Genomic DNA, 57,671 nt, shown 5'->3' with positions numbered 1-57,671 from the left:
ACAAACAGCAGCCTGAAGAAAGCGTTTGTGACGATATGCCTGCACCGCCTCATGATGATCCTGCTGAGCCTAAGGGAGCTTGTGGCTATTCTCCAACACCGTCAGCACCTCCGGCTGATCCTGAGGGAGATTATGGCTATTCCCCAACACCATCAGCTCCTCCGGCTGATCCTGAGGGAGATGGCTATTTTCCAATGCCGCCAGCTCCTCCTGAGTATGATTCTTTAGATTATCGGTTATACCCTCCGGGTACACAGAATTTTGATGATCCGCCTCCAAGTTATGAGGAGTCAATGAGAATGGAAAAGAACTCCGAATAAAAATTGTCTCGTTCCCAGGCTGGAGAGGTTGTCGCAAAAGACAGTCGCAAAAGACAGATTTAAACGACTTTCGCGACAGCCTCTGCGGTGTGGGAACGAGCCACTCTCTGTGCTCATTATTCTTAACGCTTGATGGCAATGGTAAGCCCATCGGAAACAGGCAGTATCATCATATCCACACGATCATCGTCGTGAATTTTCCGGTTTAATGCTTTCAGGGCAGCAGTGTCTTCATCGCTTACGTCTGCATCAGCTACTCTCCCGCTCCACAGCACGTTATCGATAAGAATCAGCCCACCAGGGCGAATAAGCTGCAGGCATTGTTCGTAATAAACGTCATACCCCGTTTTATCCGCATCAATAAAGGCCATATCAAACTGATTCAGTTCGCCATTTCTGAGCAGTTGATCCAGGGTTTCAGACGCCGGAGCCAGGTGAAGTTTGATCCGCTCAGAGACGCCGGCTTTTTCCCAGAAGGGTTTGGCTATGTCGGTATACTCAATGCTGATATCACAGGCAATCAGCTCCCCATCATCGGGCAGCGCCAGGGCAACAGAGAGCGCACTGTAACCGGTGAAAACACCAATTTCGATGGTTCTGCGGGCATTGGATAGTTTTGCCAGCATGGCCATAAGCTGCCCTTGCTCGGCAGAGATTTGCATCATTCGGTAGCGATGGTGGCTGGTCAATTCCCGCAACTCTTTTAATGCCGGGTGCTCACGCAGACCAACGTTATAAATATATTGATAGAGCGTATCATTGAGTTGCAGGGTTTCAGTGGACATTGGTGGGGGACTCCGTTTAATTCCTGAGAAAAAATACATCAAAGATATGGTTGTTATTGCTGACTATTAAGTCAGGAATGAAGCCTGAAAATGAGTGGTTTTTATTCATTGTTATCATTCTACTGTGGCAATCGCTTACTCTTGACAATCATATAACATTTTATTCGTTGATACCTTTAATGTGCTATGTAAAAATTTTAAGCACAGGCCAGCTTAAAAATGTCAATATAACTATTTTTAGAAGTGGTTTTATAGCCAGACAAAACAAGAGAGGCGGCCCCTGATTATGGCAACATTACTGTTTTACAATGAGCCGGCATTTCTCAACCGGGAAGTGCATAAGACCCTTAAGTTCAAGGCATCTGACGACTACTCTTTCACCGAAGAGGTAAACTCTGTACCACTGACCGGTATCGAGTTTTTTGAAGCCAGCCGTGATATGCCAGTGCTCTTCAGTAAGGATGAGCAGGGTAACTTTTTCCCCCTTGCCCTGCTTTCGCTGATGGATGCAGGGCATAAGCACCTGGGTAAGGCGGGCAGCTGGAGTGACAGCTATATTCCTGCTTTTATCCGCCGTTATCCTTTCGCCCTGACCGATGAAGGCACTGTTTGCTTTGATCAGAAAGCCAGTCAGTTTGCTGGTGAAGAAGGTGAAGCACTTTTCAGTGATGACGGTGAAAATACAGAAACATTGAATAACATTATTCAATTTCTCAATAACTATGATCAGCAGTATAAGAATACCCTTGATTATTGTAATGAATTAAAAGCGCTTGATCTGTTATCTCCGTTTAATCTCCAGATTCTCCTGGAGAAGGATAAGCCCCTAAGACTCGAAGGGTTATTAGTTATTGATGAGAAAAAACTGAATTCCATTCCGGAAGAAAAAGTGAAAAGCTGGTTTGATTCCGGTTGGCTGGCGTGGACCTATGCACACTTACACTCTCTGGGTGCATTAAACCGTCTTGTTAAACGACAGAAAACAAAACTGTAATATCCATGACCACTTGTGGTTTTAACATTGAAAGGGACTTCAATAGTGAAAAAACTCCTACAGATGGCCGTTTTGGCATTAAGTCAATTAGTTTTAGTATTTGCTGTAAGCGTCAGTGCGCATCCTGAAAAGACGAGTAACTATTCAGGAATAAAAATTGTTGGTGGTGATGAGCTTTCTCCGTTTTCCCGTCCTTATATGGCGTCATTAAGAGTATTGAGAGAGGTTCATTTTTGTGGCGGGGCCTACATTGGTGGCAAGTATGTCCTGACGGCTGCCCATTGCGTCGAAGACATTCAGGATTATGCCGAATTTATTTCCGTCTGGTTGGGGGGGCATAAACTGAGTGAACCGGACACTGGCCGTTTCTACCGGGTGGCAAGATTTTATATACATCCAGACTATAACGATGAAACCATCGATAGCGATATTGCCATTATTGAATTAGAGCAGGACGTTGAGGGTATTGAACCTGTTCGTCTGATTTCTGAAGAACACTTTGCAGGCATTAGTAAAGGTTCAGTATTTGAGGTGATGGGCTGGGGAACCCTTGGGTATGAGAAGGGACAACCAGACACGCTGCACATGGTTCAGGTGCCCTATGTGGAGAGGGAGCTTTGTAACTCCGAGCAACATTATGACGGCGCTATTACCAAAAATATGCTGTGTGCTGGTTTTGATGAAGGAGGCAAAGACTCCTGTCAGGGCGACAGTGGTGGTCCCATGGTTTATAACCACCAGGGTACCTGGTATCAGCTGGGTGTCGTGAGTTGGGGCTACGGCTGCGCTGAGCCGGGTTACCCGGGAGTCTATACCAACATCGTTGAACTGTTGGGTTGGGTAAGGAATACAGTGCCTGATATTTGAGTTCAGTACTCGTCACGTCGGAGCGCAGAAAGTCAGTGGTTTGGGAAAAGATTAACAAGAATAATTAACGGCAGCTTACGTTCAGTAAGCCGCCAAAACCACCCGATTATTTACTATTCCAAACCTTCTCAGCATAGTCAGCAATAGACCGGTCCGAAGAGAATCGACCCAGTCGTGCGGTATTCAGCACCGCCTTGCGCCACCAGAGCCTTGGCTTACGGAAAGTGTCGGACACTTTCTGCTGAGCTTCGCGATAACTTTCAAAGTCAGCCAGAGCCATAAACTGGTCACGATGCATCAGATCTTCTGCAACGGGTTTCAGCAGGTCGGGCTTGTGCTGGCAGAAGGAACCATTCATCAGGGCGTCAATGGCCCGTTTCAGTACCGGATTACTCTCATAATAATGGTATGGGTTGTAACCCTGCTGCTGCAGTTCGGCAATCTCATCGACGGTTTTTCCGAAGATAAAGATGTTCTCATCGCCCACCGCTTCGGCAATCTCCACGTTGGCTCCGTCCAGTGTCCCAATGGTCATTGCACCATTCAGGCCCAGCTTCATATTGCCGGTACCGGAGGCTTCAAAACCGGCAGTGGAGATCTGCTCGGAAAGATCGGCGGCAGGAATGATCTGTTCCGCCAGGGTGACGCGATAATCCGGCAGGAATACCACTTTCAGGCGGTCATCCAAACGACGATCGTTGTTAATTACCTGGGCGACCTTGTTGATGGCCAGAATAATCTGCTTGGCCATTACATAACCTGGTGCGGCTTTAGCGCCAAAAATAAAGACCCGTGGGGTATGTTCGGCATCCGGGTTATCGAGCATTTCGTGATACAGGCTGATGATGTGCAACAGGTTTAACTGCTGACGCTTGTACTCGTGCAGTCGCTTAATCTGAACATCGAACAGCGCATTGGGGTTAACAGTGACCTTGCACTCTTTCTCAATCAACCGTGCCAGTCGCTCCTTGTTTTTGAAACGGACATTGGCAAAGGCATCGAGAAAATCGGAAGATTCCGACAGTGGTGTCAGTTTTTCCAGCTGGTCCAGGTCAGTACGCCACTCTTTGCCGATATTTCGATCCAGCAGTCGTGCCAGGCCCGGGTTACAGTGAGCCAGCCAGCGTCTTGGGGTTACACCGTTGGTGACGTTGACCAGCTTGCCGGGATACAGGGCGTCAAACTCGGGGAACAGATTGGCTTTAACCAGCCCACTGTGCAGCGCGGCAACACCATTGACCCGACGACTGCCAATCACCGACAGGTTGGCCATGCGGATCATGCGATCACCGTTGTCCAGCTCTTCGAAGATGCTGACTTTCTTGATGATCTCTACATTGTCGCCCCATTGTTCTTTAGCCTCTCCGTTCAGGAAGACGTAGTTGATCATCTCAATGATCTGCAAGTGTCTTGGAAGAACACGGTCCAGCAGGGAGGCAGACCATTTCTCCAGGGCTTCTGGCAACAGGGTGTGATTGGTGTAGTGGCACATTTCCTGAGTGATGGCCCAGGCCTGATTCCAGACCATGCCTTCTTCGTCCATCAGCAGGCGCATCAATTCCGGAATGGCGATCGCCGGGTGGGTGTCGTTCAACTGCAGTGCGTAGTGTTTTGCCAGACTGCTTAATGGCAGGCCACGCTGCTTATGTTGGCGGATAATGTCTTTGAGCGAGCAGGCCGTGAAGAAGTACTGCTGGATCAGTCGCAGATCTTTACCCTGAGGCGTTGAGTCTTCAGGGTACAAGACACCGGAAATGGTATCGCCATCCACCAGGTTACGGCAGGCTTCCAGATATTCACCCTGGTTGTATTTATCCAGATCGATAGGATAGGCACCCACCAGGCTTTCCCAGAGACGGAGGCGGTTTACATAGTTTCCGCCAAAGGATGGAATGGTGATATCCCAGGGCACACCGAAGAGCTTCTTGCCAGGCACCCAGTGGTTATTGCCATCGTTGTCCATTTCCATATGACCGAACAGGCCAATTTCAACAGTCTCGGATGGACGACAGGTTTCCCACGGGCTGCCAAATTCACGCCAGACATCCGGCTTCTCTTTCTGGTAACCATCCACAAAGATCTGACGAAACAGACCATAGCGGTAGTTGATGCCGTACCCGGTGGCTGGAATATGCTGGTTGGCCAGAGAGTCCATAAAACAGGCGGCCAGACGACCCAGACCACCGTTGCCCAGGGACATGTCACGCTCCTGATCCAGAACATCAGAAATGCGTACGCCGCGGGATTGCAGCAGGTTGGCTGCGGTTTCGTAAAGTCCAAGGTTCATCAGGGCATCACCCAGCAGGCGTCCCATCAGAAATTCCATGGAGAGGTAGCAGACATGACGTTGCGGTTTTGTCTCGTTGGTGACGCTCAGGCTACTTTCCTGAAGCTGGTCCAGATTAATGTCACGGAGTACCAGAGAGAGGGCCTGCCACCAGTCGCGATGTGTGGCTTGCTTCGGGGTAGTGCCCAGTTCACGACGCAGGTGTTTTTCAAGCTCTGTGGTAAATGCTTTCTGATCCATGTGATGCGTATCACTCTTGTTGTGCTATCAGGTTGGCTTTTTCGCTGATGATCTGTTTCAGCGGGTTTGCAAAAGAACCCTAGTGTAATGGAAAAAGATGGCTTGTTGTTTTGTAAACGCTTTCAGTCTTTATGCTGATTGAATTGTTTTAAAAGATGGGGCCACACACCACCGACTATGTGTTGTTGTTTAATAAATAAACATCAATGTGACAAAGTGAAAAACAGGCGTCAAGTGGAATTAATTTCACCTTTTGTGGATTGTTGTAAACCTCTGAAAACGATTACAACGGTGTAGATCGGTGAATAAAAACTGCTGTAAATCAATATATTTGAACTATTCAAAGAGATAATAGCCCGCGACTTATGCGCTGTGCCGTTAAAAAAAGCAGGAAAAATAGTGACTTGGTTTTGACAAGCTTTTGCAGCGGTTAATGGCCTTTAATCAACCACTGAAAGAAGTCTTGGAATAATGGAACATAAATTTCAAAAACTGTGCCTGGCCGCAGTGATATCCAGCGCTGTGCTGCTGATGACGGGTTGTAAAGACGATGACCGAAGTTCAGTCACTCCGCCTGTCACACCACCCACTGGGGATGTACAGCTGAAAAGCAATCAGGTGGCCATTTATTACAAACGTGACGGTGATGCAGCCCGTAGTGCCGAAGATTATCAAGGCTGGGGGCTGCACCTGTGGGATAATGATGGTGCAAATGATTTGGCAGAAGGCGTTTCCACAGGGTGGCCTGAGCGGTTAAGGGCCTCTGGCGTGCATGAAACCAAAGGTGCCTATTACATTATTGATTTGAATGCTGATCGTAATGACAAACAGGCATTCAGTTTTATTATGCATAACGGCCAGGATGATAAGAACTGTCCTGAAGATTTGGTTTACAGTGTCAGTGACAATGGTCAAGACGTCTACACCGTGCAAAACAGCTGTGAAATCATGGACGATTTCGAAGAAGGTTTGGATTTAGCGCCAAATCAAGTGGCGATTTATTACTTCCGTAAAGATGGTGGTCATGCCAATTGGGGGCTGCATTTGTGGAGTAATGACGGCCATTTAGCGGAAGGTCAGGCAACAGATTGGTCAGAGGGCCCGAAAATGCCTGACGGTGAGCATGAAACCAAGGGCGCTTATTACATCATCGATTTGGCCACAGAGCGAAATGATGAACAGACTTTTAGTTTTATTATTCGTGATCAAAGTGGCAACAAAGACTGCGGTGACCGGGTATATAGCTTGAAAGACAATGGCAAAGATGCTTATACCATGCAGGGTACTTGTGAAGTCAGCGATAACCCGCTGCCATTGACGCTGCTGGAAAACGCTGCGGCCCACTTCCTGGATAAGCCTGCCCTGGTCTGGAATGCACCAGCAGGTGCAGAAACCGTTGAGTTAGTGAGTTCCGCCACCGGAGGCATCAAGGATAACGCAGACAATACCGATCTGGACGGTGAAGGTTTAGGGCGTATTACCCTGGTAGCGGATGGAATTTTGTCTACGGATGTGTTCTCACCTTACCCTGCCTTTGGCGGTATGCAGAAGTGGAAACTGCCGGAAAGCGTTACCGAAGCACAGTTCAAAGCCTTGTTAAAAGGCCAGCTGGTTGTCCTGGCTAAAGATCAGAATGGTATTGGCATGGCGGCTACCCGCCTCCAGTTCCCGTTTGCACTGGATGGTCTCTACTTCAACGAAACCAACCTGAAAAACGAGAAACTGGGTGCTTCTTTCGAGGAGGAAAACGTTTCCATTCGTCTGTGGGCACCCACAGCCCGGAAAGTGACCCTGCAAGTAGCGCAAACCGGTGGCTGGGATGCAAAAGTACAAGACCTCTCCATGCAATACGATGAGACAACCGGGGTTTGGCATCATACTGATACCAAGGCTGTGTTGGATCGTAAATTTTACCGCTACCAAATAGAAGTCTATCGTCGTGACACGGATAAAGTGGAAACGGTAACGGTTACTGACCCTTATTCATTAAACGTGTCTGCAGACGGTGCCTTTACTCACATCGTTAACCTTAATGATGCTGATACCCAGCCGAGTGGCTGGAGCGGAGTCGGTACTGACAGTGGCCTGAGTGATACGCAACGCCCGGAAAATATTGTCGTTTATGAGGCTCATATCCGTGATATCAGTAACTCCGATAAGGCAGCTATGGGTGTAGATCTGGCAAACAACGGTAAGTACAAAGCCTTCGCCGAAGACAATCGTGCCAGCATGACGCATCTGCGTGAACTGGCGCAGGATGGCATGACCTACTTCCAGGTATTGCCAGCATTTGATATCGCCACCGTCAATGAAGCGCCAGAAAAAGTAGCCAACCTTGGCGATGATTTCGACAAGCTCTGTGAACTGAATCCAGCCGTTAAGGATGATGCTGATTTTGGTGGATATTGCGGCGGTTCAGAGACCATTGGTCAGGTCTTTGAAGCAATTAAAGACGACGATGAAAAACCGCAGGCGCTGAACAACTATCTTCGCATGCACGACAGCTTCAACTGGGGCTACGACCCATTCCATTACACCGTACCGGAAGGCAGCTATGCTTCCAGCCCGGATGGTGTAGCTCGTATTAAAGAGTTCCGCGAAATGGTGGTGGCTCTCGACAGTATGGGGCTGCGTGTTGCCATGGACGTGGTATACAACCACACCAACGCCGCCGGTATTGCGCCAAAGTCGGTTCTGGATAAGATCGTACCGGACTACTACCAGCGCCTGGACATCACCACCGGTGCGGTTGAAACCAGCTCTTGCTGCGCAAACACCGCCAGTGAACAGAAGATGATGGCCAAGCTGATGGAAGACTCTCTGGCGGTCTGGACCGAAGACTACAAAGTGGATGCTTACCGCTTTGACCTGATGGGCCTGCACCTGAAACAGAACATGGTGGCTATCAGGGATCAGCTGACAGCCAAAAACCCGGCCATGTACCTCTATGGTGAAGGCTGGACCATGGGCTTTGGCGGTGGTGCCAGTGATGGTGACAAAACGGCAACCCAGGTGAATATGGCTGGAACAGGCATTGGTACCTTCAGCGACCGATTGCGCGATGCGGTTCGCGGTGGTGGTCCATTCGATGGCGGCAATGATATCCGTAAAAATCAGGGTTTTGGCAGTGGTGCCTGGGAAGTTCCTAATGAGCTGAATGCCACGCCTGATGAAAATGCGTTGAAAAACCAGATGGACCTGATCCGCGTGGGATTGGCTGGCAACCTGGCGGATTACACCTTAACCAACTACAAAGGGCAGTCAGTAAAAGGCTCCGAAGTTGACTACAACGGTGCGCCCGGTGGTTACACCGCCAATCCAATGGAAAACGTTGGTTATGTATCCAAACATGATAATCAGACGCTATGGGACAACCACCAGTACAAGCTGGCCGAGTCGCTGACCTCCAGGGAGCGGACCCAGATGCAGATTCTGTCTCAGGCACTACCGATTCTCAGTCAGGGGGTACCATTCATCCACATGGGTGCAGAGCTGATGCGTTCCAAGTCCATGCAGCGGGACAGTTACGACTCTGGCGATTGGTTCAACCGCGTGAACTTTGATCTGGACGATGAAAACTGGAATAACAACTGGAATGTTGGCCTGCCAAGAGCGGACAAAGACGGTTCCAACTGGCCGCTGATTCGCACCATCAATGCCAATGGGAAGGCCCTGCCAACAGCAGACGATGCTCAGCTATCTGTGGATATGATGCGTGAGTATCTATCCATCCGTAAGGACAGCGGCCTGTTCCAGCTGCAGACGGCAGAAGACGTGCAGAAGGTGGTCAAGTTCTACAACACCGGCGCCGGGCAGGTGGGTGGCGTGATCGTTATGGAGTTGGATAACACTGACGATACCGTGGCTGGTGATTATGAAAGTATCGTCGTTATGATCAACGCTACGGCCGAAGCGAAAAGCTATCCCGTTGCGCATGCTACCGGCTATGGTTTACACACAAAGCATCAAAACTTTGGTGAAGGCAAAGCCTACGGCGCTGCAACGTTTGCTGATGGTGTATTCAACGTGCCAGCACGTAGCGTCGCAGTTTTTGTCAAAGGCACCCAGACTCAATAAATAGCTGAAAGACCGGGGGCGAGGCAGAATGCGTCGACCCCTGTTTCATTTGCAATATTTCACACCACGTTCTCATTGTGGGAACGTATTGCAACGCTGGCCAGAAATGAACAGCCTTTTTCAGTATCTAACCTTACCAACCGGAGGAACCAATGACGAAGCCAAAAGCATTGGCCGTGGCCATCTCAGCGTTTTCTGCCTTGCTGATAACTGGCTGTGCCAGTCAGTCATCTGATACAGCGTCTAAGGCCAACACCCGCCTGACACCTGCCTATGAGTGCAGTGCCAGCACTCATGCAAAAGCCAACGACTTGAGAATCTACCAGATTATGGTCGAAAGCTTTGTGGATGGCGAAAAAGGAACCGGTCATGGCACCGGTTACGGTACCAGCCATCACCAGGGGGATTTGCAGGGTATTATTGATTCGCTGGACTACATCAAGTCTCTGGGTATGAATGCCATCTGGATGACACCGATCTTCAACTCGGAACCTGTCCCGGGGCAGGTACACTGGGATGACCGACTGGATGCTACTGGTTATTTTGCCACGGATTATTTTGCCATTGACCCACGCTTCGGGACCCTGGAGCAGGCAAAAGAGCTGGTGGAAAAAGCCCATGCCAAAGGACTGTACGTATTTTTTGATGGTGTATTTGGCCATCATAAGAAATCCGGTGTCGTACCATCACCATCCGGTTTACTGCCTTCGGGCAACCATAATCCCGTGGACTATCCTGAGAGCCTGCCATTTTACCAGGAGGTGGCCACCTGGTGGGTGAAGGAACTGAAAATAGACGGCTGGCGTCTGGATCAGGCCTATCAGGTGCCCACCGAAGCCTGGACAGAAATCCGCAAAGCCGTGGATGACGCTTCTCAGTCAGTGACTTACCAGAACCACAAGGGGGAAACTGTCAATCCATTGGGCTACATGGTGGCGGAGATCTGGAAAGAGGAAAATGCTATCCAGCAGGAGGGATACGGCAGTCAGGAAGCCCCGGCCCTCTGTTCAGCATTTGACTTCCCCATGCGTTATCGCCTTGTGGAAACGTTTGCAGTGAATGAAAACGGCATTGGTGGCAAAGGCGGTAACTGGTTGGATGAAGGCATGAACCTGCACTCACTCTATCCGGCGCATGCGCAACCAAACCTGATGCTGGGCAACCACGATGTGTTACGTTTTGGTGATCTTCTGCAGCGTGGCGGCATTGCCAATCCGGACGATGGGGAATACTGGTTGCGCCATAAAGCAGCTATGTCGTTTATGGCTGCTTATACCGGACCAATCACGCTGTATTACGGCGATGAAATTGGTGATGAAACGCCAGACTTTGCTGAAAAGCAGCTGGATAATAACTGCGCCATTCGTGGTATGTGTGATGACCACTCGGGACGTACCAGTGCCAAAATTGACGGGGTAACCGCTGCGTTGAATCAACAGCAGCGTGATCTTAAAGACTATGTGTCATCATTGATGGCGCTGCGAGATAAACACCCAGCGTTGTCTAAAGGTGAACGCATCAACCTCCGTGCAGAAAAAGAGATCTATATCGACCACAAACAAAGCGGTGATGATGCCCTGCTTTATATGGTCAGTACCGACAGCGCTTTCCAAATGGTAACTCTGACCACAGCGGAAGCCGGTTCTGAAGGTCGGCTGGTGGATCTGCTCACGGGTGAGGTGTTCCTCCCGAAGAACAACGAATATGCCATTCGCATGAAAGGGTTTGAATCACGATTCCTGCGTATTGCCAGGCCAGTTGCAGCCGGACCGAAGGTCTCCAAACGGGATGCTGACTCGATGACCGGCGAAGGCTTCCTGGCCCAGTGCGATAACCCAACAGTGAATGAAGCAGGCCCGGCACAAGACACGTTGTTTGTGGTGGGCAGTTTCCCGGACTCTAACTGGATGCACAAGCCAGCCCGGGCTTTTCAGTATAAAGGCAACGGCGTGTATCAAACGGTCACCAATGAGCGCAAAGGCAGCTATCGCTTCCAGTACGCCACAGCCAGCTGGAGCCCGCAATACACGGCTGCTGATCTGTCACAAAAGCCGGGGCAGCCAGCTGCCGGGAAAAACGGCGGGTATGGTACCGATACCTCAGTGATGATACCGGAAGCAGGACGCTATGTATGGAGCTTAACGTTCAAAGACAGTGGTGAGATTGATCAGGTGATGGTTTCCCGCTGTGCGGAGTAATTGTGTCGATTAACCGGTCGGCAACCCATCTTCGGGGTTGCCGATCTGCCTGTTAATTCATCTCTTTAAGTATGATCAGGCTGTGTGGTTGAACTTCATAGCTGCACTGATCAACAGACGGTTCCTGAATAAAAGAAGACTCTTTGTCAGTATTCACCACGATCATCCGTTGTTCGAATTGACCGGTTTCAGGGATCAACACTCTGCCTACATGTTTGCCAGCGTTCATGATGACCCAGATAGCACCTTTTTCAGCATCATTCGGGTCATGAATTTTAACCGTCAGGGTGTAACAGTGGCGCTCACTGAAATAAAGAGGGTCAACGACGTCACCCTTCGGGGAGTATAACTGGTATTCTATGTGGCCCAGCCCATCGGTCAACAGTGGTTCATTGCGACGAAAATGCATCATTTGTCGGGTAAAATCGTGCATTTGAGCACCGTCAGAGTCGGTGTTATGCAGCCAGTCCCAGTGTAGCCAGGCGATGGGGGAGTCCTGACAATAGGCATTATTATTACCATCCTGAGAGTTGCTGAACTCATCGCCAGCTAACAGCATGGGAGAGCCTTTAGCCAGCATTAACATGCCCACCAGATTTTTCCGGCTGCGCAGGCGGGCTTTATTGATGTCCGGGTTGTCGGTGACGCCTTCTTCACCGTGATTCCAGGAGTAATTGTGCTCGTCACCATCCCGCCCGTCTTCGCCATTGGCCAGATTGTGGCGCTGATTGTAAGAAACCAGATCCATCAAGTTAAAGCCATCGTGACTGCAGATATAGTTGACGGTGGAAAGATAACTTTGTTCGCAGAACAGGTCTTCTGAACCGGAAAAACGCCAGGCCATTTCAGTTTGTACCCCTTTGCTGCCTTTCCAGAACTTCCGGCAGGTATCACGGTAACGATCATTCCAGGACTGCCAGTCATTGGGGAAGTCGGTCATATGATAACCGTCCGGCCCAATATCCCACGGCTCGGCAATCATTTTTACCTGGCTCAGAATCGGGTCCTGGCTCACGGCATAAAAGAAAGGCGCATCTTTACTGTAATTACGGTGCTGACGAGCCATGGTGGGGGCCAGGTCAAAACGGAAACCGTCGATCTGATACTCCACTACCCAGTGACGCAGTGCATCCATAGTCAGGCGCAGAGTCTGGTGGCTGTCGAAGTTTATGGTGTTGCCGCAACCACTGTAATTTTCCGAGGAAATGTCACCGTCGTGTTTGTTCATATGGTAGTAGTCGGTTTCAGCCAGACCACGCATGCTCAGGAATGGACCACCATGGCCACCTTCGCAGGTATGGTTGAACACCACATCCATAATCACTTCAATGCCAGCGCGGTGCAGCTCCCGTACCATGGTTTTCATCTCGATAACCGGGTCGGAAATGGCATAAGGTGTGTGCGGTGCCATCATGCACAGCGGGTTGTAACCCCAGTAATTGGATAACCCAAGGTGAGTGAGTCGCTCTTCACTGGAACTGTAGGTAACCGGCAGCAGTTCAACGGCAGTAATGCCAAGGTTTTTCAGATATTCAATGGTGATGGGGTGGCACATGCCCAGATAGGTACCGCGAATATCCTCCGGAATATCCGGATGGGTTTTGGTGAATCCCTTGAGGTGGGTTTCGTAATAAATGCTCTGCTGGTCCGGAGTGTGTGGATGGGTTACGCCTTGCCAGTCAAAGGTGGCATCACGCACAACACTGCGTGGCATTTTGGTGGCGCTGTCCTGCTCGTTGAATAGCCATTGATCATTGTCGTCTGAAATATAGTCAAAAATGTCCTGGCACCATTGCACATCGCCACTGATTTCCCGGGCATAGGGGTCCATCAGCAGTTTGTGCTTGTTAAAGCGCGGCGTGGTATTGGGTGACCAGTAACCGTCTGCCCGGAATCCATAGTGCTGACCTTCGGTAATACCTTGCATATAAAGGTGCCAGATGCCCTCAGCGGAAGGAAACATTTTCAGTTGTTCTTCATTTCCCTGTGTATCGAATAACGATACAAACAGTTGTTCTGCTTTCGGGGCGTACACAGAAAAATTAACCCCTGTCGCCTGATTACCCGGTACTGCCACAAGATCGGCATTAACTAAAGTGGCACCCTGTGGGGAGGTTTTTCCGGGAAAGGCGCAATAGGTCTGGGTGGCGGACGGCGTATCCATAACGTGTGAAGCTCTATATAGCGTGATCAGAAAAAATGGCGTGTATTATTAGTTGTCAGGAACAAACAGAAAAGCACGCCGGTCATGTAAACGATTACAGACTTTTATAAAGAATTGACTTAATTAAAAACATCTTGAACAGAAAATCTGTATAAAGGACTCTCCTCGGGGATCGGCTCCTAAAGGAGTCAACACCCTAACCGGCCGCCATGCACCGTGATATCAGGGTTTCATAGTGCCTAGCGGTTGGGGCTAATAACAGTGTCGATTAATCTATGATTATCTTGGTTAATCTGCTTTTTTATTGCCTTATTTAACGGTTGCTACTACATTACTTCTGCTACTAACGAAAACCAAGTTTGTGGCAAACTGATTACAAAAGATTAGGCAACCCCGTCGGGACTCGTTACAGCCTGACGCTAATCCCTACAGAAGAGCTGCGTAAGACTTACCACGGTAAGCGGTGGCGTTGACGATGTAGATAAACCCAGATAATCCTGATTATCGTAGGTTTATAGTAACGGTAAGAAGTACGATTTGGCTTTTGTGCATTATGGGTACGCATGCGAACCGACCACATCAGGCTTTCTAACGGATTCCACTCGATGGTCACATTACATCATGGTGGTGGGCGCAAACAGCCCAACTGGCTAATTCAGGAATTTAACCTCTGAGAAGTCTGCAAATACTTCAGATGTACCCTCTGGATTGACGCCATAAAGACAGCAAAATCCACCAGTGTAGTATCTGGATAACATCGAATCAATCGGGATGTTGGTTGCCACTGGTACTTTTTGTCCATTGGTTATATAACCACAGTCGTACCCGGTTTCAGCACAATGAACGAATAATTCCAACGCTGTTGTCTTGTCAGCAATGGATGCTGATGCAAGCACCACATCATTGAGTTTGACGATTAAATCAAGACCATTATCATTTTGCGAGACACCCAGTAACAGATGATGGTTGTCTTTTTGCAATATACCTATACCAATCTCACTCCTGCCAATAGTATCCGATATATGCAGGGTGACCTGATAATTGAAATAACTGTGTGATTGTCGAAAGCCAATAACGGTGGATTGGCTACGCTCCCGGACAGGTTGCCCCGGCCAGATTCTCAAGCGCTGTTGTTCTGGCATAATCTGAAAGTGACTGGCTTCTGGCAGTCGTCGAAAACTCCACTCTTTTTTCAGAGCCGTACCGGAAAAATCATCATAAAAGTTGCCATTACCAGGCTGACTTGATCCTGGAAATGGTAACGGCAGGTGTTTTTCCACTTTGCCGGTATCGGGAGCACACACTGGCCAGAGCATATCCCGGTTGTCTGGGTTTTCTGCTTCCCAAACGACAGGAAGCAGATGGGTTTCTCTGCCCATGTTGGAACGGCTGGCAATGTCATTACGAATCCCCAGGCAGACCATATACCAACGGCCATCAGCCAGCTCAACCAGGTCACCGTGGCCGGTGCTGTTTACCCAGTAATTGTGGGTCAGGTGACGTGAGGTTAATATCGGGTTTCTTGGATTACTTCTATACGGTCCGGTAATAGCGTCACTGCAGGCAACCGTCACGGCATGGTAAAACCCCGTTCCCCCTTCGGCTGTCATTAAATAGTAGCGACCATGGTATTTATACATATGAGGGCCTTCTACCCAGTCTCCGCCGGTGCCACGCCAGAGAAAGTATCGTTCGCCAATCAGGGATGTACAGTCCAGGTCTAGCTCTTGCAGCCAGATTTCACCTTCACTGGGGTAGGCTGGATCACTTGGGCTATGGGTTCCCACGTACCAGACCCTGCCGTCATCGTCGAAAAAAATATCAGGGTCGATGCCTGGTGCGCCGTTAATGACTTTGGGCTCAGACCAGGGACCGGCAGGATTTGTCGCTGTCAGAATAAAATTCACACAGGGATTGAAATCTGCAGGTGCCTCCGGTGGCATATAGACATTAGTGGTTATCAGATAAAAGACACCGTCTTTATATCGAATAGTCGGTGCGTGAATACCGCCATCGGACTGTACATCGGTCAGAAACACCGGCCCCTGACACTGTTCCGGTCGATCCAGGGCGTGACCAATCAGTTCCCAGTTGACCAGGTCACGGCTGTGGTGAATGGGCAGCCCCGGAAAATACTCGAACGAGGAGTTAACCATATAGAAATCATCACCGACGCGGCAAATGGACGGATCAGGAAAGCTGCCGGGTAAAACAGGGTTGGTCATTTCAGTCATGGGGGGTTGGGTTCGTGATTAAATTGCAGATAACAGGGAGTGGCAAAGAAGCTTACAGCGCCTGTCGTTCATGGTTGGTATTGATGGCGATGTTCACCAGGTCAAGGGGCTTGTCCCCGAATAATCCCGATAGATAGATATCGCTGTGAATATGCTCGGAGATGATTTTTACCAGAATTTTCTCATTGGTGTAGATTCCCTGAGCTGTAGTCAAGTTGGAAAACACCAGTGTTTCCAATGTGTCGCGGACCAGCATAAACCGGGTAGAGGGGAAGTCGTGCTCTGGAATATGGGAGCGTGAAAAGAATTCAATGCCTTCAATCGGAGAGTGCATCTGGTTAAATGAAAAGCAAATTACCCTGACTCCTCGAATAATAGCCTCTTGCAGTTCACGCTGGAACAGAGTGATATCAAAGTCAGTATTAATATAAAGCTCGTTTTTACTGTCGTTTATAAGTTCTTTAATTTTCAGTATCAGGCTCTCATACCCTGACAGATTGAAAAAAAAGGGTTTCTCCTCCGACTTGGACAAAACGGCCAGCTCCTTTTTCAGGACTGTAATATCGTCAATGGTTTTTTCCCGGATTTGCGCCAGAATCACGTCAGGTGATTTAGCTTCATACTCCTTTACACTGCCGGAAATCATGTAGAGATAGCCTTGCAGGTACAGGTTGTCTATGGATGAATAAATGGTTGAGCGGGTCATGCCTAACGATTTGGCAATCTGATAACCGTTGGTCCTACCATTTTTCAGCACATCAAGATAAACCAGTGCATCCGTTTTACTGAAACCAAAAGTCGTCAAACGTTGAACAATATCATTATATTTTTGTAAATCTGTTGTAGTGCTCATCGTGCAGAACCATACATTAAAAATGTTAATTTCCTGACCCAGCTGCGCCCCAATTAAGGATTTGTCGCGAAATAACTTCCTCTTTTTGCCACGGAGACTCGGAGTCACAGAGGAAAAGATTTTTTCTTTTCTCCGTGCCTCCGTGCCTCCGTGCCTCCGTGTCTCCGTGGCAAGGTTTTTCTCTTTACCGGCCAACATTGGAAATGTGGAAATTATTTCAGGTCAATTCCTAAGGAGCGCAGGCTTTGGTCTGTTTATTGACTCTTGCTCATCCTGTAGCCATAGGGGGCAAGCTGGACAGTCTCACCTTGCAGGTTGACCGATTGGGCAACGGCAGAGTTATTCATCACGATTTGCCACTGGCCACGTTGATAGGCAATACAATGATCACTGTCAACATCAAGCCAATGCACGGTCGGAATATTGAAATCAGGCTCACTTTTGCGCAGGACAATCAACTCCTGGATAAATTGTCTGAACTCAAGGTCCTGCTTTTCTTCTTCCCAAACCATACAACGGCGATTGGCTTCGCTGCCCATTCCCCGCCCGCCACTGAGGGCAACTTCACCGCCATAATAAATGCAGGGCGTACCCACCTGGGTAAACATAAACAGGTAGGCCAGCCTGGCTCTTGCTTTATTCTCCCCACACAAACTTAAAATACGAGAAGTGTCGTGGCTATCCAGCAGGTTGAACATCGCCTGGTTGGCGGTGTGAGAGTATGCGCAGTAGGAACGGTTCACATCCCAGATAAAGTCCTGCTTGTTACTCAGATCCAGGGCAAAAAAGTCCAGCACTGCCTGGGTCATCGGATAGTTCATTACCGAATCATACTGGTCACCACCGAGCCAGGCCGAGGCGTCGTGCCAGATTTCCCCGAGAATATAGCAGTCAGGTTTGATTGATTTAACCACCTTACGGAAATCACGCCAGAAGTCATGGTCAATTTCATTACCCACATCCAACCGCCAGCCATCAATATCAAAATCTTCAACCCAGCGTCTGGCTACGTCCAGCAAGTAAGCACGACACTGCTCGTTCTCGGTGTTCAGTTTGGGCATGGATGCCACATTGCCAAAGGTTTCATAACGCAGGTTCTGGTAGTCCCACTGTTCACGGGGCTTGTCTTCATACACCGGGAACTCGCGAATCCAGAACCAGTCGTGGTAGGGCGATGCCTTGCCATTGGCGACTACATCCAGCCACAAGGGGTGCTGATCACCCACATGGTTAAACACGGCATCAAGCATCACTTTCATGCCACGTTGGTGAGCCTCTTTTACCAATAGGCTAAAAGCTTCATTGCCGCCCAGGGAAGGGTCAACATTGAAGTAGTCTACTGTGTCATAACGATGACTGGCATTGGCGGTGAACACCGGGCAGAAATATAAGCCATTGATGCCCAGGTCCTGAAGGTAATCCAGTTTATCGATTACCCCCCAGAGATCCCCGCCCATAAAGTTATCCTGCGTCGGTTCTGTGCCCCAGGGCATCGTACCAGCGGGGGATATCTCAGGTCGGCCATTGGCAAAACGGTCCGGAAAAATATGATACCAGACGGTTTTCTGTACCCATTCCGGCGTTGCCAGGACATCACGGGGGTTGATATAGGGGAAGCAGAAGAAATTACTGAGATTACTCAGCTCCACTTCTGCTACTTTGGCATCGGTAATATCAACACTTTTTCGCTCGCCAAACAGTATCTTCTGGCCAGTGCCTTTCGAGTGCAGAATAAAGCCGTAGCGTGCCCGACGCTTGGGTGGGGTGAACTCAGCCAGCCAGCAGGTTTGATGTTGCGTTTCGGCCTCGATGGTCATGGGGATTTCACGTCCGCCGGTCCAGCCGTGGGCATCGCTGCCTCCAAGGTTACCGCCGTCCAGGCCACCGACTGCCCACTCATAGGGGTCACCGATCCAGAGGGTCACTTTTTCGATTTCATCCTTGGCTGAACGCAGGCGAACATGCAGGGTGCTATTATCGCGGGCGTAGCACATGGCGCTTTTCGGGTTATGGACCAGAGCACTCAAGGTAATCATTTTCAGGGGTTACTCCTTAACCGCGCCACTGACCAGGCCAACAGTAATGTGCTTCTGGGTGGCGACAAACAACAGGGTGATAGGAATGGCCACTAACAGTGCACCGGCCGAAAACAGGGTATAATTTTCTGCGGAGTTAGAGGCGATCCATTGGAAAATACCCACGGCCAGCGTCATTTTTTCTTCGCTGCGCAGAATCAGTGTGGGCAGAATAAAGTCCATCCAGGGGGCTGTGAATGAGGTCAGCCCGACAAAGACCAGGATCGGTTTGGCCAATGGCAAAATAATTTCAAAGAAAATGGTCAAATGACCGGCGCCGTCTATTTTGGCCGCCTCATCCAGGGACGTCGGGATCGCGTCAAAATAGCCCTTCACCAGCCAGGTCATAAAGGGTAATGAGCCGGTGACGTAGACAAACAGCAGTCCGGTAAAGGTGTCGATCAGGTTCAGCTTGGACAGCAATACATAAATCGCGGTGATAGAGAGGAACGCCGGGAACATCTGGATCACCAGAATCCCCATCATGACATTGCGTTTTCCCTTGAACCGGTAGCGGGAGAAGATAAACGCCGTCATCGTCACCACAATGAGGGAGATGGCCATATTGCTGAAGGCCAGGACAAAAGTGTTGGCATACCATTGCAGATATGGGGTATCGGTAAACAGGGCCCGGTAGTGATCCAGGGTAAAGGAAAAGTCGGTAAACGAACTGCTAAACAGGTTTACCCCCGGCTTGAACGACGCCATCACGGTCCAGGCAATGGGTCCAAGCACCAGGATAGCGTTGATGGCCAGCAACAGGTATACGGCGAAAACACCGGCTTTATGCATCAGTTTGTTCATTACCGCATACTCGCATCGGTCTTGAAGGAGTTCATCCTTCTAAACTGCCAAATGGCAATCAGTGACAAGAACAGGAAGATGATGATGGAAACCACGGCAGCGATATTGTACTGCTGGAAGTCCAGGGTCAGCTTGTAAATCCAGGTAATGAGAATATCGGTGTGGCCGGCAAAGCGATATTCCGGATTAATGGGGCCACCCTCCGTCAACAGATAAACCGCACCGAAATTGTTGAAGTTGAACGCAAAGGTCATGACCAGCGAAGGGGCTACCTGATGCAGGATCATGGGCAGGGTAATCTCTTTGAACTGCTGGAACCGGCTGGCACCATCAACTTCACTGGCTTCATAGAGTTCTTTGGGAATATTGGTCAGGGCACCGGCAATCAGGAGCATAAAGTAGGGGGCTCCGGCCCAGACACCGATGGCAATGACCGTCACTTTCGCCAGCACGGGGTCCGATAAAAAAGGAATGGACTCAATGCCAAAACCATTAATGATTGAGTTTACCGGACCAATGCCGTTTAACAGCAGGCGGAAGATCAACAGGCTGACAAATGCCGGAATGGCGTAAGGCAGCATGAATATAACGCGCCATACCTTTTTACCGGCAATGTCCCGATTCGCCAGGGCAAGCGCCAGAACAAAGCCAAAGCCAAAGGTGAATATCGTAGAGCAGACCGCCCATATCACCGTCCAGCTGCCAACACCGAGCAAAGTGCTTGACCAGATTTTCAGTTCAAACAGGGACAGGAAATTTCTAAACCCAACCCAGTCCACCAGATTTTTTGGTGGAATATGTGCTGGCGCTGCGTAGTTGGTGAGAGAAACCAGTACGGTAATCAGTATGGGCAAAATAATGAATGCCAGTGCAGCAATCCCTGCCGGGGTTAACATGATGAGGGCGAAGTGCTCATCATAAAAGGCCCGCAACTGCTGTTTTAAGCCGATGGTGCAGGGGGTAATGTTAACGGCATCTTTAATGTTCAGCAGGTACGCAGCAAGAAACGCCACGGTCAGAAAGATGGCAAGTACCCCTTCAACCAGCATATGAATAGAGTGGTCGCCGTGGATAATTTTGAAACCCACGCGATGTTGTGCGGTATCACCGAGGGTGATGAAGCCTTCCAGGGCTGTCAGTAAATCAGCAGCAAAAAGTACCAACAGTATCTGCACTGAAAGATAGAAACACCCTTTTATATAATGTTGGTTTAACAGCTGGGTCCCCCCCATCAGAAAAACCGACAGAGGTGGCAGCTTGTTAGCCACCCTGGGCTGATCCATGGCTGTATCCATAGCCCCTCCTAAACAGTATTAATCAGTTGCCGTCAATAATGATGTCGTTAATCCCACCATGCCCGGGAGTTATTCCGAAATAACGTCCCTGGTCAGGGTGGGGTGTTTGTTATTCCTGGAAAGCAATCTGCTCTTTGATCACCATTAAGGCGTTATCCAATGATTTTTCCGGTGTTTCGCCATTGACCCAGCTGGCGGTAATGGCGTTAGCCATGGGTGACCAGACATAGCCCATTTCCGGAATGGAGGGCATGGCATCGGCATAAAAACCCTGGGCAATAAAGGCTTTGGTTGCTTCATCAGCCGTTGCACTGTTGGCGATTTCTGCCATCAGGTGATTCAGTGGCGGGATGGATTTGGTCATCTCGAACCGTTTTTTCAGCATGGCTTCTGACGCCAGAAAGTCAGCAAACAGTTGTGCGGCAACGGGGTACTCTGTGTAAGAGGAGACAACTGCCAGCCTTACTGTGGAGAATGTGCGCGGATGCTTTCCTTCCAGTGTTGGCATCGCCACGACGCCAACGTTAACTCCCGATTCCAGGTGGCTTTTTGTTGCCCATGGACCGTCAACAATGGCGGCAACTTTACCTTCAGTGAACAGGCCTCGACGCACCTGGGTGTTGCGCATATCCACAGGGTTTGAGTCATTGGCTGTTTTCAATTTAAGCATGGCGGCAAGGCCGCGTTTGGTCGCTTCGGAATTCACCCCGATATCATCTGCATCAGACCCTGCCTGGCCAAATTCATAGCCGCCATACAGGGACATAAACATTCGGGATTCATAGTAATTTTGTACATCCCACAGCAGGGCATAACGGTTTTCAGTTCGATTGTTAAATGTTGTGGAGAACGCAATCAAATCTTCAAAGGTCTCTGGTGCCTCGGCCAGGATGTCTTTGTTATAGAACAGGGCAGTTGTTGCATAGCTGACGGGAAAACCATAGCCTTTGCCATCGGCTTTGGCTGCTGAGGCAGCGCTGGCAATAAACTCTTTATCAACACGATCAGCACTGACCAGGTTTTCCATAACCGCGCCACTGACGACTAATTTGCCCAGCATATCGTGTTCAATCTCGGCGACATCAGCAACCCGGGCGGTGCCACCGTCCTGAATCAGGCGTCCGGCGCTGTTCATTGGCGCCAGTTGTCGGAACCGGAACTGAACATCGTAGCCAAAGGTTTCGTTAAACGCCTCGGTGGCATAGTCCATATAATCCATGGCCAGCTCATCGGTCCAGATGAGCAGTTGTGCGTTTTTTTCAGGGATAAGCTGTTCCGCGTATGCAGTACTGGCAGAGAGTAACGAGAGGGCAAATGCCAGATTCTTATAGATGGGTTTCATACTGTTGGCCGCTAAATCATAATTCAGATTATGGTAGTACATGATGGAATACTGCATTCTTTATCAAAACATGAAAACGTGCAATGTTTTATTGATCAAATGATCTCTGATTTTGTTTGTGAATGTTTTTTGTTTAAAAAAGATGATTAAATTGATCTATGTCAGTGATGCGGTATTGTAAAAGTTGATTTGCAAGCGTTTAATCTCGCCACGAAAACACATTGCTGAACAAATAGTGTCACGATCCAGGTATTTAGCCAGTAGCCTGTTTCTAAATGGCTTCTTGTTGTTGATCTCCGGATTTTTTGCAGTTGTTTGAATTTTTGTATTTAAGCGGAGAGACGACCAGTTTTTTCTGTTCGAATCTGGTTGTTACAGGGTTGTACTACTCCAATTAAATGATTACCAGATTAGTTTTTGGGGATTACGGATGAGGAAAAAAATACTACCATTTTTGATTGCCAATATTGTTGGTGTATCGGGTGCCGCTTCAGCAGATGAATTTACCGATTTTCTCCGCCAGGCAGATAAAGAGGAAAATAGCTCAGCTGCTGATTCTGGCATGAGTTTTTCCGGTCATTTTGGTTCTTCAATTGAGTATGAAACCAAAACCACTGATGACTGGGGGAATGGTGAAATAAAAGAAAAAATCACCACCAATGAAGTGGGTAACGTATTCTTCAATTTCCACGATCTTGGTCTTCGTGCAAACTACTCGTTAAAGACCATGACCCGGGAACAAAAAAATTCCAGTGGTTATTATCAAAATGAAGACTCTCTGAAACATCTTATATTGCTGGATCGTCCATTTGCTCTGGGTGGTGGCTGGGGTACTGGTCTGGGTTATGAGGCTGAGTACATCACCAGTGAAGTGGTAACGGCAACTGAAAACCATCTCGAGAAGCAATCCCTGGAGCAAATTTTCCGGCCATATCTGACGTACTGGAATAACGAGTACAATGCCGGTTTTTATGCTATGGCAGAGTACCTGACCCTGAACTTTGATAATGGTAGCTGGGGGCAGCGGGATGAGGCTGGTTACAGCGTCATGATCAAGCCTTACACCAACTATGGCAATTTCCAGTTTGAACTGGAACTCTTCCACCAGGTTAAAGACGACAACGAGAGTGCAGATCCTTCAGGTTATGTGTTCCAGACGGATAAATTCACTGAAACCTACATCCAGCCCACCATCCGTTACAGCATCGACAACGGTGGCCTGGTCTATCTGACTACACGCTTTGCTGAGAATGAGACCATCACCAAGGGCAGTCGTCCGGACTACTTCAAGGATGTTATCAAGACTTCCATTGGCTATGAGACCGATATCGGGGAAAACTGGATGGTCAAGGCTGAGTATGAATATACCCATGAGAAAGAAACCACCAATGATCCGGCACAAGCAGGGGCCAGTAAAAAAGTGGATAACCACAAATTCTACGCCCATGCTCTTTACAGGTTTTAATCTGGTGTAAATCCCATGCTTAACGCCCTTGATATTGCTCAACAACTCCATGGTCGTCTATTTGGTGATGGCAACATCACAGTAGACAGTATCTGCCCGGTATCGGCCAGCAGGCCAGATGCCCTGGCTATTGTGCTTTCCAAACATGATCTCAAGTTTATCGATCATTGCCAGGCAGCCATTGTGGTTGGACCTGCAGCCATAGGCAATATCAAGGCACCGGTGAAAATAGTGATTGATGCATTGGATGTTACTTTGCTTAACCATCTATTGCGTTACTACAAAGCTGAAAAATACCACTTGTTGGATCAGGAGAATGTGTCCACTATTCCGGGTGTATTCATTGGCAAACATGCCCGCATCGGCAAGGGTTGCCATTTTATGCCGGGAGTGCGCATACATAATGGCGCAGTGATTGGCGATAATGTTGCCATACATGCCAATACCGTCATTAAGGAAGGGACGGTAGTTGGCAATAATGTGACCATTGACTCCAATAATTCCATCGGTAATTTCAGCTTTGAATACATGCTCAATAGTTCTGGCGAATATGAACGGCTGGAAAGTATTGGTCGGGTCATTATTGAAGATAATGTGGACATTGGCTGCAACAACACCATCGACCGGGGTACTCTCGGAGACACGGTTATTGGCCGGGGCAGCAAAATTGATAACCTTTGCCAGATTGGCCACGACTGTCGTATAGGACAGCACTGCCTGATCATTTCACAATCCGGTGTTGCCGGTCATTCCATCCTTGGTAATCGGGTTACGGTGCATGGGCAGAGTGCCATTGCCGGTCATCTGCATATTGGCGATGGTACGGTGATTCAGGGCAAGTCAGGCGTCAGCCGTTCCTGCCCACCACGAAGCAAGCTGTTTGGTTATCCTGCCAGAGATTCACATCAATACATGAAATCACTGGCTACGCTTAATGCCCTGTCAAAGGGTAAAGCCCCAATGATTCCAACCCGGAACGTTAAATCGCTAAAACCAGGGCGTGAAGCACACGGCGAAGCGAGCTGGTTCGGAAAAATACGTCAGAAACTTCCTTTTAAATAAAAAACACCACGTCTTTATTACTTATCTACTTTGGCGACTGGTCATTGTCGCTATGGAGTTAATATGAAAACCAAAGTCTTGGCAACCCTTATCCTTGCTGCCACTCTGGCTGGTTGTGCCGGAAATCCTGCTAATGATACGGCTGCTGCATCAGCGGTCAGCAACAGCCCCGTTGCCAGCTGTAATTTGCCTGATGTTGCCGGTAGTGGTCCTGTTCGTCCGCCCATGTACGTTACTGGCACTTTCTCCGATGGGCAGTGGATGCACCAGGAGCATCGTCGTATGTCTTACAAGGGCGATGGCATTTATCAGGTCATCATGAATAATGAGGCGGGCCCGGTGAACTTCCAGTTTGCCAGTATGGGTTGGAAACCACAATTCACCGTGAGTGGTCGACAATTGACCGTCGGACAGGAAGGTAAGTTAATTCGTGGTGGGTTTATGAAAGATACCCGCATCAACTTCACTGATTCTGGCCGCTATGTCTGGGGCTTCCAGGTGGATGCTGAAGGCAAGCCGAAACTGGCTGCGATTGCCCAATGTGCTGAATAACCCTGTTACCTGAAAGATTATCTGTGGAATGACCGGATGGCTAACGTAAGCTTAAAAAGCGTTGAAAAAAAATATGACAATGGATTTCATGCGGTTCATGGTATTGACCTTGATATCCATGACGGCGAGTTTATGGTGTTCGTTGGCCCGTCCGGCTGTGCAAAATCCACCACGCTACGCATGATTGCCGGGCTGGAAAGCATCACCGACGGCGAAATCCGGATCGGTGAACGCGTGGTGAATGACTTGCCTCCCAAGGACCGCGGTATTGCCATGGTCTTTCAGAACTATGCGCTTTACCCCCATAAAACCGTTTTTGACAATATGGCCTTTGGCCTGAAAATGCAGAAAAAGTCGACAGAGGAGATTCGCCAGGCGGTTGAAGAGGCCGCAGAAAAACTGGAAATTACCGATCTTCTGGACCGCAAGCCAAAAGAGATGTCCGGAGGCCAACGACAGCGGGTTGCTGTTGGCCGTGCCATTGTGCGCAAGCCTGATGTGTTTTTGTTCGATGAACCGCTATCAAACCTGGACGCCAAGCTTCGGGTTTCCATGCGGGTAAAAATTGCCCAGCTGCATCAGCGACTGAAAGAGGAAGGCAACCCTGCCACCATGATTTATGTTACTCATGATCAGACAGAAGCACTGACACTGGGTGACAGAATCTGCGTACTTAATAAGGGTGAAATCATGCAAGTGGATACCCCTGCCAACTTGTACAATTACCCGGCTAACAAATTTGTCGCCGGTTTCATTGGTTCTCCCTCCATGAACCTGGTAAAAACGGTTATTCGTAAATCGGATGCTGGACTTTTTGTAGAACTTGCACCGGGGATGAAGTGCTTTATCCCAAGAGCCAAACAGGTATTGCTGCAGGAGCAGATTGATCAAGCGGTTTACTTTGGTATTCGCCCTGAGCATATCTCCCTGGCAAATGACAGTGATACTGTTAATACGGTCGAAGGCATGTTAACGGTTGTCGAGAATATGGGTAATGAGAAATATCTCTATTTCAAAGTAGGCGATAATGAGCTGATTGCTCGAGTGAACGACCATACCATTACTACAGCTGATATTGGTCGCACAATGCGCTTCAATTTGAATACCGAAGCTTGTCATATTTTTGATGTGGAAAATGAAAAAAACCTGACGATCATTAAAGGTTAAGCGGCAAAATAAACCACGTACAACACAAGCTCTATTATATCGCCCCTTGTTCCCACGGCCCCCGTGGGAATGCATATCAACCCCCTCCGCAAGTTAGAACTCCCATTAAACTCTCATGATTCCGGGCGGAAAGAGGTTGTTCCATATCCTGCAGGCTCCGGTATGCATTCCCACGCAGGACCCACAGGGTCTAAAAGCATGGGAGCTGGTGGAAGATAGAGCGATTTCTGCAACACATACGGGACCGAAGAAGCCAGTATGTGTTAAGTGCTTTTTCTCGCTATGGGCATTATTCCCGGTCAACGGTCAGCATAATAGTCGCCAGTGGCGGCAAAGTCAGGCTGATGTTTTGGGGGTGGTTATGCCACTCTCCAGGCCTGGTTGCGACGGTACCGTTGACAATATGGCTGCCACCAAAGCGCTGGTCATCGCTGTTAAATATTTCCTGCCACAATCCATCGACCGGCACACCAATGCGGTAATCATGTCGTACATATGGCGTCATATTACTGATAATGACCATGGTTTTACCTGTGCTGTCTTTTCGGTAAAAGGCAAAAACACTTTGTCCATGGTCTTCCAGTATTAACCAGCGAAAGCCATCACGATCGAAATCAAGCTCATGCAGTGCCGGGTAATGCTGATAAATCCGGTTCAGTTCACTGACCATCGCCAGCACACCCTGGTGGTAAGGACCCTGTTCTAACAGGTTCCAGTTCAGGCTTTCTGCCGGATTCCACTCGTTGGTGACACCAAACTCAGAGCCCATAAACATCAGCTTTTTACCGGGGTGCCCGAACATAAACCCGTAATAGGCCCGAAGGTTGGCAAAGCGCTGCCAGTCATCCCCCGGCATACGGGTGAGGATCGTGCCTTTACCATGGACCACTTCATCGTGGGAGAGGGAGAGCACAAAGTTCTCGTTATAGGCGTACACCATACTGAAGGTCATTTCGTGATGGTGATGCTGGCGATGAATCGGGTCCCGCTTCATATAGGCCAGTGTGTCGTGCATCCAGCCCATATTCCATTTGTAATCAAAGCCGAGGCTTTGCGGGTGTCCGGGGCGTGATACACAGGGCCAGCTGGTGGACTCCTCGGCGATCATCATGCAGTGTGGATGCAGTCGGTGTACTTCATGGTTGAGGCGCTGCAAAAAGGCGACGGCCTCAAGGTGTTCATTGCCGCCCAGATGGTTGGGTGTCCACTCGCCCTGTTTTCTGGAGTAGTCCAGGTAGAGCATGGAGGCCACGGCATCCACCCTCAGGCCATCAATATGAAACTCATCCAGCCAGTACAGGGCATTACTGATCAGAAAATCCTGTACCCATGGCGAACCGTAATTGTAAATGCAGGATTTCCAGTCCGGATGCCAGCCCCGCTGGGGGTCTTCATATTCATAAATGGCGGTCCCGTCAAAACGGAACAGGCCATGTTCATCCTGTGGAAAGTGGGCGGGTACCCAGTCCAGTATCACACCAATATGGTGCTGGTGGCACTGGTCAACCAGGTAGCGGAAGTCGTCCGGTGTGCCATAGCGGCTGGTGGGGGCAAACAGCCCAACCGGCTGGTAGCCCCAGGATTCGTAGAGAGGATGTTCGGAAATAGGCAGTAATTCGATATGGGTAAAGCCCGTTTTCCGGATATAGGGGATCAGTTCGTCGGCCAGCTCCCGGTAATTTATAAAACCATCGTCATTCAATTTTTTCCATGAGCCCAGATGGACCTCATAAACCGACATGGCCTTGTTATGGTTCAGCTGACGTTTGTTCATCCATTGTTTGTCAGACCAGGTAAAGGTACTTTCCGTTTGTACGATGGAGGCGAGGCCCGGCCACTGTTCCACTTTATGGCCAAACGGGTCGGATTTTTCAGGCAGCAGCTGGCCATTCTGGTCGTGCAGCTCATATTTATACAGGGCACCTTCGCTGACCCCTGGCACAAACAGTCGCCAGATGCCGTCATCGGCACTGGCCATGGGGTGGCAGCGACCATCCCACCGGTTAAAATCACCAATCACGCTGACGGAACGTGCATGGGGGGCATAGACTTTGAACAACACACCGGAAACACGACGCTGGCGGGTAATGGCGTGCTCCACTTTCAGGGCACCCAGGTGTCGGTACAGGTGGAGCGGGTCGATATCCTGCTGGCAGAGGGTGTACTCGCCAAACTGGTAGGGGTCAAACCGAAGTTCTTCTGACCCGTCCTTCAGGGTGATGTTCAGCAGATAGTAAAAGGTTTTTTTACGCCGGGGAAATTCCAGCTCAAAAAGGCCATTGGCCAGTCGGTTCATTCTGCCCAGTGATTTACCCGTGCTTTCCAGCACAACCTCGATGCATTCAGCATCAGGGTGCCAGGCGCGGATGGTCAGACCGCTACCGGATGGCGCCGGGTGGATTCCCAGGATGGAAAAAGGTGAGGCATTCATCACCTGGTTCAGGCTCTGGGTTACCGGTATCAGTTCAGCACCCATTAATTTTTTTTCGGGCATTTTAGATCACTGCGAGAGAGGTGGGTTATTTTTTCGCATGCATTATGGTCATGAAATGGGATGGTGGGAAGTTGTAAACGTTTTACAGGGGTAGACATTCCCACGGAGCATCGTGGGAGGTCAAAACGCTCGACGTAGGTCGGCTTGCATTCAAGCCGACTCGTGACTTCACCGCCATCCCCCATGAAGCTGAGAGATCATGGTGCATGGCGGTTGGTTCGGGTGTCGGCTCCTGAGGAGCCGACCTACGCGGTGAGACCCTTTTACGGGTTTTGCGACAGTCTTGTAGGGTGGATGGCAATTGGGAATAAATTATAAGAACAGGATTGGAACAGGAGAGAGAAAAAAGACGGGGCAACGCCCCGTCAAATACAGACACAATCACAGGAGGTGGAAATTTTGCCTGATGCCTGTTGAAGTGACAGACACCAAGGAGGCTCGCCATAAGGTAGGGCGGGCGAAGCCTTCCCATGCTGTGCATGGGAAGGGTGTTACACAACCCGGGCAGTTAACAACTTACCACCAGGCTTCCATTTGAACACCGAAGGTAGTACCGCTGGTTTCATTGGCGAAAGCTTCACCACCGATGCGGCCTTTGGACTCATCGTTCCAGTTAGCGTAGGTTACGAAAGCACGGATTTGTGGACGTGCCCAATAGCCGCGGCCAGCAGACCACTGCTGAGCGATGGTCAGTTTGGTCAGCTGAGAGTCTTCCATCTGGCCAGCTTCTTCAAAGGCGTTTTCAACGTGGTCGTAGCCCAGCTCAACCGCAGTGCTCATGATGTCGTTCCAGAAGTAAACCGGGCGAACACCGAAGGTCATCCATGTTTGGTCATCCTTTCCTGGCAGATCAAAAGAGATTTTGTTGTAACCGGCCAAGTACTGCATTTCAACGTTGTCGCCAATATGAACAACACCGTGATCCATTAAACGCAGCAGTGAATTACCGTCATGATTTTCAGCAGTTACGCCACTGACACCTTGACCATTGGAGCCAATACCCCAAGCAGTCATACCATCAGCAGCATACTGGAGAACTAACTTGTTAAAACCACCAAAAAAGTTACCTTGGGTATGCTCGGCGGTAAGCATATAGCCATCGTCATCATAGTCAGATTTTTCAACAAGTTTGGCATTGTTACCATCTTTCAGATAGCCCTTGAAGTCTCCATATGGATTACCTTTTCCGTAGTTCACACCCAGAGTTAAAGAGCCATCTTTGTTTGTAGAAATGCCTTCGAGGCGAATATCGAGGATATTCTGATCGAGCGTTTTTTTCTGTAGCTTCTCATCTGCAATTGCATCTGCTTCGGTTTCATAGTAAGCAAGGTCCGTACCACTCTTCACCCAAGCTAAACTCAGGTTACCCATACCAACATCAATATTTTCAATACCTGCGCCAGGACCGGATACGTTCCAATAATACATATCGATCATGTGGATATCTTGACGCTTGTAATAACGCTTACCAGCCCATAGAGTTGCTTCAGGTGCAAATTCGAGGACACCTTTGGCTTGGACGTTAAACTCACGGAATGCTGGGGTTTTCTCTTCCCAATCTTTAGATTGGTCAACTTCGAAAGCCATGAGGCTATCAAGGTAGAAAGATTGTTGACCATTATTGAATAACTCAGAACCCAGTTTGATTTCACCGTAAGTTTCGTTTTCGTTACCGAGACGGTAGTTATATCCACCGGTTCCTTCAGCCGTAAACTCTTCTTGCTTACCGCCGTCAAAGTTACTACCGATACCAGACCGCACATAACCATGGAAATCAACAGTTGCCGCAGAAGCTGCAGCAGAAAAAACGATGGCTGAAATAGCACCAGCCAGTGGCAGAATTCTTGCTTTGGTCACAACCAAATTCCTTCAAGTGTGTTGTTGTGTGTTCGCCATTGCATCTGCTGCAGTCCCCCCTGAAACGAAATAATCGTCCAGAATCTGTCAGCAGACGTTACAACGTGTTGACGTTTTACAGGCAGTGGGATTTTTTGGCATTATTGGGGTCGAGAGCAATATGAAAAGGTTTTTAGAAGAAGTTGGCCGAATATTGATCTGTGTCTTTCCATGAAAACGGCAAACAAAATACATTACGGTAAGTAGTTAACCAAATGAAATCATATATTTCTGACTAAGTGGGCAGTCACTCTGCGGCGTTGCAACTCCGGTCACATAGCTACGGCTATGCTCCCTACGTTGCGCCTTGCATAGTAACTGCCCACTTAGCCAGAAATATACGATTCCATTTGGCCAACTACTTAGAGCGTTATATTTCAAACAAACGTCAACTGTTTGATACAAAAAGTACGACTGGTATAAATCCCTCCGGGAAGGAATCACGTGTCTGGGCAATCAACCATTCTCCAGGTAGCAGCACTGGCCGGTTTATCTATTGCAACCGTCAGTCGGGTGCTTAATGGTGGAAAATACGTTTCAGAAAGTACCCGCAAGAAGGTATTGGAAGCGGCGCATGAGCTGAACTATCAACCCAATTACATGGCCCGGCAGTTGCACGGGCAGGATGCTTTTGTGGTCGGTGTTGTGCTGGGGCTGGATCTGGGCACTATTTCACCTTTTGCCTTAAAGGTGTATGAGGCACTGAAAATTGAGCTGGAGCGGCAGGGGTACCGGGTCAAGCGGGTGAAGTTTTCCCCTGAAGGTGAGCTGAAAACGGCGGCCAAAGCCTATGTTGGCATTGGCTTGCACCATGATGATCCCCGCTATCAGAAGGTTCAGGAGCAGGAGGCTCCCTATGTGAGTATCGGTGATGTGCGCGAGGAACATTTCTGGGTCGCCTCTAACGACGAGCAGGGTGGCTTTCTGGCGACCACGCACCTGCTCGGGAATGGCTGTCGCACTATTTATTATGTCTGCCTGCACAGTGACCATGCGGTTTCGGGCATGCGTTATCAGGGCTATCGCAAGGCGATGCTGGAAGCCGGGCTTATTCCCTCGGAAGCCATAGAAATATCCATGGATACCGGTCTTCCTGCATTAGACAGTTATCGCCGTATACGTGGCCTGCTGGAATCAGGAATCAAGCCGGATGCGTTTGTCGCTTTTTCTGACATTGTTGCCACCGGTATTTCCATGGCACTGGCGGATACCGGTAAGCGAGTACCGGATGATGTCCAGGTGGTGGGTTACGATGGTATCGATGATGACCGCTATCATTCACTGACAACGATAAGGCAGGATATAGAGAGTATTGCCATTCAGGGGGCAGAGCTGGTGATGGAGGCCATGAAATCCGGTGAGCCTCGTGGGTGCTGGCTGGATGTCTTTCTCCGCCAGGGGCAGACCTCCTGCGACATGACCTGAGGCTGACAACCCATGTTCCTGATTATTACAAAATAAATTGATTCATATCAAATTGTCACGGATTACACCAGAAATAGAGCATGCTGTAAACGTTTTACGATTTCATTCAGTCTTCAATTCATTAATTATAATGCCCGTGTTTCAGGTCTCAGGTCTGTTGTCCCGACATTGGGTGGGTTGATGAATTTGAACGTTAGTGTTCACTCCGATCTAAATGATAAGAGCCTGAAAATTTCAATGATCACCCTGAGGGACTCAGGGCTATACCGGAATAGAAAGATGATGAAAAAAACGGTTGCCGCAGCGGTTGCTTCTGCGCTTGCTATCTCCATGGGGGCAAACACAGCCATGGCGTTCTCTGACGACGAACTGGTGGTGTGGATCGGTGGAGATAAAGCCTACAACGGTATGGAAGTTGTGGGTAAGCGCTTTGAAGAAGACCTGGGTGTGAAGGTGAAGGTTGAGACTCCGGAGAATCTGACTGACCGTTTCCAGCAGGTGGCTGCCACCGGTAAAGGTCCGGATATTGTTCTGTGGGCACACGACCGTTTCGGTGAGTGGGCTGAGTCTGGCCTGTTGGCACCGGTCAAGCCTTCTGACAAGGTAAAGTCTGATATCGAAGCCAAAGGCTGGCAGGCCACGTCGCACAATGGCAGCATCTACGGTTACCCGGTAGCCATGGAAGCGATCAGTCTGATCTACAACAAGGATATCATCAAGACGGCTCCTGCCTCTTATGAAGAGATGTTCGCGTTGAAAAAAGAGCTGGATAAGAAAGATATCACCACCATCATGTGGGACCAGGTTCAGCCTTACTTCACTACGCCGATGCTGGCCTCCAACGGCGGTTACGTATTCAAGGAAGTGCCCGGCGGCTACGACGTTTCTGATATCGGTCTGAACAGTGCCGGTGCCATCAAAGGTGGCAAGATGCTGGCTAAAATCATCGACGAGGGCGTGATGCCACGGGGCGTTGACTACGGTGTGATGGAAGCCGGCTTCAACAAGGGTGAAGTGGCCATGATGATCTCCGGTCCATGGGCCTGGGCCAACCTTGATAAGAGTAAAATCAACTACGGTGTTGCACCACTGCCTTCTATCGACGGTAGCCCATCCCGTGCGTTCGTTGGTGTCTGGGCCGCAGCTCTGAATAACGCTTCGCCAAACCAGGAACTGGCGAAGGAGTTTGTTGAGAACTACGTCCTCACCGAGGAAGGTCTGGAAACGCTGAACAACGACAAGCCTCTCGGTGCCGTTGCTCACAAGGCCTACATGAAGAAGCTGGCTGCGGACCCCCGTATTGAAGGCACCTACCAGAACGTGATGAACGGTCTGCTGATGCCTAACGTTCCGGAAATGGGCAAGTTCTGGTCAGCTACCCAGTCTGCCCTGACCAATATCACCACTGGTCAGGAATCCGTTGAAGTGGCGCTGAACAACGCTGCCAAGCTGATTGCCAACTGAAAAATGCCACACGGGGTGTAACGCAGGCTCACATTGATGTGACCCGTTACATCTGCCGGTCATCATTCAGATGACCGGCTTAAAACCCTCCCGGAGAGAGAAATACCATGACCATACCCGCCAATGTCAGAGCATTGTTGTCTGGCAACGGGCCAAAGTGGGCGCTTGTTGCCCTGATTGATCTAGCCCTGCTGTACGTTATTGCCCTGCTGTATTTCCAGGGTGAAATTCTTTTCCCATTGACCCTGCTGGTTCTGGGCAGCCTGGGTACATGGATTTTTACCAGCAAGTGCGGTTACAACTATCGCTACGTGTACCCCTGTTTGCTGGGCATTATCATGTTTATCGTTTTTCCCATGGCGTATACCTTTAGTATTTCGTTCACGAATTACGGTTCTGCCAATATTCTGAGCCTTGAGCGGGTCAAGGAAATTCACCTGAATAAACTGGTAAAAACAGGCGACCATACCTACACACTGGCGCTTTTCCAGCATAACAATCAGTTTCAACTGCAACTGACTGATAAAAACGACAGTCACAGTATTTATACCTCCGACACTTTTGTACTCAATGGTGACCTGACAGAGGTTTCTGCCCGTTCAGGTGCCCACGCAAAGGGTAACAAACTGTCAATGAGGGAAGTGGTGAAGCAACGCTCGGCCCTGGGTTCAGTGGCTGTTATCCTGGAAGACGATACTCGTCTGGTGATGTCGTCCCTGCGTGAATTTTCGGCGATGGCGCCGCAGTATCGGGAACAGTCAAACGACTATCTGGTTGAGATTAAAACCGGTGATATCCTGCGCCCGGATATGACCACGGGGTTTTATGTGACCGAAGCTGGTGAGCAGGTTGCACCCGGTTTCTCTGTGTATATTGGTGGCGATAACTACAATCGACTGGTCACAGACAAAGGTATACGGGAGCCGTTTTTCAAGATTTTTGTCTGGACTGTTGTGTTTTCAGCGGGCAGCGTGCTGTTCTGTCTGGTGATCGGCCTGCTGCTGGCTAACCTGATGCAATGGGAACCACTGAGAGAGCGGGGGATTTACCGGGTGCTGCTGATCCTTCCTTATGCAGTGCCGGCGTTTATTTCCATTCTTATTTTCAAGGGTCTGTTTAATCAGAACTTTGGTGAGATCAATATGATCCTGGAAGGGCTGTTTGGCATCAGTCCTGAGTGGATGACCAACCCGACCTTTGCCAGGGCCATGATTCTGATCGTCAACACCTGGCTTGGCTACCCCTATATGATGATCGTCTGTATGGGACTGCTGAAAGCGATTCCGGACGATCTGTATGAAGCCTCTGCCATTGATGGTGCCAACCCGATCCATAACCTGCTGTACATAACACTGCCCAATATTGCCAAACCGCTGGCGCCGATCCTGATTGCCAGTTTTGCCTTTAACTTCAATAACTTCGTGCTGATTGACCTGTTGACCGCGGGCGGCCCCATGATGCCGGGCACCACCACTGCAGCAGGCTTCACGGATTTGCTGGTGAACTTCACTTTCCGTACGGCATTCGTCGCAGGACAGGACTTTGGTCTTGCCTCAGCTATTGCCACGATGATCTTCCTGATCGTCGGATTTATCTCCTGGGTTAACCTCAGGGCCACCCGCAGCTCACAGGAGTATTGATGATGGCAATGGTACAACCACGAAACCTGAAATATCGGGTATGGGCGGCGCGGATTGTGATGATTCTGCTGCTGTGTCTGGTGATGTTTCCGTTTCTGATGATTCTTTCGGTCTCTTTTCGTACCGGTAACTTTGCCACGGGCAGTTTGATTCCGGAAAACCCCAGTCTGGAGCACTGGGCAATGGTACTGGGTTTTGAGTACACCGCAGCGGATGGTTCGGTGGTTAAGCCGACTTTTCCGGTGCTGACCTGGTTGTGGAACTCCCTGAAAGTCAGCTTTACCACTTCGGCGCTGATCCTCATGCTGTCCACTACGGGGGCTTATGCTTTTGCCAGACTGCGCTTCCGTTTCAAGAATCACCTGCTCACCAGCATGATGATTCTGCAGATGTTTCCGGCGGTGCTGGCCCTGGTGGCTTTCCATGCCTTCTTTAATAAGTTGGGCGGTGTGGTGCCATGGCTGGGTTTGAATACTCACAGTGCCCTGGTGATGTCCTACCTGGGCGGTATCACCATGCACATCTGGCTGATTAAAGGCTATTTCGAAAGTATTGATGTGGCCCTGGAAGAGTCTGCCTATATCGACGGTGCCACCCCCTGGCAGGCATTCCGATATATTCTGCTGCCACTGTCTGTACCTATTCTGGCGGTTGTGTTTGTACTGTCGTTTATCGGTGTGATTGGTGAGTACCCGATTGCCTCTGTACTGCTCCAGGGTGTTGACCAGCTGACGCTGGCTGTAGGGATGAAACAGTTCCTCTATGCCCAGAACTACCTCTGGGGTGATTTTGCCGCTGCCGCGATTTTGACCGGTATGCCCATTACTGTCGTCTTCCTGATGGCCCAGCGTTATCTGGTCAATGGTCTGACGGCTGGTGGTGTGAAAGGTTAACGGATTTACAGTTTAAAAGAGAAAGACAATGGCTGAAGTAAAGCTGACCCAACTGGACAAAAGCTACGACGGTGGCAAGACATTTGTTCTGAAGAACATCAATCTGCACATTGAAGATGGTGAATTTGTCGCCTTCGTTGGCCCTTCCGGTTGTGGTAAGTCCACGTTGCTGCGGATGATCTGTGGCCTGGAGGAGATTACCGACGGTTTGCTGGAGCTGGACGGTGAGCATTCCAACGATATGCCGCCCAATGAGCGTCGTGTTGGTATGGTGTTCCAGTCTTATGCCCTCTATCCCCATATGACGGTGCGGGAAAATATGGAGTTTGGCCTGAAGCTGGCAAAAGCGAACAAGGCCGAGATCAATCGTCGTGTGGATGAAGCGGCCAGAATTTTGCAGCTGGAAAAGCTGTTGGATCGTAAGCCAAAGGCGATGTCCGGTGGTCAGCGCCAGCGGGTGGCGATTGGTCGCTCCATTGTGCAGGAACCGAGGCTGTTTCTGTTTGATGAGCCGCTGTCCAACCTGGACGTATCCCTGCGGGTACAGATGCGTCAGGAGTTGTCCCGTCTGCATAATAAACTGAAGACAACGGCCATCTATGTAACCCACGATCAGGTAGAGGCCATGACGCTGGCCGATCGTATCGTGGTACTCAGCCCACTGGCAGACGGTGCCGAAAGCAATCTGGAGCAGGTGGGTGCACCGCTGGCGCTTTATCACAACCCGTGCAACCTGTTTGTGGCCAGTTTTATCGGTTCACCGAAGATGAATTTCTTCCGTGCCGCGATAGTGGAGCCCGGTCAGAAAGAGACTAGAATTAAGCTGGAGTGTGGTACTGAGTTGCGTGTTTGCAATGACACCCGCAATGCCAGGGCCGGTGATAAGGTAACGCTGGGTATTCGGCCACAGGATGTGCTGAATCATGAAGAGGCGGATGGTGCAGAAAACTGCATTACCGGCACGATCGAAACCATTGAGCGCCTGGGTAATGAGTCATTTATCTACCTGAATCATCCGGATATTCACGAAGCGTTTATTGCCCGGGTGGAAGACTCCCTGCGTCGTCAGCCTGGTGCTGAATTCCATGTGGGTGTTCCGGCGGAAAACTGTCATCTGTTTGATGCCAGCGGTGTCGCGTTTTCACGGACCAGGTCACCAGTATTTGACTGATATTGCTGACAGCTGATTCCCTACCGTGGAAGACCGTTGGAACAACCTGCATTCCATACGACAAATTTTGTGCAATCTCCGGCAACCTTCCAGGTTGCCGGCCTACTTATGAAGAAACTCAATGCTTGACCACCAATTTATCGACAGTCTGGGTGACCTGTGTGGCATGGCCAGTGGCTATAAGGACTGGGATGGTACTCCGGTAGCTATTAACACTGAGAACAAAATTCCCCTGCTGGCTGCCATGGGTTTTGACGTTAGCAGTAATGCGTCGCTGAAACAGGCGATAGCCACTGAACAGTTAAAGTTGTGGCAATCTCCTTTATTACCAGTGACGGTTGTGCATCAGGGACAAAGCTTCTCTTTCGTACTGCGTTGCTCCAAGAGTAAACGTCCATCGTCTGTTGCTGTGCAGATAACTCTGGAAAACGGTGACCAGGTTACCCATCATGCCGATCTGACTACGGCTGTTGTGTCCGAAACCATGAAGCTGGAGCGCAAAGAGTATATTGCCCTTGAGGTTTCAATACCTGAATACCTGCCACTGGGTTATCACACGATGGCGGTTCAGGGGAAAGCATTTACGGCAGAAGCCGGATTGATTGTGGTACCGGAAGTTTGTTATGAACCGGAAGCCATGAAACAGGGCGCTAAAATCTGGGGTTCCGGTATTCAGCTGTATACCGTTCGCTCTGAGCGTAACTGGGGGGTGGGCGATCTGACTGACCTGGGTGCTCTGGCGGCAGGTATGGGTGAGCAGGGGGCTGATTTTGTTGGCCTGAATCCGGTGCATGCCCTGTACCCGTCCAATCCACTGCACTGCTCGCCTTACAGCCCATCGACCCGTCTGTTTGATAATGTGCTGTACATTGACCCTGAACAAGTGGCGGAGTACGCCGACAGTGCGTCAGCCCGGGAGACTGTTGCGAAACATCAGGGATTGATTGATGAATTGCGCAGCACCGACCTTGTGGAATACGACAAGGTGGCACCATTGAAAATGTCGGTGTTGGAACTGTTGTTTAATGAGTTTGCCGAACAGCATCTGGGCAAGGGAACAGACCGGGATCAGGCGTTCACGGCTTTCTGTCAGTCAAGGGGAGCGCGGTTAGATCAGTTTGCTCTGTTTGAAGCGCTGTATGAGCATTTCCGGAAAACCGATATTAATAGCTGGGGATGGCGCTGCTGGCCAGAGGCGTACCAGACGCCAGACAGTAAAGAGGTCAGGGCTTTTGCCAAGACGAATCAGGCACGGATTACGTTCTTTAAATACCTGCAGTGGCAGATGGATGAACAGCTGCACGCAGCCCAGGAAAAAGCCAAAGACGCCGGTATGATGGTTGGCCTCTACCGTGATCTGGCGGTGGGTGTAGACAGCAACGGTGCCGATGTCTGGACGGATCGTAATTTATTTGTTCTCGAAGCCAGCACCGGTGCGCCACCCGATGGTTTGGGGCCGATGGGTCAGGACTGGGGTCTGCCACCGTTCAATCCGGTGGTCTTGAAAGAGGAGCGTTACCAGCCTTTCGTTGAGCTGATCCGGAACAATATGCGTAACTGCGGTGCGTTGCGTATTGATCACGCCATGGGACTGTTCCGTCTCTGGTGGTGCCCGAACGGCAACACGGACAACAAAGGTGCCCGTTATGGCTGTTACGTCCACTATCCGCTGCAGGATTTGCTGGGTATTATCAAGCTGGAAAGTCATCGCCAACAGTGTCTGGTGTTTGGTGAAGACCTGGGTGTGGTTCCTCAGGAAATCACCGACAGTCTGCCTCCGGCAAGAATGTACGGCAGTGTGATGGGGATCTTCCAGCAGGATAAGGATCGTTATACGGCACCCGACAAGTACCGTGAAAAAGCCCTGGCGATGCTGGTATGCCATGACACACCCACCATGAAAGGCTGGTGGGATGGCAAAGACATCGACCTGATGGAATCCCTGGGCTTTTTCTCCGAAGAGCGTGCTGCCGCTGACCACGATGCCCGTGAACAGACCCGCAAGGCGGTGCTGAATACCCTGGCTGACCTTGGGGAATTACCAGAAGGCATTGACCTTCAGGCAAGCACGGCACCGGCATTCAGTCGTACCATCATGGAGAAATTCAGCTACTACCTGGCCTTGTCGGCTTCGCAAATCACCGGCTTCCAGCTGGAAGATGTGATGATGATTGACTCTCCGGTGAATGTGCCTGGCACCTGTAGTGAATATCCAAACTGGCGTCGTCGTCTGCCTCAGAGTATTTCTGCAATGCTGGCCAGCAAAGAGAATCAGCAGTTCTTTGCCAACCTGAGTGGCTGTCGTAAGGCGAAATAGTGTCTGACCATCGGTAACCTGTTGTCGGTCAGCCTCCTGGTGCAAAAAAGTGTTAATACCCATGCACCCCGTTCATCCTGAGCTTGTCGAAGGATGGTGCCACCGTACTTCGACAAGCTCAGCACGAACGGTATTGGTATCAACGCTTAGTTGCACTAGTACATGGTTTCAATGAGTTTGACGTGTACAATCTCCGTTCACCCTGAGCGGAGTCGAAGGGTGCTTGGCTCGATCTATCAGAGTCCGTAGTTTCCGCCTTTAGGCCCTATGGGTCCTTCGATGCTTCGTCAAGCTCAGCACTCAGGATGAACGGAGTGCGGAGACACGACAACCCGTCAAACCCATTGAAACCATGTACTATGCCTAGGAGTCTGTAATCGTTTACAGACTCGCGCTCTGATGAATACCGATAGAATTGCAGACAATTAATTTATCCCGTTGAGTAGTCCGATGAAAAAAACAGCGCTCTGCCTGGCACTTGGCTTACTGGCTGGCTGTGCAACCCATGATTCTGCGATAGCCCCGACGACTAAAGAGCCTGTGGCTGTTTACCACTCTTTACCGACCCTGAATTATCAACCACTGCGGATATACGACGAAGCTATTCAGCAGACCATTGGGCTGACGGAACAGTCTGCAACGCTGAAAACGACTAACAGCGATTCTGCCGTTATAGGCTGGCAGCTACCCGGATATGGAGCCTACCGGTTCAAAATCAGCAGTCAGATAAAACGTGGGAAATTTGGCCGGGAAGCTTCGGCGTTTATGCCGGAAGTGCAACTGCTCGATAAGCATTACCAGGTGGTTAAAACCGTGCCAGTGACGGCTTTGGATTACCAGAAGCCGGGCCTGCTTGGTCAGGAGTATTTTTATCACAGCTTTGTGGTAGACAATCGTGACCCGTTGCTGACGCCAGTCGAATACATTGTCGTTTATATGAGTGACGATGGTCGCAACCATAAGCTTCAGGTTGTTGATATGGAGAAGGAGTACGCAAAGGCCCGGGGCTTTATGCCACCGGCTACCAAAGATGTGCTGGCGACGGCCAGTGATCTTGGAGTTATTACCCTGGAAGCCATGTCACTGACCGAAGCGTATAGCGCTGGTTCTGCCCCAGGGCCTGCTTATACACCGCCGGTTGCTACAGGAAGAGAGGCTGAGGCAGCAGTTGGTTTCGACACTATTGCTTTAAGTAAAGAGTATCGAGAGACCGTTCTTCAGTTGCTGGGCGATGGCAAGGTTCAGGAGGCTTTGGCACTGCGGGAGAGTGCGGGTCAGATGCATGCTGATCTGCAGGTGGCATTTTCTGCGCTTTATGGACGTGAATCCGCAGGTAATGCCATTGAAAGCACCGCTTCAGATTCGCAGGCAATCGATAAACGTTTGTCCCATGCTTATCAGCAGCAGTTAATGATGCATTTGCAACAAGGTGAAACCCGGGCTGCCCTGGGGGTGATTGATCAGTCCAGAATGCTGCTCAGCCATATAGATGCGTTGTTCTGATAGTGATTCGAGCCGCCAGCTCGTTTTATCGTTCCCGGGGAGGAGAGGGTGTTGCGAAAGGCCTAAAAAGAAGGGAACCATAAAGGCACAAAGACACAAAGTTTTTTCTGGGCTTGCCGGGGCTACGCTCGGCAATAAAAAGGCTTTCTTTGTGTCTTCGTGTCTTTGTGGTTCAAGGCTTTTATACTTTTTGCAACACCCTCAGAACCCTGGGAACGAGTTCAAAACAGCAGGCCATTGTCTTCAATCCGGCGTATCAGCATCTCTTATTTCCCAAACTTGTAAAGTGAAATTGGTCATATCGCCTTCCCCGGTACGGCTCAAGACCACCACTTCATGCTCTGACATGGGATTGAAGCGTGCATTTATGATACCGTCTTGCTCGATCTTTCCCTTGAGTGACCAGTGCTTTTGATCGTTGAGCCCCAGGATTCCTACCATGTGAGAGTTGCGAGTCAGCGCATGAAGGCCCGACAGGCTAAAGCCGGTGATGATTGGGGTGTACTCCCTGGTGATGGTTTGAATTGACCATGTCCCTGCCTGGCTCTTCTCCCAGATACAGATTGTGCCGAACCCACCACTATAGCTGGTGGTCAGCAAGTGACTGTCAGACGGGCTGAATCGCGCCTGATACACTGCGCCATCGTGTTTGAGCCTTATGGCTGATTCAAGCCTTGACGCGGAACTCGACTCCGGCGAGAGACGCGGGTTCAGCGACCAGTCAGACCAATTTTCCGGTCTGTGCCATAGCAGCAGATCCTCGCAAGGCGTCGGACCATGAATTGCATCAGATATAGCGAACAGGTATTTACCGGTAGAGCTGAATTGCAGCGGAAAGAATGTCGGGAAGATCACCGTTTCTTGCCATTTCCCCGATGGATCCGGGCTGTGAATTGAGACCCGTCCGGGACTGTAGGGTTTGCGATCAATACCCACCAGAAGCTGATCTGCCACTGGGCTGAAGCAGGCAGAACCCCAATCCTCTGCTATTAATATTGAATGCTGTGCTGACCAGACTCCACAATCATCCAGAGATAAAATGGTTCTTTTATCCTGCGTGTGCAGTGACAGATACCGCTCCGATGGACTGAACTGAACTTTACCAATCAACCCTTCGGGGGAGAGGCCGGAAACCTTCATTTTCAGCCAATCATTATTATTTTCGTCCATGCACCAGAGGAGTACCTGATCGTCCTCATTACAGGTCACCATATATTTCCCGGAAGGGCTGAATTGGACCTTCTGGTTCGGCAAAGTTTCCTTGCCGACTTCCTCCCAACCGCTGTTAGCAGACCGTAAGGTATTCACATAACCCTCACTGTTGCGGGTTAACAGGCGGTTCGTGCAAGCACTGAAATTTGCCCCGGTAATCACCCGGCTGCCGCTGTTACCGGACCAATTGACGTGCTCTTCTGCCCATTGTCCCCGGTCATCCCTGGTCAGAATTCGGTGGTCATGCAAATAACGGCCATAAAACAACAGATGACGACTGGACTGGCTGAGGCAAAAATCAAGAATAGCTTCGGTCTGATTATATGGTTCACCTGGATCACGCTGCGGGAGAGTGACTTTGTGTCGCGGAACCAGGCGGTAAGCCGGGCATGATTCCATCCTCCGCAAGGTGTCAAGGCATAGTAGTGCGGACATCTGCGGGAGGTTCTTTATTATCCTGTCCCTGAACGATGTCCCTCTGTTGTTGCGTGATGCCGGAGTGGCAAATGGATGAGAGTGCCAGGATTTTTTCTGCCACGGGGCTATTTGCCGGTACTGTTCACGGAAGCGTTGCGGAAGTCGGGCAAAATAAGACAGTTCCTGAATATATTTGTGTTCCTTCACCACTTCCCGGAAAGTCTGGCAGGTTGCATTAACTTGCGGGATGTCATCGAATTCAAGGTGGTCAAAAATCATGACCAAAAGTTCGGGGGGGAGTTCAGTAATCGTTCTTTGCCACAACGGCTGTTTTTGCGGAAATTGCTGCGGAAATTGTTGCGGAAACTGTGTCTGCGGGCTTGCCTCCGGGAGCGCAATAGCGGAGCTGGGGGGTGTCGTTTTAGCAGGCTCATTTGCAGGCCAATCCGGTGCAATCGAAGCGCCGACAGTCCCTGGAAACAGAGGGTCGCTCATTGACTTACTCCATTCTTAATGAGTTATTACCGGCACTGCGCGAACCTTCACTACCGATTCATGATGTTAATGGACAGCCCTGAGGGCAGGAAGTTCCAGGGCAGAAACAGGTTGTTTCACATTGTGCAGGCTCCGGTATCTCATCGTTTCCACGTTCTGCGATACCGGATTTGCCAACGGTGAAACAAACTCTTATTGCGCGGAATCGTGGTGGTTTAATCGGGATTTTGTCTTTATGGTGAGGTTTGGTATGCATTCCCACGGAGGACCGTGCGAACGAGTTCGAAACAGCAGACCATTGTCTTCAATCCGGCGTATCAGCATCTCTTATTTCCCAAACTTGTAGAGTGAAATTGGTCATATCGCCTTCTATGGAATAGCTCAAGACCACCACTTCATGCTCTGACATGGGATTGAAGCATGCTTTCTGGATACCGTTTTGCTCAATCTTCCCCTTGAGTGACCAGTGCTTTTGATCGTCGCGCCCCAGGATTCCTACCATGTGAGGGTTGCAAGTCACCGCATGAAGGCCTGACAGGCTAAAGCGGGTGATGGCTGGAGTGTACTCCCTGGTGATGGTTTGAATTGACCATGTCCCTGCCAGGCTCTTCTCCCAGATACAGATTGTGCTGGCCGCAGCATAGCTGGTGGTCAGCACGTGACTGTCAGACGGGCTGAATAGCGCCTGATACACAGCAAAATCATGCTTGAGCCTTATTGCTGATTCAAGCCTTGATGTGGAACTCAACTCCGGCGAGAGACACTGGTTCAGCGACCAGTCAGACCAATTTTCCGGTCTGTGCCATAGCAGCAAATCCTCGCAAGGCGTCGGACCACCAATTTTATCAGATTTAGCGAACAGGTATTTACCGGTAGAGCTGAATTGAAGAGGAAAGCATTTCGGGAAGATCACAGTTTCTTGCCATTTCCCCGATGAATCCGGGCTGTGAATTGCGATCCGTCCGGGACTGTAGGGTTTGTCTTCAATATACACCAGAAGCTGATCTTCCACTGGGCTGAAGCAGGCATAACCGCAATTCTCTGTTATTAATATTGAATGCTGTGCTGACCAGACTCCACAATCATCCAGAGATAAAATGGTCCTTTTATCCAGCGTGTGCAGTGACAGATACCGTTCCGATGGACTGAACTGGACTTTACCAATCAACGCTCTGGGGGAGAGGCCGGAAACCTTCATTTTCAGCCAATCATTATTACTTTCGTTCATGCACCAGACCATTACCTGATCGTCCTCATTACAGGTCACCATATATTTCCCGGAAGGGCTGAATTGGACCTTCTGGTTCGGCAAAGTTTCCTTGCCGACTTCTTCCCAACCGCTGTTAGCAGACCGTAAGGTATTAACGTAACCCTCACTGCTGCGGGTTAACAGGCGATTTGTGCAAGCACTGAAATTTGCCTCGGTAATCACCCGACTGCCGCTGTTATCGGACCAATTGACGTGCTCTTCTGCCCATTGCCCCTGGTCATCCCTGGCCAGAATTCGGTAGTCATTCAAAAAACGGCCATAAAACAACAGATGACGACTGGACTGGCTTAAGCAAAAATCAAAAGGAGGTTCGGTCTGAGGAAATGATTCAATTGTTTCACGCAGCGGGAGAGTGACTTTGTGTCGCGGAACCAGACGGTAAGCCGGGCATGATTCCATCCTCCGCAAGGTGTCAAGGCATAGTAGTGCGGACATCTGCGGGAGGCTCTTTATTATCCTGTCCCTGAACGATATCCCTCTGTTGTTGCGTGATGCTGGAGTGGCAAATGGATGAGAGCACTGGGATTTTTTCTGCCACGGGGCTGTTTGCCGGTACTGTTCCCGAAAGCTCAGCGGAAGTCGGGCAAAATAAGACAGTTCCTGAATATATTTGTATTCTTTCACCACTTCCCGGAAAGCCAGACAGGTTGCATTAACTTGCCGGATGTCATCGAACTCAAGGTGGTCAAAAATCATGGCCAAAAGTTCGGGAGGGAGTTCAGTAATCGTTCTTTGCCACAACGGCTGTTTTTGTGGAAACTGTGTCTGCGGGCTTGCCGCCGTGAGCACAATAGCGGAGCTGGGGGGTGTCGTTTTAGCAGGCTCATTTGCAGGCCAATCCGGTGCAATCGAAGCGCCGACAGTCCTTGGAAACAGAGGGTCGCTCATTGACTTGCTCCATTCTTAATGAGTTATTACCAGCACTTCTGGTAGTACATGGTTTCAATGAGTTTGACGGGTTGTTGTGCCTCCGCACTCCGTTCGTCCTGAGCCTGTCGAAGGACCCATAGGGCCTAAAGGCGGAAACTCCGGACTCTGACAGATCGTGCCAAGCACCCTTCGACTCCGCTCAGGGTGAACGGAGATTGTACATGTCAAACTCATTGAAACCATGTACCAGAACCTTCATAACCATGGATTTATGGTGATATTGGACAGACCTGAGGGCAGGAAGTTTCCGGACAGAAACAGGTTGTTCTTACGGTAGACATTAAGAGGCTGTTTTAAAAATTATTGATCATTAACTCAGAATGACAACGGAGTAAAGTCACCGGTTTTCTGACATGAATTCCTTAATATCTACCCTAAGACAGGTTGTTTGACATCCAGCAGGCTCCGGTGTCTTCTTATTTCCAAGCTCTGCGTGGTAATGCATACCGCATTTGCCTTCAATCCGGCGTACCAGCATCTCTTATTTCCCAGACTTGTAAATGGATATTGGTAACATCGCCATTCTGAGTTTGGCCCAGGACCATCACCTCATGCTCTGATAGTGGATTGAAGTAGGCTTTCAGAATACCGTCTTGCTTGATAACCCCTTTGAGTGACCAGTGCTGTTGATCGCTGCGCCCGAGGATTCCTACCATTGAAGGGTTCCAGGTCAGCACATGAAGGCCGGACGGGCTAAACCAAGGTACGGTGATTGGGGCGCATTCTTCGGTGATGGTTTCAATTCCCCATTGTCCAGCCTGGCTCTTCCCCCAGATGTAGACTGTACCCGACTCGCAGCTGACCACTAAGTGGTTGCCAGAAGGACTGAACCGCGCCACTTTCACCGGAAAATCATGTCTGAGCGTTATTTCTGAATCACGAATCGCTCTTGATACGGCATCCGGCTGCTGCAAGCGACCATCGTCCAGCGACCCGGCAGACAAATTTTCCGGTATGGGCCATAGCAGCACATCACGGTCTCTGACTCTGTCTTGCAGCATATCTTGCAGCATGCCAAGGCCCACGAAGCCCGTGAATGAGGCCTTGTTGAACAGATATTGACCGGTAGAACTGAAGAAAACCGGACAAAAGTATGGGAAGATCATCGTCTCTTCCCATTCTCCCGATGCTTCCAGGCTGTATATTGAGACCCGCCCGGGAATGCCATAACTTTTTTCAAACCCCACCAGAAACTGATCCGCGACCGGGCTAAATTGGGCATGAGTAACATAATCATCTTTACATTTTTCCAGGCTCTGTGATTTCCAGTCTTTAGCGCTACAATCGTTCAGAGATAGCATCGTTATTTCACTCGCACAAAATGGTAGATGCGACCAGAGGAGTGCCAGATATCGCTCCGATGTACTGAACAGGGCCTGTTTAATCAACTCTCCGGAGAGGCCGTTAACCTTCACTTTCAGCCATTTATTATTGTTGTCCATGCGACAGACGATGAAAGGTTCGTGCTTGTAGGCCGCCATATATTTCCCCGAGGGGCTGAACAAGACCGCATGACCCGACAACTTTAGCTTGTCGTCGTCGTTCCAGCGGTTGTGGGCAGGTTGCAACATATTCGCGCGATTCATACCGTTCCAGGTAAACAGGCGATTTTCACACGCACTGAAATTTGCCCCGGAAACCACCCGGGAGCGGCTGTTATCGGACCAATTCAGGTGCTCTTCTGCCCATTGCCCCTGGTCATCCCTGGCCAGAACCCGGGAGTCATTCAGGCAACGGCCATAAAACAACAGATGGCGACAGGACGGGCTGAAGCGAACCCCAAGTACGACACCGGCCTGTGGCTGTGAATGCCATGCTGCACGCTGAGGGATCGTAACTTTTAATCGCTTGACCATACGATAAGCCGGACGTGATTCCATCCTCCCCAAGGTGTCAAGGCATAATAGTGCGGACATCTGCGGGAGGTTCTTTATTATCCTGTCCCTGAACGATATCCCTCTGTGGTTGTGTGATGCCGGAGTGGCAAATGGATGAAAGCTCCGGTATTTTTTCTGCCACGGGGCTATTTGCCGGTACTGTTCCCGAAAGCTCAGCGGAAGTCGGTCAAAATAAGACAGTTCCTGAATATAATTGTATTCTTTCACCACGTCCCGGAATGCCAGACAGGTTGCATTAACTTGCCGGATGTCGTCGAATTCAAGGTAGTCAAAAATTATGGCCAACAGTTCTGGGGGGAGTTCGGTAATCTTTCTTTGCCACAACGGCTGTTTTTGCGGGCTTGCTTCTGGGAGTGCCATAGCGCGAGGGGAGCCGGGGGGTGTCGTTTTAGCAGGCTCATTTGCCGGCCAATCCGGTGCAATCGAAGTGCCGACAGCCCCTGGAATCAGAGGGTCGCTCATTGACTTACTCCGTTCTTAATGAGTTATTACCGGCACTGCGAGACACATCGCAACCATTGATTCACGGTTTTAATAGACAGGCCAAAGGTCAGGAAGTTCACGGGCAGCCTGATTGCCCTTTGATTAATTAACTCAGATAAACGGCTGGAGCCTGCAGGAGGTGGAACAGCCTGTTTCTGCCCGGAATCATAAGAGTTTTATGGGAGGCTCACCAAGGTTCGACGCCATAGATTTTCCTGCCTGTTGCCGTCAGGTTTTCCCGGTTTACCCGTAATGATTCAAAATGAGAACCTGCCGTTTTCCGCAATCCTGCCTCATGATTGTATTGGCCTTCGCCACTTTCCAGGGCGTGCACCCTTTTTTCCCTTAGCGCCTCATCGGCAGAGGCGGGGAGAAAGCTGATCATCGCCAGCATACGCTCGCGCCTGTCGTCGGTGCAGTCCGGGTCTGGATTAAATCGTGAGTGGGTCAGGCGAGAATCCCAAACCACCATCTCCCCTTCTTTCAATTGCACAGCCCGGAGTGTCTGCCAACGGTCTTGTACATCCTCGCCCTGATATTCAATCCAGCCCTGTTTATCATCTGACCACGATTTATATTGCCCGAAGTCATGATGGGAGCCGGGGATAATACCCAGCATGCCGGTGGTTTTATCACAATCCCTGAGCGCCAGTAAGCCTTGAACCGCACTGAAACCGGGCTGGGTATGAGGGTTTTGATCCACATGAAGGGGGAGGAAGCTGTTATGGTCTGTTTCTGGCCGCATATAAATGCATCGGTCAAACACCACCCATAGTTTTTTATTATCCCAAAGGGTTTCAAACAGCTTGACCATGGTTGGGTTCTGCCTCAGCTGGGCCAGGGCATCGTCATGGTACAGTTCAAAAAAACCATTGATGCTGGCTCCCGGATGATGCTTGACCTGACGCTGCAACAGGCTGACGGCACTGTCACGATCCGCTGCAGTGGAAACATTCCCGGCAACGATGTAACCATGCTCCACAAAGGCTTCTTTGATGACTTTCGGGTCAGCCCGCTGTCCATCGTAAACTTTATGATCGGTATAACTGATCTCTTTAAAGGTATTGTTACTGCAATTGGGGCGTGCCAGTGGGTTCATTGTTTTTCCTCCTCCTTCAGGGTGTTTTGTAGTCTCTGCAGAATCTGATCAGCAATGACTTTCCCTCCGCCATGGGAAAATCGTCGGTCAAGTTCACTCAATGATGACTCGTCGGTATGGGACAGTTGCTGGTGAGCAATAGCCATGAGATGGCTGAGCGTTGTGATTGCTCCGGGTTCCGTCGTTAACCTTTCGATAAGATGAGTGATGGATTCCATAACCTCTTCCTGACTTTTGAAGTAGTCAATGGGAGCGGTCCCGGGAAATATGTCATGCCAGTCAATGCTGGCATCCACCATGTGATTTTGCTTTAGCAGTGTTAACTGCTGGCCCTGGCTGTCATTGGCCGGAGGCAGCCAGATAATTTTTTTCCCCAGGGCGGCCGCCTCAAATATGTTGCCCAGTCCGGGGGTCATCAGGGCCACTGTTGATTGCTGCAAAACATCCTGCACTTGATCAGGTGTCAGTGTCTGGACCTCAAACTGGTCCCCTGTGGCCTCTGCCAGGGTACGGCTGCCCAGAAATTGGAGCTGGTCGTAGTGACTGCCAAGGGTCTGGTTGATGCAGTTCATGATGATTTTTGCGTAGTTCATCATGATGGAAGAAGTCACCAGGGGATTCATCAGCCCACCGGTATTGACCAGCAACAGACTGGCCGTATTGGTTTGGGGGGGCTTATCCTGAAGACGCTGCAGGCCGGACACAATGGAAGGTACGACGATGGTTTCCGGCAGTTTATTGCTGTTTTCCTGTAACCGCTCCTGCACGGTGAGAAAGTTCTGTACCAGATAGAGGTCGGCATGGGTAATGGCTGGAGACACCTCTTTCCAGTACCAGGACAGTGGATCATATACGATGACCTCAAGGCCTGCTTCTTTGGCCCACCCGGCAACCTCCAGATCACAGGCGGTGATAAACAGATCGTATTCACGCAGGTGGCGGAGGTACTTTTCTTTTCGGTCGGTGGCAGAGCCCTGTTCGGTGCAGTCAATGATTCGGTTATAGGGGTACTTGGACTGAATATCGAGGGTGTGCTTTTCGCCGATATAGGCGAGGTGTCTGGCCTGTTTGCGCACGTAAGGAAATATTTCCCCGATGGCAGCAGAAGGGCCAAAACCGAAGGGTTCTGCATTAAACAGTATCTTTTTTTCTGCCCCTGAATCCGTGCTGGCAAATGTGATCTCCCGGCAGGGGGAGGGCTCCTGAACAGGGCGCTGGTTTTCTTGCAGCGTCTGCTCAACGATCTGGATAACCTGGTCTTTGCCATTGCCCCGCAAAAGCACGGTGTTATCTTTGCCGATGTTGTCGGAATAAAAAGCCAGGTTGGCAATAAACGTTTTCAGTTTTTCTGCACTCAGCTCCCCCGAGTTTATTCCAAACTGGTTGTCGCCAATCACTTTGGCATTGATCTGCTGTTCATACAGATTTTTCAGGGGTATGGCATAGACGGGCTTGTTCAGGTACATGGCTTCTGACAGCAGTGTGTGTCCTGCGGTGGAGATCACCCCGCCGCAAGCAGCAAGTAATGAAACAAATTGGGCGTCGCCATGGTGATAAAACCGACAACACGCACTATCAGCAGGAAGCAGGCACTGTATGGGTAAAAATATATGCACTGTGATGCCGTCTGGTACACTCTCCCGGACGGTCTGTAGCCATTGATCAATAGGCAGAGAGGTCCACGACTGGGCAGTAATGTACATCAGTAACGAGGCCGTTGTGCCATGGCCTTGTTCTTTGGCAGCAATGATTTCCGGACGAATCACCGGTGGCAGCAGGGTCACATTGGCAGTATCCCTGCGCTGTTGCTCTTGAACTCCAGGTTGAACGTTGAAGAAAGAGATTGCCAAACGCTTGTCGGCACGGGGAAAGAAAAGTGACAGCCGCTCCCGTTCATCCCGAAATGACGTACCCGCCAGATCAGGTATGAAGCTGCCGGTTAAAAACTTGCTTTGCTGGTCGCTGGTGATCAGCGGAGCCTGTTTGCTGTAGGCATACTGGGCGGACACCTGCTCGTAATCACTGATCACCAGATCCGGAGTACCCAGTTGTTGGTTCGCTACTGCCATGGCCCGGAAGTTGATCTGGTTGAAGTTCATGCGGTTGTTTTGTGGCAGCTCACTGGTGGCCTCAAAATCCAGCCCGGTCAGACAGCCAGCAATGTAGGGATTGTTCACCTCACATACGCGAACCCCCGGATACTCCTTCTGATGGTTGTGGAAATACTCCAGCGCCTGCCCGTAAGTGAACAGGACGATCTGATGATCTCTGTCCCTGAGGTAATTGAGGCAGGGCAACTGACGGTTCAGATGACCGTTGCCAATGCCACAGATGCCAATCACTATCTTTTTTTTTTGTCCGTTGGCAGCACCTCCATGGACAGCGTGGGCATTATGGATTGGTAAACGTCCTGCAGTGGGCCGCTGATCTGTCGTGTCTGCCGCCCGTCCTCGCGAAGATAATCCCCGAGCTTCTGCGCCAGGTAGTCTTTGACCTCGCGAGGAACGGTTCCATCAAGGACGGCATCATGATCACCGATCAGAATATCCTCGCGCTGCTTGTCGAGGAACAGGTTAAACAGCTGATGTCTTGCACTTTCAGCGGTCAGGGTGTTTTCCATGAAATTGTCGTTTAACTTGACCAGCACAATCTCCCGTATCGGGACTTCCGATTCCGGGTCACTGTAGTAATCCGAAGGCAGTTGAAAATGGGTCCGGTCGCCAACACTGGTGAGGGACTGTTCAGATTTTCCTGCTTCAGCAACTCCGGCACTGACCACGGGCTCCCATTTGGGCATATCATGGTTACGCACCGAAATGGTCTTGGTGCCCGCAACGGCTTTGAGTTGCCCGTCATCGGTAAACCTGACGAGGGTTTTGTCTGCCGAAATAATTTTTCGTTCTGGCAAATTGCGATGCTGCCGGGCATGCTCCAGTACCAGTGTGGTTTTGCCAGAGCCTGAGGAACCGGCAAGCAGGTAACAGCCCGAGGCATCGCCGATACAGGCCGCATGGACCGGGAACAGTTTTCTTCGTAACCACTCAACCCGACAGGCCCCGTAAAGAAGGTGTGGCAGGGTATCCGGCATGATGTCGTTATCGGGAGCCATAACCTGAACGGCTCCTTCACGTTGCTCGATGACCGGGTGGCTGGTGGTCTGGACGTGTTCCACGGTCACCAGGGGCTGGTCACCATTCCCGGGCTGTGGCTTAAATCCGGGCAGATGGGCTGACAGGTGTTGAATATCCCGCTGGGTCAGTGAAATGTCTCCGGTTGAGGCAAAATCGAGATGGTGCTGTTGTCCGATGTGCCATGAAACGGAAACCTTGCCCTGTGGCGTATCGACAGAACCCTGGCAATGCTCAGTGTTGTGTATGGCTCCTTTACTAACTGCTTCAGAAGAAGAGCCGGGTAAAACGGGTAGTGGGGTCATCATTTAATGTTTTAATCATTTTTGCCATGAGAACTCCCAAGTCAGGTAATAATGACCTGAGCAATGTGGAATTTTCATTGTGCAGGGTGACTGAAAAATCAGATCACAAATTATCAGGACCGACTTTGGCGACCATAAGAATTTGGTTTGATCAATGGCTCTTTTGTTAAGTGGACAGCTGCTGTCCAGTGAATTTTAAGACCATCTAATCAAGAGAAAGTTCATTGTCTTGGATTTGTGCTCAAGTTTGAGCAACCACGAAAACACAAAACAGCCATCTATTTCTAGCTGGCTCGGGGCTGTTGGAAAATTCCAGTACTTGAATCTTGTTTATTAAGTCAGTGCTGCTGAAATCATCAGAGACAGGGAAAGCAAAAAAAACTGAAACAAGCGAGGAAAATGTCATACCGACCGGCCTGAGCATCGCCGAAGCGGTCTTCATCCACACCGGAACTTCGGACGATGCAGGCTTCGCCGGATGGTTGCCCAAGCGCGAGGTAGAGATGACGAATGTCCCCGGCAGCACTGATATTTTTCACCTGTTGATAGAAATCTTCACTGGCAATAAATCCGGATAATCCCTTGAGCCATTGTGCCTGTTGCGGATGGGGGAGTTCGGTAACGATCCTGCGCAATTGTTCCAGGCTGCGTGATTCGTGGCTCCAATGGTGTATATCTGGCAGATAAAGGCAACAGGCATTGTGCGGGGAAAGGCTGTTGCTCCAGCTTGGCGACCAGAGTTGTGTCAACCACAGTGAAGGGTGGAACCGGAATCCTGGCTTGTTGCATTCGGTGCAGAAACAGTCCCTTGCCACCCATAAGGGCCCGGGTTTGCCTCTCAGGGGTGGCAGGTTCCAGGCCATGGCTGGCAGGCCTGTGGCTATCGGTAACCGGAAGTGCGATGTCACGGTTGGGTAGTGGAGAGAAAAGCTCGGTTTCGTGTGAATTATCCGCCTCAAACCGCTGGCAATAAGGGGAGCTATGCCCGGCTCGAATGACAGAACGAGTGGATGTTGATGCTATTTGGCAGTCAGCTTGGCAGTCAGCCGTAGCTGCGTGGGAGTCAGCTATATCAGCAGATATGGGTGAAACAAAACCCGATATTGTTGGTAGAGCGTTTCCCACAATTTTGATTCCTATAAACTTTTGTTATTTGACCAGAGCTTTTGAAAAAAGTTTTAACAAATAAGACAGCCAGTTGCCTTCCGGGAATTTTCAGCCGTTTCTGAACGATCGAACCGTTTTAACAAAAATCAGGGGCATGACCAGTCTGACCCTGATTTTGAGCCTATACCTGAACATACCTCCGGCTTAAAAGGCTGTCGAAAAAGTGCTGTGCTTTTCTCGCTACTTTTGCAACAAGCTCAGCCTGGTGAGGGGTTTGCGTGAGTTGAAGATCAATATTCCAGGAGCCTTATGGATCCAGATGAGTACTACTAATATAGGACCAAATTCCGCCAACGTATGCACCAGTAGCAAAACCAGCAAAATGAGAAGCAGAAAGGTAGCCATTACTTGCAAAAGCTATAGGACAACCGGCAAAGCCAATTACCGCACCCGTAAACGCGAAAAGTTTTAAGTCAGCCAGGCTATTTGCCGCTCCAAAAACAGATCCAGTTGCAATGGCTGTACTTACACCAGTAGCCAGGGAAGACTCAACATCATCAGTCTCAGCCAAACCAATGGCAAGGTTAATAATGCCGGCGGCACCAATAAAGGTTGCCGCAGTAAGAGCAGAGCTAGCAGCACAAATAAAAACATCAGTAGCAATTTGAGAAACTTTTCTGATTACCCGTTCATGCAATGAACGAGTAAGAGGCATACTCTCAAGGATAAATGACGGCACTTCAGACCTACAAATAGGACATTTCTTAGATCGGTCAAACCATTGAGCAATGCATTTTCTTCCAAAGACATGAGTCTCATGACACGGGAGAACTACTTTATCATCACATCGAAGATCTTCATTATCATTTTCATTAAAAGACTCGAAACAGATTTGACATACATCCGCAACATTCATCGAAAATAAACTCTATCTCTGTTCATTGGTTAATAATGAGATAAAACATGAATATCTGGGCACCCATCGAGAATTCCACATCCAGTGCTTTAAGTGGACTGACCAACTATGCCTTGTTTTTCAAGGGGCAGTAGTTCATTGATAAAAGGTTGGACTTCCGGTGGTATTGCACTGGATTCAGGCACCGTGGCCAGAGTTAAAAAGTCCTTATAACCCGATACAAACCGTTGTAAATCCGCCTGTAGCTGCTTAATCTCGATGCCAAGCTGTGGTGCTACCTGGCAGTCAGCCGTAGCTGCGTGGCATTCAGCTATATCAGCAGATGTGGGTGAAACAAAACCGGATTATTGTTGGTAGAGCGTTTCCCACAATTTTGATTCCGATAAACTTTTGTTATTTGACCAGAGCTTTTGAAAAAAGTTTTAACAAATAAGACAGCCAGTTACCTTCCGGGAATTTTCAGCCGTTTCTGAACGATCGAACCGTTTTAAAAATCAGGGTCAGAAAATCAGGGGTCAGGCTCCCAGGAGGGATGGGCAGGCCTTACATTCTGCAAATATCTTCTTTTTAACTCTGTAAACCACAAAAGTTATGCACAAAGAAAGACCTGACCCCAGCTTCTCTGGCTCGACGAGTTCATTGCCGAAGCCACCGCCTTCCCCTCCGTCGAGCACGACGACCAAGTGGACGCCTTTGAAATTCTCATCGACGCCCTCTCCCGAGTCCACGTCACCCCCGCCTCTTTCGGCACGCCGATCTTCGTCAAGCACTCCCTGGCGAATCAATATCAGCAGCAACAAAAGAAAACCTCCGCTCCCGACGTCGACGACGGCTGGTCTCAATCTTTCACCTCTGGCAAATCACTTACCCAGGCACTCGGCTCCGGCAAATGGAAAGGGTGGGGAAATTAGGGCGAAAAAAAACCGCCTTTCGGCGGTTTCTTATTTACTTACAAAGTCTTAGGCTGCCTTTTTTTGCAGCTTTGCCGCTTCTTTCAGATGTCTCTCACGGGCTTGTCTTGCGGTTGCACCAACTTTGTTTGCGAGCTTGATGATTTCGTTAGCAATCTGTTCGAACGTCATGTCTTTCATAAGAAGCTCCACTCATTAGCCGTCTTCGTTAGTGTTTTAAGTTTTATTTCGTCTTCGGCCTGTATTGCTTTAGCTACTTCAGCTACAAACCTAACATAATCTTGGGCTTTATTTAAAGTCCAATGATTTTGCGTGTAGCCTTTAGATTTCAATTGACCGTGATTAATAAGGTAATCCATCATGTCGCCAATCTTTTTCATGTCTTCTGCTATTTCAGCATAAGATGGATTTTCTTTTTTCAGTACTTCAATGGAAAAGTCTTCAGCATTTTTCAGTACCTCGGAGCTTTGCTGGATGATTTTATCGTAAAGATAGTTCACTAAAGCATCCAATGGATCTTCATCCCTGGCGACTTGATACATGTTATTCCCCCCTGACAGGGTGGATAATCTAACACAACAGTATCACTTAACAACCCCTATTTTATAAAAAAACACAGATCGTGCAAGATTTTTCTCTTACAGGAGGCGTAGTGATAAACTGTTCAACAGGCATGGCTGATCTCCTTCTGGTTAACCACTGCTATTAATAGCAGAAAAGGAGGTCAGTCATGCATTTTTAGGTCATTTTAAAAGTCGAACATCGCGTAATTTAGTCTACACTCATTGTCATGATTGACTCCCGAAGGTTTCAACGTCTTCTGAAGTTACGGATTCAGGTATTAATTACAACAGAAAGATAGTTAAACAACCGGAGTTTTCTCGCCCTTTGTGTATCGAACTCACGTTATCTATCAGTTGTACACGTAGAAATGAGTTAACCATAATAGAGCAAGTTCATGAATCAAGCAGCATTTTCAAATATTGAGCTTCGTAGTTACGTAAAGGCTCCACAAAGCGATGCAGAATCGGGTGTGAGGCAGGATGATCGAAGTTGTGGGACCAGGGCGTTTAAATGGATTGTCCGTCACCCTTTTCTGACAGCAGTTGCAACCATAGGGTTGCTTGGGGCCGCGTCTGCTGGCATTTATGGCTTAACCCTTTTAGCTGCAGCAGCTCCTGCTGCAACGGCATTGTCTGCCCGAAAAGTAATCAATACCACGGCCATTGGAGCACCGAGCTTGACTGCAGCAGCGCCTGTTGCAACGTCCTTATCTACCCGAAAAGTAATCAATGCCACGGCCATTGGATCACCGAACCACAATACCACGACCAACCAAACGTCGGCCCAAAATAACACGACCAAGTCACCGACCTTGATTACAGCAGCGCCTGTTGCAACGTCCTTATCTACCCAAAAAGTAACCAATGCCACGGCCACTGGATCACCGACCAAAAATACCATAACCAAACAAGCAACGACCACCAAGGCACCGGACATTACAGTAGAAAGAGTTTCGTGTTGTGAAAATCCTGATGTTAAACCTGGATGTTGTATTGATGATAATAAAAATAAACCATTATGGATGTGCTATGAAAACGGAAAAACTGAAATGTTTAAGAATCATACGTTTTTTGGTAAAATAACACCTCAAAAATTTATTTTAAATTGCGACCCATCAACAACAAAATGCACCAGAGAAACTGAAGTAAAAATTGAGCATATAGGAACATTACCTAATATGGATGAATTTTGTAAATATTATGAGTGGGGTAAGGCTAAATTTGATGACGAGCAGTGCCCCCTGTGTCAGCATAGTTGTCGCCTCTCCTGAAATTAGAAATCTCAACAGGGGGCGGTCATGAGTAATCAATGGCCCGCTATTCAGAAGAGTTCAAAGAGTCCATCATTCAGAA

The 57,671-nt window shown here is 49.6% G+C and carries 40 protein-coding genes (1 of these 40 running past the window's edge); 18 read left to right on the top strand and 22 right to left on the bottom strand.

Going from position 1 to position 57,671, the window contains the following annotated elements:
• Nucleotides 1–320, top strand: the 3' portion of a protein-coding gene (locus tag CX664_RS13995; RefSeq protein WP_146000011.1) for an ankyrin repeat domain-containing protein. Its footprint begins 1,357 nt before the window's first position; 320 of the gene's 1,677 nt are visible here — the last part of the coding sequence; the start codon falls outside the window, past its left edge; the stop codon is at nucleotides 318–320.
• A 122-nt stretch (nucleotides 321–442) separates the two neighbouring features.
• Here the strand turns inward: CX664_RS13995 and CX664_RS13990 are convergent, their stop codons facing one another.
• Nucleotides 443–1,105 carry a class I SAM-dependent methyltransferase gene (locus tag CX664_RS13990; protein WP_101747324.1) on the bottom strand — a complete coding sequence of 221 codons (663 nt, stop codon included), beginning with the start codon at nucleotides 1,103–1,105 and terminating at the stop codon, nucleotides 443–445.
• 286 nt (nucleotides 1,106–1,391) lie between these two features.
• On the opposite strand from CX664_RS13990, the gene CX664_RS13985 reads away from it, so the two are divergent.
• Nucleotides 1,392–2,099 (top strand): SapC family protein, encoded by a 708-nt coding sequence (locus CX664_RS13985; RefSeq protein ID WP_101747323.1) that lies wholly within the window; start codon nucleotides 1,392–1,394, stop codon nucleotides 2,097–2,099.
• Between the two features lie 45 nt (nucleotides 2,100–2,144).
• Nucleotides 2,145–2,966 (top strand): serine protease, encoded by an 822-nt coding sequence (locus CX664_RS13980; RefSeq protein WP_146000010.1) that lies wholly within the window; start codon nucleotides 2,145–2,147, stop codon nucleotides 2,964–2,966.
• 106 nt (nucleotides 2,967–3,072) lie between these two features.
• Here CX664_RS13980 and CX664_RS13975 read toward each other — a convergent pair whose 3' ends face one another.
• Complete coding sequence (locus CX664_RS13975; RefSeq protein WP_101747321.1) at nucleotides 3,073–5,493, bottom strand: glycogen/starch/alpha-glucan phosphorylase; 2,421 nt, start codon at nucleotides 5,491–5,493, stop codon at nucleotides 3,073–3,075.
• 471 nt (nucleotides 5,494–5,964) lie between these two features.
• Between CX664_RS13975 and pulA the strand changes: the two genes are divergently transcribed.
• Together pulA and CX664_RS13965 are read left to right on the top strand one after the other, a co-directional pair.
• Nucleotides 5,965–9,570, top strand: coding sequence for a pullulanase-type alpha-1,6-glucosidase (gene pulA, locus CX664_RS13970; RefSeq protein WP_101747320.1), 3,606 nt, complete (start codon nucleotides 5,965–5,967; stop codon nucleotides 9,568–9,570).
• Between the two features lie 152 nt (nucleotides 9,571–9,722).
• Nucleotides 9,723–11,768: an alpha-amylase family glycosyl hydrolase gene (locus CX664_RS13965; RefSeq protein WP_101747319.1), complete on the top strand. Its 2,046-nt coding sequence runs from the start codon at nucleotides 9,723–9,725 to the stop codon at nucleotides 11,766–11,768.
• Between the two features lie 52 nt (nucleotides 11,769–11,820).
• Here the strand turns inward: CX664_RS13965 and glgX are convergent, their stop codons facing one another.
• The 7 genes from glgX to CX664_RS13930 all read right to left on the bottom strand — a co-directional run bounded on the left by glgX (nucleotide 11,821) and on the right by CX664_RS13930 (nucleotide 22,577).
• Nucleotides 11,821–13,932: a glycogen debranching protein GlgX gene (gene glgX / locus CX664_RS13960; protein ID WP_101747318.1), complete on the bottom strand. Its 2,112-nt coding sequence runs from the start codon at nucleotides 13,930–13,932 to the stop codon at nucleotides 11,821–11,823.
• Between the two features lie 650 nt (nucleotides 13,933–14,582).
• Entirely contained in the window at nucleotides 14,583–16,166 is a 1,584-nt protein-coding gene (locus tag CX664_RS13955; RefSeq protein ID WP_101747317.1) for a glycoside hydrolase family 43 protein, read from the bottom strand.
• 52 nt (nucleotides 16,167–16,218) lie between these two features.
• Nucleotides 16,219–17,019, bottom strand: a complete 801-nt coding sequence (locus CX664_RS13950) for a TrmB family transcriptional regulator (RefSeq protein ID WP_101747332.1) — start codon at nucleotides 17,017–17,019, stop codon at nucleotides 16,219–16,221.
• A gap of 254 nt (nucleotides 17,020–17,273) precedes the next feature.
• Complete coding sequence (locus tag CX664_RS13945) at nucleotides 17,274–19,055, bottom strand: glycoside hydrolase family 13 protein (RefSeq protein ID WP_101747316.1); 1,782 nt, start codon at nucleotides 19,053–19,055, stop codon at nucleotides 17,274–17,276.
• Nucleotides 19,056–19,064: 9 nt separating this feature from the next.
• Complete coding sequence (locus CX664_RS13940) at nucleotides 19,065–19,898, bottom strand: sugar ABC transporter permease (protein WP_101747315.1); 834 nt, start codon at nucleotides 19,896–19,898, stop codon at nucleotides 19,065–19,067.
• The gene (locus tag CX664_RS13935) at nucleotides 19,898–21,181 is read right to left on the bottom strand and encodes a carbohydrate ABC transporter permease (protein WP_219622200.1); all 1,284 of its coding nucleotides are present in this window, start codon (nucleotides 21,179–21,181) and stop codon (nucleotides 19,898–19,900) included. Before CX664_RS13935 ends, CX664_RS13940 begins: the two co-directional genes overlap by 1 nt.
• Before the next feature lie 121 nt (nucleotides 21,182–21,302).
• Nucleotides 21,303–22,577 (bottom strand): sugar ABC transporter substrate-binding protein, encoded by a 1,275-nt coding sequence (locus CX664_RS13930; RefSeq protein WP_241693356.1) that lies wholly within the window; start codon nucleotides 22,575–22,577, stop codon nucleotides 21,303–21,305.
• A 388-nt stretch (nucleotides 22,578–22,965) separates the two neighbouring features.
• Between CX664_RS13930 and CX664_RS13925 the strand changes: the two genes are divergently transcribed.
• From CX664_RS13925 to CX664_RS13910, 4 genes are all read left to right on the top strand, one after another.
• Nucleotides 22,966–24,000 carry a porin gene (locus tag CX664_RS13925; RefSeq protein ID WP_101747314.1) on the top strand — a complete coding sequence of 345 codons (1,035 nt, stop codon included), beginning with the start codon at nucleotides 22,966–22,968 and terminating at the stop codon, nucleotides 23,998–24,000.
• Between the two features lie 15 nt (nucleotides 24,001–24,015).
• Nucleotides 24,016–25,062: a UDP-3-O-(3-hydroxymyristoyl)glucosamine N-acyltransferase gene (gene lpxD, locus CX664_RS13920; RefSeq protein ID WP_101747313.1), complete on the top strand. Its 1,047-nt coding sequence runs from the start codon at nucleotides 24,016–24,018 to the stop codon at nucleotides 25,060–25,062.
• Between the two features lie 63 nt (nucleotides 25,063–25,125).
• Nucleotides 25,126–25,614 (top strand): early set domain-containing protein, encoded by a 489-nt coding sequence (locus tag CX664_RS13915; RefSeq protein WP_101747312.1) that lies wholly within the window; start codon nucleotides 25,126–25,128, stop codon nucleotides 25,612–25,614.
• 36 nt (nucleotides 25,615–25,650) lie between these two features.
• Entirely contained in the window at nucleotides 25,651–26,781 is a 1,131-nt protein-coding gene (locus CX664_RS13910) for an ABC transporter ATP-binding protein (protein ID WP_101747311.1), read from the top strand.
• A gap of 289 nt (nucleotides 26,782–27,070) precedes the next feature.
• Here CX664_RS13910 and glgB read toward each other — a convergent pair whose 3' ends face one another.
• Together glgB and CX664_RS13900 are read right to left on the bottom strand one after the other, a co-directional pair.
• The gene (gene glgB / locus CX664_RS13905; RefSeq protein WP_101747310.1) at nucleotides 27,071–29,275 is read right to left on the bottom strand and encodes a 1,4-alpha-glucan branching protein GlgB; all 2,205 of its coding nucleotides are present in this window, start codon (nucleotides 29,273–29,275) and stop codon (nucleotides 27,071–27,073) included.
• A 516-nt stretch (nucleotides 29,276–29,791) separates the two neighbouring features.
• Nucleotides 29,792–31,132, bottom strand: a complete 1,341-nt coding sequence (locus CX664_RS13900; protein ID WP_219622199.1) for a maltoporin — start codon at nucleotides 31,130–31,132, stop codon at nucleotides 29,792–29,794.
• 483 nt (nucleotides 31,133–31,615) lie between these two features.
• Here CX664_RS13900 and CX664_RS13895 point away from each other — a divergent pair, with 483 nt between their 5' ends.
• The 7 genes from CX664_RS13895 to CX664_RS13865 all read left to right on the top strand — a co-directional run bounded on the left by CX664_RS13895 (nucleotide 31,616) and on the right by CX664_RS13865 (nucleotide 41,584).
• A complete protein-coding gene (locus CX664_RS13895) occupies nucleotides 31,616–32,596 on the top strand; it encodes a LacI family DNA-binding transcriptional regulator (RefSeq protein WP_101747309.1) in 981 nt (326 codons plus the stop codon).
• 279 nt (nucleotides 32,597–32,875) lie between these two features.
• Nucleotides 32,876–34,060, top strand: a complete 1,185-nt coding sequence (gene malE / locus CX664_RS13890; RefSeq protein WP_241693354.1) for a maltose/maltodextrin ABC transporter substrate-binding protein MalE — start codon at nucleotides 32,876–32,878, stop codon at nucleotides 34,058–34,060.
• A gap of 107 nt (nucleotides 34,061–34,167) precedes the next feature.
• Nucleotides 34,168–35,700 carry a maltose ABC transporter permease MalF gene (malF, locus tag CX664_RS13885; protein ID WP_101747308.1) on the top strand — a complete coding sequence of 511 codons (1,533 nt, stop codon included), beginning with the start codon at nucleotides 34,168–34,170 and terminating at the stop codon, nucleotides 35,698–35,700.
• Nucleotides 35,700–36,593, top strand: coding sequence for a maltose ABC transporter permease MalG (gene malG, locus CX664_RS13880; protein ID WP_241693353.1), 894 nt, complete (start codon nucleotides 35,700–35,702; stop codon nucleotides 36,591–36,593). Before malF ends, malG begins: the two co-directional genes overlap by 1 nt.
• Nucleotides 36,594–36,621: 28 nt before the next feature.
• Complete coding sequence (locus CX664_RS13875) at nucleotides 36,622–37,764, top strand: ABC transporter ATP-binding protein (protein WP_101747307.1); 1,143 nt, start codon at nucleotides 36,622–36,624, stop codon at nucleotides 37,762–37,764.
• A gap of 121 nt (nucleotides 37,765–37,885) precedes the next feature.
• Nucleotides 37,886–40,081, top strand: coding sequence for a 4-alpha-glucanotransferase (gene malQ / locus CX664_RS13870; RefSeq protein ID WP_101747306.1), 2,196 nt, complete (start codon nucleotides 37,886–37,888; stop codon nucleotides 40,079–40,081).
• Nucleotides 40,082–40,531: 450 nt separating this feature from the next.
• Complete coding sequence (locus CX664_RS13865) at nucleotides 40,532–41,584, top strand: MalM family protein (protein ID WP_101747305.1); 1,053 nt, start codon at nucleotides 40,532–40,534, stop codon at nucleotides 41,582–41,584.
• A gap of 243 nt (nucleotides 41,585–41,827) precedes the next feature.
• On the opposite strand, the gene CX664_RS13860 is transcribed toward CX664_RS13865, so the two are convergent.
• The 7 genes from CX664_RS13860 to CX664_RS25740 form a co-directional block, all read right to left on the bottom strand.
• Complete coding sequence (locus tag CX664_RS13860) at nucleotides 41,828–43,708, bottom strand: F-box/WD repeat-containing protein (protein WP_101747304.1); 1,881 nt, start codon at nucleotides 43,706–43,708, stop codon at nucleotides 41,828–41,830.
• Nucleotides 43,709–44,012: 304 nt separating this feature from the next.
• On the bottom strand, nucleotides 44,013–45,866 hold the full coding sequence (locus tag CX664_RS13855; protein ID WP_101747303.1) for an F-box protein: 1,854 nt from the start codon (nucleotides 45,864–45,866) through the stop codon (nucleotides 44,013–44,015).
• 500 nt (nucleotides 45,867–46,366) lie between these two features.
• Nucleotides 46,367–48,268 carry an F-box/WD repeat-containing protein gene (locus tag CX664_RS13850; RefSeq protein WP_101747302.1) on the bottom strand — a complete coding sequence of 634 codons (1,902 nt, stop codon included), beginning with the start codon at nucleotides 48,266–48,268 and terminating at the stop codon, nucleotides 46,367–46,369.
• A 208-nt stretch (nucleotides 48,269–48,476) separates the two neighbouring features.
• Nucleotides 48,477–49,388 (bottom strand): phytanoyl-CoA dioxygenase family protein, encoded by a 912-nt coding sequence (locus CX664_RS13845; RefSeq protein WP_101747301.1) that lies wholly within the window; start codon nucleotides 49,386–49,388, stop codon nucleotides 48,477–48,479.
• Nucleotides 49,385–51,730 carry a glycosyltransferase family protein gene (locus CX664_RS13840; RefSeq protein ID WP_180966496.1) on the bottom strand — a complete coding sequence of 782 codons (2,346 nt, stop codon included), beginning with the start codon at nucleotides 51,728–51,730 and terminating at the stop codon, nucleotides 49,385–49,387. The genes CX664_RS13845 and CX664_RS13840 overlap by 4 nt, the downstream gene beginning before the upstream one ends.
• The gene (locus CX664_RS13835; RefSeq protein ID WP_146000009.1) at nucleotides 51,730–52,824 is read right to left on the bottom strand and encodes a hypothetical protein; all 1,095 of its coding nucleotides are present in this window, start codon (nucleotides 52,822–52,824) and stop codon (nucleotides 51,730–51,732) included. The genes CX664_RS13840 and CX664_RS13835 overlap by 1 nt, the downstream gene beginning before the upstream one ends.
• A gap of 353 nt (nucleotides 52,825–53,177) precedes the next feature.
• Nucleotides 53,178–53,684, bottom strand: coding sequence for a hypothetical protein (locus CX664_RS25740; RefSeq protein ID WP_163369469.1), 507 nt, complete (start codon nucleotides 53,682–53,684; stop codon nucleotides 53,178–53,180).
• Between the two features lie 143 nt (nucleotides 53,685–53,827).
• On the opposite strand from CX664_RS25740, the gene CX664_RS13820 reads away from it, so the two are divergent.
• Nucleotides 53,828–54,010 carry a hypothetical protein gene (locus CX664_RS13820; RefSeq protein WP_163369468.1) on the top strand — a complete coding sequence of 61 codons (183 nt, stop codon included), beginning with the start codon at nucleotides 53,828–53,830 and terminating at the stop codon, nucleotides 54,008–54,010.
• Between the two features lie 225 nt (nucleotides 54,011–54,235).
• Here the strand turns inward: CX664_RS13820 and CX664_RS13815 are convergent, their stop codons facing one another.
• The 4 genes from CX664_RS13815 to CX664_RS13805 form a co-directional block, all read right to left on the bottom strand.
• Nucleotides 54,236–54,844, bottom strand: a complete 609-nt coding sequence (locus tag CX664_RS13815) for an RING finger domain-containing protein (RefSeq protein ID WP_101747295.1) — start codon at nucleotides 54,842–54,844, stop codon at nucleotides 54,236–54,238.
• Nucleotides 54,845–55,359: 515 nt separating this feature from the next.
• Nucleotides 55,360–55,686 (bottom strand): hypothetical protein, encoded by a 327-nt coding sequence (locus CX664_RS13810; RefSeq protein ID WP_101747294.1) that lies wholly within the window; start codon nucleotides 55,684–55,686, stop codon nucleotides 55,360–55,362.
• A gap of 117 nt (nucleotides 55,687–55,803) precedes the next feature.
• Entirely contained in the window at nucleotides 55,804–55,935 is a 132-nt protein-coding gene (locus tag CX664_RS27810; RefSeq protein ID WP_276328490.1) for a hypothetical protein, read from the bottom strand.
• Nucleotides 55,932–56,297, bottom strand: a complete 366-nt coding sequence (locus tag CX664_RS13805) for a hypothetical protein (RefSeq protein WP_101747293.1) — start codon at nucleotides 56,295–56,297, stop codon at nucleotides 55,932–55,934. Before CX664_RS13805 ends, CX664_RS27810 begins: the two co-directional genes overlap by 4 nt.
• Nucleotides 56,298–56,713: 416 nt before the next feature.
• Here CX664_RS13805 and CX664_RS25735 point away from each other — a divergent pair, with 416 nt between their 5' ends.
• Entirely contained in the window at nucleotides 56,714–57,589 is an 876-nt protein-coding gene (locus CX664_RS25735; protein ID WP_146000007.1) for a hypothetical protein, read from the top strand.
• The last annotated feature ends 82 nt before the right edge of the window (nucleotides 57,590–57,671 follow it).

Origin of the sequence: Endozoicomonas acroporae, assembly GCF_002864045.1 — a bacterium.
Lineage (GTDB): Bacteria > Pseudomonadota > Gammaproteobacteria > Pseudomonadales > Endozoicomonadaceae > Endozoicomonas > Endozoicomonas acroporae.
The sequence above is the reverse complement of the archived record's forward strand: the minus strand, read 5'-3'. Positions and strand labels throughout refer to the sequence as shown.

Coding starts and splice junctions, on each gene's coding strand:
- CX664_RS13990 (WP_101747324.1), bottom strand. CDS start 1,105: ATGTCCACTGAAACCCTGCAACTCAATGATACGCTCTATCAATATATT.
- CX664_RS13985 (WP_101747323.1), top strand. CDS start 1,392: ATGGCAACATTACTGTTTTACAATGAGCCGGCATTTCTCAACCGGGAA.
- CX664_RS13975 (WP_101747321.1), bottom strand. CDS start 5,493: ATGGATCAGAAAGCATTTACCACAGAGCTTGAAAAACACCTGCGTCGT.
- pulA (WP_101747320.1), top strand. CDS start 5,965: ATGGAACATAAATTTCAAAAACTGTGCCTGGCCGCAGTGATATCCAGC.
- CX664_RS13965 (WP_101747319.1), top strand. CDS start 9,723: ATGACGAAGCCAAAAGCATTGGCCGTGGCCATCTCAGCGTTTTCTGCC.
- glgX (WP_101747318.1), bottom strand. CDS start 13,932: ATGGATACGCCGTCCGCCACCCAGACCTATTGCGCCTTTCCCGGAAAA.
- CX664_RS13955 (WP_101747317.1), bottom strand. CDS start 16,166: ATGACTGAAATGACCAACCCTGTTTTACCCGGCAGCTTTCCTGATCCG.
- CX664_RS13950 (WP_101747332.1), bottom strand. CDS start 17,019: ATGAGCACTACAACAGATTTACAAAAATATAATGATATTGTTCAACGT.
- CX664_RS13945 (WP_101747316.1), bottom strand. CDS start 19,055: ATGATTACCTTGAGTGCTCTGGTCCATAACCCGAAAAGCGCCATGTGC.
- CX664_RS13940 (WP_101747315.1), bottom strand. CDS start 19,898: ATGAACAAACTGATGCATAAAGCCGGTGTTTTCGCCGTATACCTGTTG.
- CX664_RS13935 (WP_219622200.1), bottom strand. CDS start 21,181: ATGGATCAGCCCAGGGTGGCTAACAAGCTGCCACCTCTGTCGGTTTTT.
- CX664_RS13930 (WP_241693356.1), bottom strand. CDS start 22,577: ATGTACTACCATAATCTGAATTATGATTTAGCGGCCAACAGTATGAAA.
- CX664_RS13925 (WP_101747314.1), top strand. CDS start 22,966: ATGAGGAAAAAAATACTACCATTTTTGATTGCCAATATTGTTGGTGTA.
- lpxD (WP_101747313.1), top strand. CDS start 24,016: ATGCTTAACGCCCTTGATATTGCTCAACAACTCCATGGTCGTCTATTT.
- CX664_RS13915 (WP_101747312.1), top strand. CDS start 25,126: ATGAAAACCAAAGTCTTGGCAACCCTTATCCTTGCTGCCACTCTGGCT.
- CX664_RS13910 (WP_101747311.1), top strand. CDS start 25,651: ATGGCTAACGTAAGCTTAAAAAGCGTTGAAAAAAAATATGACAATGGA.
- glgB (WP_101747310.1), bottom strand. CDS start 29,275: ATGCCCGAAAAAAAATTAATGGGTGCTGAACTGATACCGGTAACCCAG.
- malE (WP_241693354.1), top strand. CDS start 32,876: ATGATGAAAAAAACGGTTGCCGCAGCGGTTGCTTCTGCGCTTGCTATC.
- malF (WP_101747308.1), top strand. CDS start 34,168: ATGACCATACCCGCCAATGTCAGAGCATTGTTGTCTGGCAACGGGCCA.
- malG (WP_241693353.1), top strand. CDS start 35,700: ATGATGGCAATGGTACAACCACGAAACCTGAAATATCGGGTATGGGCG.
- CX664_RS13875 (WP_101747307.1), top strand. CDS start 36,622: ATGGCTGAAGTAAAGCTGACCCAACTGGACAAAAGCTACGACGGTGGC.
- malQ (WP_101747306.1), top strand. CDS start 37,886: ATGCTTGACCACCAATTTATCGACAGTCTGGGTGACCTGTGTGGCATG.
- CX664_RS13865 (WP_101747305.1), top strand. CDS start 40,532: ATGAAAAAAACAGCGCTCTGCCTGGCACTTGGCTTACTGGCTGGCTGT.
- CX664_RS13860 (WP_101747304.1), bottom strand. CDS start 43,708: ATGAGCGACCCTCTGTTTCCAGGGACTGTCGGCGCTTCGATTGCACCG.
- CX664_RS13855 (WP_101747303.1), bottom strand. CDS start 45,866: ATGAGCGACCCTCTGTTTCCAAGGACTGTCGGCGCTTCGATTGCACCG.
- CX664_RS13850 (WP_101747302.1), bottom strand. CDS start 48,268: ATGAGCGACCCTCTGATTCCAGGGGCTGTCGGCACTTCGATTGCACCG.
- CX664_RS13845 (WP_101747301.1), bottom strand. CDS start 49,388: ATGAACCCACTGGCACGCCCCAATTGCAGTAACAATACCTTTAAAGAG.
- CX664_RS13835 (WP_146000009.1), bottom strand. CDS start 52,824: ATGATGACCCCACTACCCGTTTTACCCGGCTCTTCTTCTGAAGCAGTT.
- CX664_RS25740 (WP_163369469.1), bottom strand. CDS start 53,684: ATGGCCTGGAACCTGCCACCCCTGAGAGGCAAACCCGGGCCCTTATGG.
- CX664_RS13815 (WP_101747295.1), bottom strand. CDS start 54,844: ATGAATGTTGCGGATGTATGTCAAATCTGTTTCGAGTCTTTTAATGAA.
- CX664_RS27810 (WP_276328490.1), bottom strand. CDS start 55,935: ATGAAAGACATGACGTTCGAACAGATTGCTAACGAAATCATCAAGCTC.
- CX664_RS13805 (WP_101747293.1), bottom strand. CDS start 56,297: ATGTATCAAGTCGCCAGGGATGAAGATCCATTGGATGCTTTAGTGAAC.
- CX664_RS25735 (WP_146000007.1), top strand. CDS start 56,714: ATGAATCAAGCAGCATTTTCAAATATTGAGCTTCGTAGTTACGTAAAG.